Source organism: Ignavibacteriota bacterium (genome assembly GCA_013285405.1).
GTDB lineage: Bacteria > Bacteroidota > Ignavibacteria > Ignavibacteriales > Ignavibacteriaceae > IGN2.
Map to the genome: position 1 here is coordinate 807,399 of CP053446.1, position 57,671 is coordinate 865,069.

The 57,671-nt window shown below is 32.7% G+C and carries 50 protein-coding genes (2 of these 50 cut by a window edge); 22 read left to right on the plus strand and 28 right to left on the minus strand.

Translation table 11 applies throughout. From position 1 onward, the window contains the following. The 10 genes from HND39_03485 to HND39_03530 all read right to left on the minus strand — a co-directional run. Positions 1–172, minus strand: the beginning of a protein-coding gene (locus HND39_03485) for a peptidoglycan bridge formation glycyltransferase FemA/FemB family protein (GenBank protein ID QKJ95412.1). Its footprint begins 758 nt before the window's first position; the window shows 172 of its 930 coding nt (coding positions 1–172); the start codon lies at positions 170–172; its stop codon lies beyond the left edge, outside the window. Positions 173–336: 164 nt separating this feature from the next. After that, positions 337–1,476 carry a GNAT family N-acetyltransferase gene (locus HND39_03490; GenBank protein ID QKJ95413.1) on the minus strand — a complete coding sequence of 380 codons (1,140 nt, stop codon included), beginning with the start codon at positions 1,474–1,476 and terminating at the stop codon, positions 337–339. A 65-nt stretch (positions 1,477–1,541) separates the two neighbouring features. Then, positions 1,542–2,216, minus strand: coding sequence for a class I SAM-dependent methyltransferase (locus HND39_03495; protein QKJ95414.1), 675 nt, complete (start codon positions 2,214–2,216; stop codon positions 1,542–1,544). A 160-nt stretch (positions 2,217–2,376) separates the two neighbouring features. Continuing rightward, a complete protein-coding gene (gene nadE, locus HND39_03500) occupies positions 2,377–3,333 on the minus strand; it encodes an NAD(+) synthase (protein ID QKJ95415.1) in 957 nt (318 codons plus the stop codon). Positions 3,334–3,375: 42 nt separating this feature from the next. After that, positions 3,376–4,860: an AMP-binding protein gene (locus HND39_03505; protein QKJ95416.1), complete on the minus strand. Its 1,485-nt coding sequence runs from the start codon at positions 4,858–4,860 to the stop codon at positions 3,376–3,378. An 18-nt stretch (positions 4,861–4,878) separates the two neighbouring features. Further along, positions 4,879–6,876, minus strand: a complete 1,998-nt coding sequence (asnB, locus tag HND39_03510; protein ID QKJ95417.1) for an asparagine synthase (glutamine-hydrolyzing) — start codon at positions 6,874–6,876, stop codon at positions 4,879–4,881. Positions 6,877–6,878: 2 nt separating this feature from the next. Then, on the minus strand, positions 6,879–7,133 hold the full coding sequence (locus HND39_03515; GenBank protein ID QKJ95418.1) for an acyl carrier protein: 255 nt from the start codon (positions 7,131–7,133) through the stop codon (positions 6,879–6,881). Positions 7,134–7,194: 61 nt separating this feature from the next. Then, entirely contained in the window at positions 7,195–7,701 is a 507-nt protein-coding gene (locus HND39_03520) for an acyltransferase (GenBank protein ID QKJ95419.1), read from the minus strand. 374 nt (positions 7,702–8,075) lie between these two features. Next, positions 8,076–10,649, minus strand: a complete 2,574-nt coding sequence (locus HND39_03525; GenBank protein ID QKJ95420.1) for a polysaccharide biosynthesis tyrosine autokinase — start codon at positions 10,647–10,649, stop codon at positions 8,076–8,078. A 32-nt stretch (positions 10,650–10,681) separates the two neighbouring features. Next, positions 10,682–11,299, minus strand: a complete 618-nt coding sequence (locus HND39_03530) for a hypothetical protein (protein ID QKJ95421.1) — start codon at positions 11,297–11,299, stop codon at positions 10,682–10,684. 514 nt (positions 11,300–11,813) lie between these two features. Here HND39_03530 and HND39_03535 point away from each other — a divergent pair. From HND39_03535 to HND39_03560, 6 genes are all read left to right on the plus strand, one after another. Continuing rightward, the gene (locus HND39_03535; protein QKJ95422.1) at positions 11,814–12,947 is read left to right on the plus strand and encodes a DegT/DnrJ/EryC1/StrS family aminotransferase; all 1,134 of its coding nucleotides are present in this window, start codon (positions 11,814–11,816) and stop codon (positions 12,945–12,947) included. A gap of 72 nt (positions 12,948–13,019) precedes the next feature. Next, entirely contained in the window at positions 13,020–14,018 is a 999-nt protein-coding gene (locus HND39_03540; GenBank protein QKJ95423.1) for an SDR family NAD(P)-dependent oxidoreductase, read from the plus strand. A 5-nt stretch (positions 14,019–14,023) separates the two neighbouring features. Beyond that, entirely contained in the window at positions 14,024–14,932 is a 909-nt protein-coding gene (locus tag HND39_03545) for an SDR family oxidoreductase (protein ID QKJ97866.1), read from the plus strand. Positions 14,933–15,517: 585 nt separating this feature from the next. Beyond that, positions 15,518–16,876 (plus strand): sugar transferase, encoded by a 1,359-nt coding sequence (locus tag HND39_03550; GenBank protein ID QKJ95424.1) that lies wholly within the window; start codon positions 15,518–15,520, stop codon positions 16,874–16,876. Positions 16,877–16,928: 52 nt separating this feature from the next. Then, positions 16,929–17,951, plus strand: coding sequence for a Gfo/Idh/MocA family oxidoreductase (locus HND39_03555; GenBank protein ID QKJ95425.1), 1,023 nt, complete (start codon positions 16,929–16,931; stop codon positions 17,949–17,951). Between the two features lie 113 nt (positions 17,952–18,064). Beyond that, positions 18,065–18,535 carry an N-acetyltransferase gene (locus HND39_03560; GenBank protein QKJ95426.1) on the plus strand — a complete coding sequence of 157 codons (471 nt, stop codon included), beginning with the start codon at positions 18,065–18,067 and terminating at the stop codon, positions 18,533–18,535. A 213-nt stretch (positions 18,536–18,748) separates the two neighbouring features. On the opposite strand, the gene HND39_03565 is transcribed toward HND39_03560, so the two are convergent. Both HND39_03565 and HND39_03570 read right to left on the minus strand, forming a co-directional pair. Next, complete coding sequence (locus HND39_03565) at positions 18,749–18,970, minus strand: hypothetical protein (protein ID QKJ95427.1); 222 nt, start codon at positions 18,968–18,970, stop codon at positions 18,749–18,751. 358 nt (positions 18,971–19,328) lie between these two features. Next, positions 19,329–19,469: a hypothetical protein gene (locus HND39_03570; GenBank protein QKJ95428.1), complete on the minus strand. Its 141-nt coding sequence runs from the start codon at positions 19,467–19,469 to the stop codon at positions 19,329–19,331. A gap of 411 nt (positions 19,470–19,880) precedes the next feature. Here HND39_03570 and HND39_03575 point away from each other — a divergent pair, with 411 nt between their 5' ends. After that, positions 19,881–21,563 (plus strand): formate--tetrahydrofolate ligase, encoded by a 1,683-nt coding sequence (locus HND39_03575; GenBank protein QKJ95429.1) that lies wholly within the window; start codon positions 19,881–19,883, stop codon positions 21,561–21,563. 177 nt (positions 21,564–21,740) lie between these two features. Here the strand turns inward: HND39_03575 and HND39_03580 are convergent, their stop codons facing one another. The 5 genes from HND39_03580 to HND39_03600 all read right to left on the minus strand — a co-directional run bounded on the left by HND39_03580 (position 21,741) and on the right by HND39_03600 (position 24,153). After that, a complete protein-coding gene (locus HND39_03580) occupies positions 21,741–22,082 on the minus strand; it encodes a P-II family nitrogen regulator (GenBank protein ID QKJ95430.1) in 342 nt (113 codons plus the stop codon). An 86-nt stretch (positions 22,083–22,168) separates the two neighbouring features. Next, positions 22,169–22,399, minus strand: coding sequence for a hypothetical protein (locus HND39_03585; protein ID QKJ95431.1), 231 nt, complete (start codon positions 22,397–22,399; stop codon positions 22,169–22,171). 61 nt (positions 22,400–22,460) lie between these two features. Continuing rightward, positions 22,461–23,222, minus strand: coding sequence for a hypothetical protein (locus HND39_03590; GenBank protein ID QKJ95432.1), 762 nt, complete (start codon positions 23,220–23,222; stop codon positions 22,461–22,463). Positions 23,223–23,300: 78 nt separating this feature from the next. After that, the gene (gene rnk / locus HND39_03595) at positions 23,301–23,726 is read right to left on the minus strand and encodes a nucleoside diphosphate kinase regulator (GenBank protein ID QKJ95433.1); all 426 of its coding nucleotides are present in this window, start codon (positions 23,724–23,726) and stop codon (positions 23,301–23,303) included. A 61-nt stretch (positions 23,727–23,787) separates the two neighbouring features. Continuing rightward, complete coding sequence (locus tag HND39_03600; GenBank protein ID QKJ95434.1) at positions 23,788–24,153, minus strand: DUF2179 domain-containing protein; 366 nt, start codon at positions 24,151–24,153, stop codon at positions 23,788–23,790. 428 nt (positions 24,154–24,581) lie between these two features. Here HND39_03600 and HND39_03605 point away from each other — a divergent pair, with 428 nt between their 5' ends. Together HND39_03605 and HND39_03610 are read left to right on the plus strand one after the other, a co-directional pair. After that, positions 24,582–26,300: a sigma 54-interacting transcriptional regulator gene (locus HND39_03605; protein ID QKJ95435.1), complete on the plus strand. Its 1,719-nt coding sequence runs from the start codon at positions 24,582–24,584 to the stop codon at positions 26,298–26,300. Between the two features lie 64 nt (positions 26,301–26,364). Next, positions 26,365–26,706, plus strand: coding sequence for a NifB/NifX family molybdenum-iron cluster-binding protein (locus HND39_03610; GenBank protein ID QKJ95436.1), 342 nt, complete (start codon positions 26,365–26,367; stop codon positions 26,704–26,706). Between the two features lie 75 nt (positions 26,707–26,781). On the opposite strand, the gene HND39_03615 is transcribed toward HND39_03610, so the two are convergent. Beyond that, positions 26,782–28,146 (minus strand): OmpA family protein, encoded by a 1,365-nt coding sequence (locus HND39_03615; protein QKJ95437.1) that lies wholly within the window; start codon positions 28,144–28,146, stop codon positions 26,782–26,784. 257 nt (positions 28,147–28,403) lie between these two features. Here HND39_03615 and HND39_03620 point away from each other — a divergent pair, with 257 nt between their 5' ends. Beyond that, the gene (locus HND39_03620) at positions 28,404–29,795 is read left to right on the plus strand and encodes an aminopeptidase P family protein (GenBank protein QKJ95438.1); all 1,392 of its coding nucleotides are present in this window, start codon (positions 28,404–28,406) and stop codon (positions 29,793–29,795) included. An 81-nt stretch (positions 29,796–29,876) separates the two neighbouring features. Here the strand turns inward: HND39_03620 and HND39_03625 are convergent, their stop codons facing one another. The 3 genes from HND39_03625 to HND39_03635 form a co-directional block, all read right to left on the minus strand. After that, positions 29,877–30,485, minus strand: coding sequence for an indolepyruvate oxidoreductase subunit beta (locus HND39_03625; protein ID QKJ95439.1), 609 nt, complete (start codon positions 30,483–30,485; stop codon positions 29,877–29,879). Further along, positions 30,485–32,104, minus strand: coding sequence for an indolepyruvate ferredoxin oxidoreductase (locus HND39_03630; protein QKJ95440.1), 1,620 nt, complete (start codon positions 32,102–32,104; stop codon positions 30,485–30,487). The genes HND39_03625 and HND39_03630 overlap by 1 nt, the downstream gene beginning before the upstream one ends. Before the next feature lie 155 nt (positions 32,105–32,259). Beyond that, on the minus strand, positions 32,260–34,053 hold the full coding sequence (locus tag HND39_03635) for a hypothetical protein (protein QKJ95441.1): 1,794 nt from the start codon (positions 34,051–34,053) through the stop codon (positions 32,260–32,262). A 141-nt stretch (positions 34,054–34,194) separates the two neighbouring features. Between HND39_03635 and HND39_03640 the strand changes: the two genes are divergently transcribed. From HND39_03640 to HND39_03655, 4 genes are all read left to right on the plus strand, one after another. After that, positions 34,195–35,124 carry a hypothetical protein gene (locus tag HND39_03640; protein ID QKJ95442.1) on the plus strand — a complete coding sequence of 310 codons (930 nt, stop codon included), beginning with the start codon at positions 34,195–34,197 and terminating at the stop codon, positions 35,122–35,124. 5 nt (positions 35,125–35,129) lie between these two features. Then, positions 35,130–36,593: a B12-binding domain-containing radical SAM protein gene (locus HND39_03645; protein QKJ95443.1), complete on the plus strand. Its 1,464-nt coding sequence runs from the start codon at positions 35,130–35,132 to the stop codon at positions 36,591–36,593. Between the two features lie 8 nt (positions 36,594–36,601). Continuing rightward, on the plus strand, positions 36,602–37,417 hold the full coding sequence (locus HND39_03650; protein ID QKJ95444.1) for a class I SAM-dependent methyltransferase: 816 nt from the start codon (positions 36,602–36,604) through the stop codon (positions 37,415–37,417). 92 nt (positions 37,418–37,509) lie between these two features. Next, positions 37,510–39,210, plus strand: coding sequence for an ABC transporter ATP-binding protein (locus HND39_03655; GenBank protein QKJ95445.1), 1,701 nt, complete (start codon positions 37,510–37,512; stop codon positions 39,208–39,210). On the opposite strand, the gene HND39_03660 is transcribed toward HND39_03655, so the two are convergent. The 4 genes from HND39_03660 to HND39_03675 are packed head-to-tail and all read right to left on the minus strand — an operon-like array spanning position 39,207 to position 43,576. Further along, a complete protein-coding gene (locus HND39_03660) occupies positions 39,207–40,235 on the minus strand; it encodes a glycosyltransferase (protein QKJ95446.1) in 1,029 nt (342 codons plus the stop codon). The two genes, HND39_03655 and HND39_03660, sit on opposite strands and share 4 nt — an antisense overlap. 18 nt (positions 40,236–40,253) lie before the next feature. After that, complete coding sequence (locus HND39_03665; GenBank protein QKJ95447.1) at positions 40,254–41,414, minus strand: amidohydrolase family protein; 1,161 nt, start codon at positions 41,412–41,414, stop codon at positions 40,254–40,256. A gap of 3 nt (positions 41,415–41,417) precedes the next feature. Then, entirely contained in the window at positions 41,418–42,533 is a 1,116-nt protein-coding gene (locus HND39_03670) for a glycosyltransferase family 4 protein (GenBank protein ID QKJ95448.1), read from the minus strand. Between the two features lie 2 nt (positions 42,534–42,535). Continuing rightward, positions 42,536–43,576, minus strand: coding sequence for a glycosyltransferase family 9 protein (locus HND39_03675; protein ID QKJ95449.1), 1,041 nt, complete (start codon positions 43,574–43,576; stop codon positions 42,536–42,538). A 549-nt stretch (positions 43,577–44,125) separates the two neighbouring features. Here HND39_03675 and HND39_03680 point away from each other — a divergent pair. Next, complete coding sequence (locus tag HND39_03680) at positions 44,126–44,383, plus strand: hypothetical protein (GenBank protein QKJ95450.1); 258 nt, start codon at positions 44,126–44,128, stop codon at positions 44,381–44,383. Then, positions 44,380–45,066, plus strand: coding sequence for a class I SAM-dependent methyltransferase (locus HND39_03685; protein QKJ95451.1), 687 nt, complete (start codon positions 44,380–44,382; stop codon positions 45,064–45,066). The genes HND39_03680 and HND39_03685 overlap by 4 nt, the downstream gene beginning before the upstream one ends. Positions 45,067–45,095: 29 nt before the next feature. Here HND39_03685 and HND39_03690 read toward each other — a convergent pair whose 3' ends face one another. Both HND39_03690 and HND39_03695 read right to left on the minus strand, forming a co-directional pair. Continuing rightward, the gene (locus HND39_03690; GenBank protein QKJ95452.1) at positions 45,096–46,343 is read right to left on the minus strand and encodes a DUF2029 domain-containing protein; all 1,248 of its coding nucleotides are present in this window, start codon (positions 46,341–46,343) and stop codon (positions 45,096–45,098) included. After that, complete coding sequence (locus tag HND39_03695) at positions 46,343–47,269, minus strand: radical SAM protein (GenBank protein QKJ95453.1); 927 nt, start codon at positions 47,267–47,269, stop codon at positions 46,343–46,345. Before HND39_03695 ends, HND39_03690 begins: the two co-directional genes overlap by 1 nt. Positions 47,270–47,537: 268 nt before the next feature. Between HND39_03695 and HND39_03700 the strand changes: the two genes are divergently transcribed. From HND39_03700 to HND39_03710, 3 genes are all read left to right on the plus strand, one after another. Then, complete coding sequence (locus HND39_03700; protein ID QKJ95454.1) at positions 47,538–50,795, plus strand: hypothetical protein; 3,258 nt, start codon at positions 47,538–47,540, stop codon at positions 50,793–50,795. Positions 50,796–50,809: 14 nt separating this feature from the next. Beyond that, positions 50,810–51,448: a response regulator transcription factor gene (locus tag HND39_03705; protein QKJ95455.1), complete on the plus strand. Its 639-nt coding sequence runs from the start codon at positions 50,810–50,812 to the stop codon at positions 51,446–51,448. 194 nt (positions 51,449–51,642) lie between these two features. Further along, complete coding sequence (locus tag HND39_03710; protein QKJ95456.1) at positions 51,643–51,906, plus strand: hypothetical protein; 264 nt, start codon at positions 51,643–51,645, stop codon at positions 51,904–51,906. A 54-nt stretch (positions 51,907–51,960) separates the two neighbouring features. On the opposite strand, the gene HND39_03715 is transcribed toward HND39_03710, so the two are convergent. Then, on the minus strand, positions 51,961–53,556 hold the full coding sequence (locus tag HND39_03715) for a DUF4301 family protein (protein QKJ95457.1): 1,596 nt from the start codon (positions 53,554–53,556) through the stop codon (positions 51,961–51,963). A 61-nt stretch (positions 53,557–53,617) separates the two neighbouring features. Here HND39_03715 and HND39_03720 point away from each other — a divergent pair, with 61 nt between their 5' ends. The 3 genes from HND39_03720 to HND39_03730 all read left to right on the plus strand — a co-directional run. Then, positions 53,618–54,595 (plus strand): 1-aminocyclopropane-1-carboxylate deaminase/D-cysteine desulfhydrase, encoded by a 978-nt coding sequence (locus HND39_03720; protein QKJ95458.1) that lies wholly within the window; start codon positions 53,618–53,620, stop codon positions 54,593–54,595. A gap of 69 nt (positions 54,596–54,664) precedes the next feature. After that, a complete protein-coding gene (locus tag HND39_03725) occupies positions 54,665–56,563 on the plus strand; it encodes a PAS domain S-box protein (GenBank protein ID QKJ95459.1) in 1,899 nt (632 codons plus the stop codon). A 57-nt stretch (positions 56,564–56,620) separates the two neighbouring features. After that, positions 56,621–57,671 carry the 5' portion of an MFS transporter gene (locus tag HND39_03730; GenBank protein QKJ95460.1) on the plus strand. Its footprint extends 551 nt past the window's final position, so the window shows 1,051 of its 1,602 coding nt (coding positions 1–1,051); the start codon lies at positions 56,621–56,623; its stop codon lies beyond the right edge, outside the window.

Here is a 57,671-nt window from a genome sequence, read left to right on the forward strand (position 1 = left end):
TAAGACTTATATCGCTTGAAACCAAGGGTTCACAAAAATCACTGAACGGCAAAGAAATAAGTCTTCTGCCAGTAAAAAAACTATTGATCTCCATTAAAGGCAATACAGCTTTTACAGTTCCATAATTTTCCAACAAAAAATAATGTGGTTTAAAATTATATGTTTCTTGCAATAACTTTGCCCAGTCTGAAGAATGGAAAAAGGAATACAGGGGAAAATTAAGTATTAGCTTATCCCAATTTTCAGTTATTGTTGGATCTATAAAACTTATTTTCAATGAATTCCGTTTATTTATTGAATGAACAAGTTAATGTTAAATTGATAATTGATAATTTTTCATCCTTTATGTTTATAAAGTATTCTACCTTGCAACTTGAGCAAACTTTTTGGCAAATGCTTATTGATATTTACAAAAAATGATTTTCCACTTTCTGCTGAAGAGGATATTCCGGGTTTACTACCAACACGCCAATATTTCAACTGCCTTCGTTTGGCATTCCACTTTTCCTTAAATGTTATTAAAGAAATATTATTGACTTCTGTTCTTCCAAAATCTACAAATTTTGCCTTGTCCTTGAGTGCGATTTGAATTACTTCCCAAAACAATTTATGGTTCGGATATAAATTTAATTTCGAATGATCTGAAGCCGTATATTCCAAGTAATATGTATCCTTATACTTTAAAATAAATCCAGCAGCAACTATTTGATTTTCATATTTCACAATAGGAATTAATATTTTGTCAACTTTAATAAGATTTTCATAAACCGTATTAAAAAATTTATAAGGGAGCGAAGGCAGCCCTAATCTTGACCTTAAGTCAGTGTAAAGAGAATAGAATGCTTTTAATCCAAAAGAACTATTATCAATTTTAAATGTTAATCCCTTTTTCTCTGCTCTTCTGATCGAAGCACGGATGCTCGTGCCATGAAATTTCTGAAAAGTTTTATCTATAGATTCTTCCAATTCCAAAATATGCACAATGTAATTTTCATTTAATAAAGCTCCTTCCAAATTACAAGAATAATCAAGCGATCGAAATTCGATAAAATCATTATTTATAAATTCTGAATTAATTTTATCATAAATCTTTTCAATGGATTTTTCCTCAACTAATGGCTCACAATGTGTGCTGAGTGGAAATGAGATTAGTTTACTGCCGGAAACAAAATTTTTTATCTGTGCCAAAGGGAATATTCCAATTAATTCACCAGTATCAGAATCTTCAATACCAAAAGGATAGATTTTGTATCTCATTGAATTAGAAACCGACATCAACCAGTCTGAAGTGTGATAGATTGAGCTTTTTGGATGACTCAATACAAAATTGTCCCATCTTTTATCCGAAGCTAAATCGATATTTATAATTTTATTGTTAATTGGTTTCTTCGTTGTAATTATTGAAATATTATTCTCAGCACTTTTCTTTTTAAGGTCACGAGCATATTTTTTCTGTTTAGTTAAAGAAACAAACATTTCTCCAATACCACTAAATCATAATTAAAAGAATATAAGGTCATGTTTATTTTGTTTCTCGGTTTTTAATCAACTGCATAAACAGCAATTTCAGTTCCACCGTAGATAAACTTTTTAATTGCACGAAACTTAAATTCGTTCTCTATCATCGTACTGTATGGTATAAAATTATTAATAATTAACCATACTTTTCTGGGATTTTGAATTACAGATTTTAAGACTCGTTGAATAATATTTTCCATTACAAAGTTGTCAAAGGGTTTATAGAAATAGAAAACATTTTCATCAGCCTTTATACTATACTGAAGTACATCTTCATTCACTATTTCAATATGCAATGGTCGCTTTAATTTTTTTTCAAACATTGCAACATTATTTCTTGCTACTTGGCAGAGCTGACTGGATATCTCAACTCCTATAACTTGTTTAAATTTTAACAACGAAGCAAGCAAAATTATTCTTCCTTTTCCTGATCCCATATCAACAAAAACGCTGTCATCAGGAAGTTTTAAATCCTTTATTAATAATCTGAAATGCCGAATACGGGTTGGTTTATATTCTTCACTGTGTTCTTTACTTCGCTCCGAAATATCTAAATCTTCGCGCTTAACAATCCTGGAGGTTGATACACCATATTGCATTTCAAAATAAAAATCTTCTATAACACTAATTACACTCTGAAATGTTCTCGAAAATCCTTTATCCCGAAGACTATTAAAAGTACGATTCAATAATTGCATTATAAGTACGCCTCATAAAATGAATTTAAATCATTTATTACTTCTAATACAACTGGTTGTGGTTCTAAATACACTTGATCAATTGATAAGCTTGTTGATAAATTTTTACTTAATTGTATTTCTAAAAAATACTAATCGTCGAACTGGTGCTTTAAAATTATTAAAGCGGTTCCATTCGAAGATACTCTGTCGTTCTGATTTTACGCTGAGTATCGTGAATAATAGATTCAACGTTTTCTTCAGTAAGCTCTAAAGCTTTCGCTATTTCATTTGGAGGAACATTTTGTTCCCATCCATACCATACTCTGTCAAGTATTCCAAATGGAACTCTGAAGAAAAATTCTTCCTGGGTTTGTTCTGCACTGTAAGTATCGGTCGTAGGTGTTCTTTTACGAATTTCATCAGGCACTTCCAGGTATTCAGCAAGTTGGAACACCTGAGTTTTAAATAAGTGAGCAATCGGTTTTATATCAGCTCCACCATCGCCATATTTTACAAAAAATCCTTGTTCATGTTCATTCTTATTTCCTGTTCCAATCACAGCATAATTTCTGGCTTCTGCATGATAATAAAGCATACTCATCCGGCTGCGCTGCTTAAAGTTTGAAGCAGCAACAATTTGTAAATACTCTTTAAGCGGTAATCTTTCTGATTTTAACTTACCAGCAGGATCAATAATCGTCAATTGGAAAACGTTCAACGATTCTTTTTCCATTAAATTAGTTGGTAAAGTAATTTTCGCTTTGTAATTGTTGTTAAACTCCGGAAAAACGTTTTTAATTGCTTCGTCTCTTCTTTTGTAGCATCCATATCCTGCAAGAGCTTCTGTCATATTCTCCACAACATATTTTGTATTGAACTTGGCGGAAAGTTTTTTTGCTAATTCAAGACTATCGGGGTTGGAATCGTTCTCAGGCATCATAACGCCTAAAACATGGTCTGCACCAAATGTTTTTGCACATATTGCTAGAACAACTGAAGAATCAATCCCTCCACTAATTCCTACAACAGCTCCTCGCTTTCTAAGTTTTTTAGTTACATCTTCTTTCAGCTTTGAACTAATTTCGCTAAATACTTTTGCCGGTTCAATATTTATTGAATCTTTTGTGAATTTCATGTTTTTAACCTTGTGAATTAATCAATTTTAATTATTTATTTTTTATTTATTCTGAACAGAGTAGTTCCTTGCAACTTTTTTGCCTGCCATGCTTACATCCAACTTCTTTTTGAATTCTATAATTTGAGGAATTTTGTACATTACAAGTTTACTTCTGCAAGTTGACATTATTAATTCTTTTGCTTTTACCTCATCTGCGTTATCAATCAAAACAATGGTCGCTTTAATAGCCTCAGATAAAATTTCATCATAAACTCCTGAAATTGTACAATCAACAACTTCAGGTATTGATACTATGACCTCTTCAATTTCCTTTGGACTTATTCTTTTTCCGCCAACTTTAATAATCTCCTTCTCTCTTGCAACCAGGTAGATGAACCCATCTTCATCTTTCTTTGCCATATCGCCAGTGTGTAACCAGCCATTACGCAGTGTTCGTTCATTACTTTCGGGATCATTAAAATATCCTAACATTACATTATCACCTTTTGCAACTATTTCACCTATCTCATCAACTTCAGTTGGCTGATCATTTTTATTAAACACTTCCAACGTAACATTTGGAATTCCTTTACCGATTGAACCAAGTTTTGAAACTACTAATTCAGGAGGTAAATATGATAATCTTGCAGTGGCTTCTGTTTGTCCGTACATAATAAAAAATTTCTTCTGAGGGAATGCGTCAATTAGTTCCTGAATAAACACATTATGAAGTTTACCGCCTGCCTGTGTAAAATATCTTAATGATGGGAATTCGTTTTTTTTAAAAGACTTCGACTTTCTTAATAATATTTGGAAATGACTTGGTACGCCTGCAAAACCAGTGCATTTATATTTTTCTATATCTTCAAGTACTGAACCTAAAAAAACGAAGTTATTATTTAATACAACTGATCCGCCAGCTTTAAGATGTGTGTGTAGTAATGACAAACCATAACAATAGTAAAATGGTAAAACAACTTCAATAATATCATCGGATGTTAATCCAAGATACTCTACTATAGAATCCGTATTTGAGATTAAATTCCTGTGACTTAACATTACACCTTTTGGCAATCCTGTTGATCCAGAAGTAAAAAGTATTTGTGCTAATCTGTTATCGTCAAACTCTCCAAATGCAGAATCATTTACAAGAGTAGAAGAATTTAATATTGAATCAAGTTTTGTTTCATCAATTATGAATACATCTGCAAATGTATATTTCTCACTTGTTTTTGGAGGGATAAAAAAATATTTACAAGCAGTAGTATTAATTATATAATCAAGATTCTCCTGCTCGATCAGTGGATTCAAAGGAACGCACACATTCCCTGACTTCATTATTCCAAGATAAGCAACAAGAAAAAAAACTGAGTTATGGCTCATCAGAATTATATTCTCGTTCTCACCCACTTCCTTTTTGAGATAATTAGCAAGCTTTGAAGCTCTCTCATATAATTGAAAAAAAGATATTCGTTCAATCGGACCAAGAACAAAATCCTTTTTTAATTCTTTGGAATAAAGAAAAAAATAGTCAAATATGTTCATACTTTAATGAATACCTGGCTAAATAACTTTTGTTAATTCTTCATTGACTGATCTATAATCAAAAAACTGATCGAATGTTCCAGATACAGCATATTCATTCGGAAATGAATCAATAAAGTTTTTATGTATGATTTGTGTTGATATAATCCCAATGAGAGCCATCTCGTCAAATTCACCGGCTTTGTCTAATTTCCCGAGTTTGTTGATTAGTCTCAGAACTTTTGCGTGATCAAATATTCCAGTTCTTTTCAAAGAATCTTCTGAACAATAGTCTTTTGCTAAGTTAAGATTGTTATTTAATAGTGCTTTGTTTATTGGTGCTCTGTAAGGATTTTTCCATCTTTTTAAAATATTTGAAGGAAGTCTGTTTTTAAATACTTGCTTCAGAAGATATTTTTCATTCAATCCATTTATTTTAATCTCAGAATTTACTTTAGCAAGAAGCTCAATAACTCTATGATCGAGATATGGCACACGAAGCTCAACTGAGTTTGCCATCGCAACTCTATCACCCTGTGATGATAAAAGATAATTACTGAGAAAAATCATCGCTTCCAAAAATTGTGCTTTAGTCACCACATCCCAGTCAAAGAAATTCACAGGTAATAATTTTAATAATTCAGAATAGCTGTTGTAATTACTGTTTGAATTCTTTATTTGTTCGGAGAAAAAGTTTTTTATTTTGCTGGTATTTTTCCACCTGATGTTATGCGAGAAGAATGGATCTTCAGGATTATCAATTCCGTCTTTGAAGAATGAAACGATGGTTTGGTTTAATCTATTATCTTTAAAAATATATGGGTATAACCTTGCAAGCAGCATCGGTCTTAGTTTGGAATCAGGATCCTTAGCCCAAAAGTCTCTTATTTTTGCTTCCTTAAAAATGTCATATCCTCCAAAAACTTCATCGGCACCTTCTCCAGTTAGTACAACTTTATAACCGCTTTGATTTACCAGTTTAGATAATAGATATAATGGGATAGGACCTGTTCGTAATAATGGCTTTTCGGAGTGCCATAATACTTCTTCTAAATTTGCACCAATATCTTCATTTCTTGTTACTATTTCTGAATGATTAATATTAAGGTAATCAACCATTTCATTCTGAAATTTACCTTCGTCATAATCTTTATTCTCAAACCTTATTCCGAATGATCTGAGTTCATTATTAAAATTCTTTTTGACAGTTTCAGTTAAAGCTGAAGAGTCAATCCCTCCACTTAGATAAGTACCAACAGGTACATCAGCACGCAAACGGATCCTTACAGCATCCATCATTAATTCAGAAATCTCATTAACTAAATCAGCAGATAATCTGTTCACAGTTTCTTTATTATTCGCAAAATTCAAATCCCAATACTTATCATATTTAATTTCATTAGGTGAAATTAACATGTAGTGAGCTGGAGGCAGTTCTTTAATATTATTAAATACAGTCTTTCCGGGAAGTGTAGTCCAGAAAGTAAATACCTGATCTAAAGATTCAGAATCTAATGCTCGATGAATCTCTTTATTGGTAAAGATAGCTTTGATTTCGGAAGCAAAGTATAATCTTTGATTTTGAATAGTATAATATAAAGGCAAAATCCCAACCCTATCGCGAGCCAGAAATAGTGTTCTATTATTTGAATCCCATATAGCAAAGGCAAATTGTCCGTTTAATTCTTTTAAACAATTAATTCCTTTGTCTTCATACAGATGTAAAATTACTTCCGTATCACTGGAAGTATAAAATTTATGACCACGTCTGACCAATTCTTGTCTAAGTTCCGGATAATTAAAAACTTCTCCATTATAAATTATCCAGAGAGATTTGTCTTCATTATGAATTGGCTGCGTACCATCCTTGAGGTCTATAATACTTAATCGTGCATGAGCAAGACCGATGTTATCATCAATATAAGCACCGGTTTCATCCGGTCCACGGTGCTTCTGAATGGAAACCATTTTTCTAAGTGCATCAGAAGAAATAGGTTTATGCTGTTTTAGATTAACTATACCAGCTATTCCACACATCTTTAAGCGACCTTTTGATTAAGTTTTTTACTGAGAAAATTATCGATTTTTTGCAAGCTAGAAAGATTGTCGGGAATAAGTTCCTCATCATCCACTGAAATAAGAAATGATTTTTCTAAAAAGTCCACTAATTCTATTACACCAGTAGAGTCAATAATTCCTTTATCAAAAAAATCTGTATCTAAATCCAATGGTGTTTCTTCGCCAAACAAAAAATTCTCAATTATGAATTCTTTGACAACATTAACTCGGTTCATTCTTTCGTTCTTTCTCTTATTATTATTTAATATTTATTAAAATTTTTTATGATCTGACCTGTCATTCTTTAAGGGTTCCATTGTTTTTTCTAATCGGACGAAGACCTTTTACGAATTCATCCTGGGTATGACCAGGTGTTAGAGGTACAGTAACTCTTGCGAGAGGTCCAGGATTTGGCATACCCCAGAAAATATTAGGTGGTACATTACGAGTTACAACAGTTCCACCTTTTATTACTGAACAATCCCCGATTTTTACTCCTGGTAAAATCAGGCAGTGAGGTCCAATGTAAACATCTTTCCCAATTATAACTTTACCTGTACTTTTTTTTTGCTTGGGACCAAAATATGAATGTGTGTATATGGTTGTTCTGTAGTTAATTACTGAATTATCACCTATTTCTATATCCTCAGGATGCAGTTCATCAAGATAAACAGCTTTAGCTATCCAAACGTTTTTACCCATTTTAACACCCCTAACACGATGTAACCACGGTCTCAAGCTATATCCAAAAGGTGCAATAAAAGACAGGCTTAATAAAAACCTGCTAAAAATACTTTTAACCATAATGTATAATTCTTAATAATCATTTAATGAGTTTTGTCTTACCAAAACATCTAAAGTTATTGTTTACAAAAAATTTCAATTTTGAAATCAGTCTTAGTTGATGAGCTATTAAGTATAGCAACCTGAAATTCTCTTCAATGAACATAGTATTAATTTTGACATTTTATACTAATTATCACACCAAATAAAATGTAAAGAAATATACTAAAATATTAAGCTTTAGAATAAATCTTCAATATTACTTGTTTCAAATTGATAAGTACCTCTCTAAAAAATTGTTTTCAATACAATAGGAAATTGAACTTATTAATCTTGGGTTAAATTTAATTGAATTTTCAATTTGCATTGAAACAAATAAATAATGTAGGACACTGTCAAGAATGGCTTACATTCGATAGTTTATGCACTTTAGATTGGTTCTTTTTTATGAAATTAATCTTGAATCGCTTCTTTTCCGAATTCGAATATCCATACCCATATCCGTAACGATAACGATAGTAATAAGATTTTTCAATTTCGGCTGCATTAGCTACAAGACCACGGATCTTAATATGCGCTGAGTTCAGTTCCTGAATTCCTCCGATTACAGTCTCACGAATACTCATTTCTGGTCTGACAACTAATATTGAGTTTCTGGTCAGATAACCAAGAGCAAGAGTATCAACCACTCTTGTTACTGGGGGTGTATCTACAATGATGAAATCATAAACAGATGTATCAATAACCTGAAAGAGAGATTTCATTCTATCAGAATTCAATAATATACTAGAATTTTCTCGAAGACCACCAGCTGGAATAATATTAATCTTCTTTAACACCCTGTTATAAATTGCAGGTGGATTTCCCTTTTCGATATAATCAACCAATCCAGGTGAGTTTTGGAAAACATTGAACATCTTTGATAGTTCCCCTTTTCGCAGATCACAATCAATAATTAAAATGTTTTTATCGTTTAGAGCCATAGTAATTGCAAGGTTTGCAACGATAGTTGTTTTACCAGTATTTTCTTCGCAGCTGGTCACTAATAATGTTTTATCTCTTAAATCTATCTGGAACAACTTGGTATTTAACAATCTGTAAGATTCCCTGATCCCTGAATTTTCAGTTTGCATTGTTGCAAACAAATCCTTTTCATCTGACGGATTTTTGATTCTTTTAAGAATCGCTTTGTCGTAATTTGGTATTAAAGCTAAAATTGGAATATTAAATTGCTTTTCTAATTCATCTACATTAATAAGTTTGGTCTTTCTCAATTCCATTAAGAAAATAACCACGATGCCGAGAAATCCACCCAAAATTAATGCTATAAGCATATTGAAAAATTTCTTGGGTCTCACTGGTTTAACAGGGCTACTAGGATAATCGACAATAATTATATCCTGTAATTTTGATAGCTCTGCTACTCTCATTTCTTCTCGTTTATTCAGTAACAAATTAAATATTTTTTCAAATACATCCTTTTCTCTAATCAACCTTGCCATTTCGCTCTCTTGTCGAGGCAGCTTTTGAATTTGTGATTCAAATCCAGACATAAGACTATTGATTTTTGCTTGTTTTTTTTCTAACGCATCTATCATAATCCTATAAGAGGTTAATGTATTCTGATTATAGCTGGATAATTGCTCTTTAACTAAACGAATTTGCTCATCAAGCTTTATCACATCGGGATGCTTTTCAGTTCGTTTTTGTAAAAGCTCTAATCTTTGCAACTCCAAATCTGAAAGACGTGCCATTAAACCCGTAAAGGGTGAACTGCTCTGAGATTCAGATGATGGTTGAAGAAAGCCCTGATCAAAGTATCCGCTTGCCTCAAGTTCTTTCCTCAATGCTGTTTCTTTGTTCTTATAATCTGTTAAAAGAAGATCTCCTTGTAATTTCTCTGCTTCCAAAGTACTCTGGTAGTTTAATAGTTCTTGAGTGTTCTGATCAATATTCACTATTTGTTCACTACCTTTGAAGTGGCTAAGGTTATTTTCAGCGTCTAATAACTTCTTCTGAACTTCGGTTAATTGTTCATCAACAAAATGAAATGAGTAGCGAACCATTTGCTTTTGCTGTTCCATTCGCACTTTTCTGAAATGGCGAATTATGCTATTTGCAATTACATTACAAGCAAGAGGGGATGTTGACTGAACGTTTAGCTGAAAAATATCTGTATGGCCAACTCTGGAAACATTTATGTTATTGCTAAAATTTAAAATGAATTTCAGATAATTCTTGATGTTAAAATAAATTTTACTCCCAATAGGAGCGCCATCCCAACTGAATTCAAATTTTGCAAAATCAGTACTTACGTTTTCCTCACTTGTAACTTTTTCCAATTTATTAGTTGAATCAGGAAAATTAGCAGCAGAATAATCTTTCAGTGTGTCTGAATCACTCACAGATGAAGAATTAAAACTTGTGATTAATTTATTATCCGGAACATCCCGCAACTCGAAACTTTTTTCGCCTGTTTTTATTATATATAATTCTAACTCTGTATAGTCATTTAATAATTGAAAATTCTTAAAAATCGGGAGATGAAATCCAATTTCTTTAGCATAGCTATTTCCGGAATCAGGAAATTCTATGAAAACATTATTCAATTCCCAGGCACTTCCATTTGGATCCATTACTTTACTGAGCTCAACAAAGAGTTTTAGTTCATTAATTACTCCGCCCAATACTTCGTTAGTTTTGATCAACTCCATTTCTGTTTCAAGTTGATCGGAAGATTGGAGCCTTACCAACTCACTAAATTCATCTTCTTGTCTGTTGTCTGCAGCTTCTTTCTTGAGTAATGCTTTGGATTCATAAACTGGTGTAGAAAAGTGATTATATAAATACGCTAGAATTAAAGCTATAATTACTGAAATTACAATTTTAATCCGTCCTTGATAGACAATATTAAATATCTCAAGGAGTGATTTATCTTTGCTTGTGTTTTTTGAAGAGATATCTGCCATTATTTTTCTTAATATACTTGGTTAATTACAACTCAATTGTTCATAAAAAGTATCGCATAAGTAGTTGTGATAAGAGCGATTGCTGATATGGTTATACTAACCCAAACCGAATTATCCGACCACCAATTTCTTGGAACGAAAACCTGATCTCCAGATTGCAAACCGAAATCCATAGCTGTGCTGCCTTTGCTAATTACTTCATCAACATCAATGACAATCTCCTGGAAATTTCTGATTAATTTTATATCACTTAAATCTGCTGCATCTGTTGTACCACCAGCAAATGCTAATATAGCTGTGAATTTTTCATAGTCAGATACATAATAAAATCCCGGGTTTTCTACTTCTCCGAGTATGTTTATTCTGAATAAAGCATTAACACTTAAATGAGGATCTTTATATAAAGAATCATATCGAGCTACTATTTCAGATTTAATATCTTTAAAATCTCTGTTAACAGTATTGATAACACCAATCAATGGTAAATTAATCAATCCGTTTGGTTGAATATAATAATCGCCCGTAATGACGTCTTCAATATCGAGAAATGATACTCTAATTCCGTCTCCTGGATTTAGTGTTTGAGAGTAAGAACTTAGACTTAATGTTAAAATTAAGGTTGTAAAAAATATAAATACCAGTTTATTCATAGTTATTTTGTCTTAAATTGAATAGATAAAAAAAATCAACAAATCAAATAATTATATCCAGGTAAGTTAATTGTTCAGTCAAATTTTAGTTCACTTCAAATAGTAACATAGCCAACAATTCTTACGACGAATGAACAAAAAATCAATATTTATGCCATGAGTGATTAACAAATTATTCTGCTTGATTGATGATATTGAATTTGAAATTTCAAAATGAGAAAATTCTTTTTATGTGAATCATAATATAACTTTTTTCACATTATAAAAATTCAATTCGTTATTTATTATTAGATATAATTGGAGTATTCCTAAAACAAAGCCAATCGTTATATCAAATAAGTAAGAATTTCAGCAATACTTTACTTATTTAATAGATAATAATTTCAATTAGCATAGTTCTTGCTAATGTATGAATTCCTTATGTAATAATTTGTCTTACATAAACATAAACTTACATTTTGGAGAATAAAACAAACCAAATTATTAAAAATTATGTGGTTATAAGAGGTAAAAAATGAACGTTCCCTTTCTCGATCTTAAAGCTCAGTATAAAACAATTAAACACGAAATTGATCCTGCAATTCAGAAGGTTATAAATGATACTGCATTTATTTTGGGAGAATCAGTTTCAAATTTTGAAAAAGAATTTGCGACTGCACACGATGTAAAACATTGTTTGTGCACAAGTTCAGGAACGGATGGTAATCATATCGCATTGTGGATATTAGACATAAAGCCTGGCGATGAAGTCATTATTCCGGCAAACACTTTTATAGCAACTGCTTGGGGTGCAACATTATGTGGTGCTACGCCTGTTTTTGTTGATTGTCATCCGGTAAGTTATAACATCGACCCGGAAAAAGTCGAAGCCGCAATTACCGCAAAAACAAAGGCTATTGTTGCAGTTCATTTATATGGACAACCAGCTGATCTGGATAAATTAAGAGAGATTGCTGATAAACATAATTTATTCTTGGTTGAAGATGCCGCTCAAGCTCATCTCGCAGAATATAAAGGAAAGAAAATAGGAGGTTTATCTGATGTTGCTTGCTTTAGTTTTTATCCGGGGAAAAATCTTGGCGCTTATGGCGAAGGTGGTGCTGTCGCAACAAATAATGACGATTTTGCTAAAAAAATAAAATTGATTAGGGAACATGGTCAATCACAAAAGTATCACCATGATATTTATGGACATAATTATAGAATGGAAGGAATTCAAGGAGCTGTATTAGGTGTAAAACTTAAATATTTAAAAAATTGGACCGATGAAAGAAGACGGGTTGCAGACAAGTATAAATCACTTCTCGGTAATGTTGAACAGCTTTCATTGCCAGCAGAAATGGCAGGAGTAAAGCATGTTTATCATCTCTATGTCGTAAAGGTTAACGGTAAAATTTTAACTGAAAGAGAAGAACTAAGAAACAGGTTACAAAAATTCTTAACTGACAACGGAATCTCAAGCGGACTTCACTATCCGGTACCACTACATCTTCAAAAGTGCTTCACCCATTTAGGTTACAAGAAAGGTGATTTCCCTATAACGGAAGAATTGGCTCAGTCAGGTTTATCATTACCAATGTTCCCTGAACTTACAGATGAACAAATAGAATATGTTGCTTCAAAGATTAAAGAGTTTTTTCAAAAATAAATTTAAGCTCTACTTCTTTGAATTTTAATTTGTATAAAATATCTTAATAACAAAACGGAAGGAAAGATCGATTTGCAGAATAAAAAAATAGTAGTTACAGGAGGTGCAGGATTTCTAGGTTCACACTTAGTAAGTCATTTAATTGAAAAAGGGAATAATGTAACAATATTGGATGATTTTTCTCATGGCAAAGAACTGCATTTAAAGAAATTGGAGAAAAATCCTAATCTTAAAGTAATTAAAGGCGATGTTAGCCGTTTAGAAGACGTGAAGAAAGCATTTGAAAACTGTCAGATAGTTTTTCATTTAGCTGTTCTTGATCTTCGACAGTCCATTAAGGAACCACAAAGAGTAAATGATGTCATTGTAAATGGAACATTAAACTGTTTAAGTGTTTCAAGAAATAATAACATTGAATTGTTCGTCAATTGTTCATCTTCTGAAACATTTGGATCAGCACGATATATCCCGATGGATGAAAAACATCCTTTATTCCCTGAAACTCCGTATGCTGCATCCAAAGTTGCGCAAGATATGTATACTTTTAGTTTTGGAAGAACATATGGATTGCCTTGGACTACTGTTAGACCTTTTAATATGTATGGTCCACATTCACATTGGCAGGAATTCAGAGGCGAGTTAATACCGAAGATGATTGTTAGAGCAATGAATAAAAAACCTTTAGTAATTTTTGGTGAAGGAAATCAGACACGGGATTTTATCTATGTAGAAGATGCAGCCAAAGGAATTCTGGATGTTGTAAATAGTAAGTCTTGCATTAGCAATTCAGTTAACATTTGTACTAGTAAAGAAACAAGTATAAGAAAAATTGCTGAGTTAATTTGTCATGAGTTTTCACTTGATCCTGATGTCTATATCCAGAAACAAGCACCGCGCCCCGGAGATGTTATGAGACATCTTGGAGATAATTCAAAGTTTAAACAAATTACTGGTTATACACCCAAAACGACTATTGAAGAAGGTATTAGAAAGACCGTTGCCTGGTTTAAAAGCTTGCCATTCACACCGGAAGAATTACTAAAACAGGAAGTTTTGAGAAGTTGGGAGTAAATTAAATTTTACACGGAAAAAAATTTTTAATCACTGGTTCTACTGGTCGTCTAGGTAGAGAAATTTGTCTTAGGCTGGAAGAATTACGAGCTAATGTTATTCCGGTTATTTTAAAAGGTTATCCTGATCTGCCGAAGCGTGTAGAATGGGCAGCAACTAATAAACCTATTCAGATATATTCAAAGCAGGATTTAGAAAAAATCGATAACTCTGATTACATCATAAATTTGCATTGGCAGGTTGATCGCACAAAGTCATTCACAGAACAATTAATTTATGAAATCAACTCAAACATATATGACCAATTATTTTTTTGGGATTGGCTTAAAGAAATAAAGCCGAAAAAATTTATAAATATCTCATCAATTAAGATATTTAGTGAATTAAATGAAAATCCGATATCATCATCATCTTTCCCTAAACCACTTTCGCCTTATGGTATAGCAAAAGTTACTGCTGAAAATTTTTTCAATTCCTTTTTTCATAAGTCTGTAACCAAGTTAATTAATCTAAGATTAGGTTCAGTCTGTTCTTATGGAGAAGTACCAACACAACTTTTAACTCAGCTTTTTAATAGTGCATTTAATAAAAAAAAGATCACCATAAATAAAGGTCATATCACACATATTTTATTTATAGAAGAAGCAATCGATTTGATCATCAGTTCAGCCTTATTAGAAGATACCACAGATTATTTAATCGTAGGAGAGGGAAAATTAAATGAATTTATTTGTCAAAGATTTGAAGAGTTATCCAATTGTAAACTTAATGCAGAATATATTGATCTTAATCCGGGAGTGATTGATCCTGTATTTATATCAGATCTAAATAAATTGCAAACTAGCTGGGCCAGATCTTATCAGCTCGATTCAATTATTAATTTGATTATTAAAGCAAATTTAAGTTTACACTAAAATTGTTCTTAGAATTAATTAACTCAAACATATCTACTCAACAATTTCAGAAGAAATAATTCCTTTAGCACTTGTTAGTTAAAAAAAACTGGTGTGAGAAATATTCTTTCTCATTAAATACTGGAAGAAAAATTGGATTTTAACATTCTACATGTTGTCAAGAATTTATAATCAAAGATTAAAAAATGCCCACTAATAATAATTTCCATTCTTCAAAAAAATCTTGCAAAACTTCGGATCAAAATGTTGATTTAATTGCTCATCAGCGCTTTATAATAATTATCAATCATTGACTTTCACAACCTTCGATTTCGCTAGTATTCTTGTCTCAATTCTCAGTTTTTAATGATATTCATTTCTCATTTTGAAACTCAATTATAAGCTTACTCTTAAACTAAATTTATTTTCACTGCATTTTACAACATACTCGATGGCATAATATTAGTTAAATCCATTTCCTACAGTATATTAGTAACATTCATTTGAGAAGGGCATTTTTCGTTTTTCATGAAAATAAATATTCAATCAAAATCCTTATTCGCAGTATTAGATCTGCTATTAGTGTTCACCTCCCTGGAAGTATCAATGTATTTATTAAGAAAAGATAAGGGTTTAAATTATCTTGAATTTATTGGTGCAACTACAATTGAATCATTAGTGTTTTTTGTTATCTCTTTAATCTTCTTGCTGATATTTCAGTACAACGGATTATATAGATTTAATATTTTTACCACCAGAGCTGCACATCTATCAAATTTTCTTAAGTCACTTTACTATGGATCTCTGAATATCGTAATTGTGTCATTACTTTTCGGTTCAACAAGTATTATCGACTCAAGACACATTATATTTTTATTTATACTTTTCATCATACCTAGTTTTTATCTATTTAGAATTGAATTGATGCGAAACTTATTTATAAAGTTGAGCAAGACAAGTTTCAAACGAAATGTTTTGATACTCGGTGATGGAAAAGCAGGCAAGCTACTTGCAAGTCAATTATTGTATGAAAATCCCATCGGATTGGATATTGTAGGTTTTATTGATGATACTAAAGAAATAGGGAGTGAGATTGTAAACGGGAAAATGGTCATTGGTCATTTTGAACATATCAAAAAAATAATTGAGCATATTAATATTGACGAGTTGATTATTGGCGAAGACAAACGGACATACGAAGAATTACTTGATTTGATCGATAATTGTAAAAAATTTAACGTTAGTTTGAAGGTTACTTCTGAATTGTTTGAAGTAGTTGGTGAAAAATTAGCAACCGAGAGATATGCTAATATCCCTGTTGTAGATATCTCTTCACATTATAATAACAAGCTTACAAACACTTCAAAAAGACTAATGGATATTGCACTATCAGTATTCGCATTGATAATTACTGCTCCTTTAATGATATTAATTGCTACGATAGTCAAATTAACTTCATCCGGACCAATTTTATTCAAACAAAAACGAATTGGTCATCTTGGACAGGAATTTGAAATTTTCAAGTTTCGATCAATGAGGGTTATCGAAGGTGAAGATGAAGAAAGAAAAGTACAAATGCTTAAATTCTTACAGGATAAAACTGGATCGATTAAAACTAAAGTAGTAAATGACTGTAGAATTACCTGGATTGGCAAAATTATTAGAAAAACTTCACTTGATGAACTTCCTCAAATTTTTAATGTGATTAAGGGTGACATGAGTCTGGTTGGACCAAGACCTTGTTTACCATATGAATATGAACATTACCCCGAATGGCAAAAAAGAAGGGTAAGTGTATTACCTGGTTGTACCGGTGTATGGCAGGTTTGGGGAAGAAGTTCGGTCTCATACAAAGATAGTGTAGTTCTTGATTTATACTACATCAACAATATGTCTCCTTGGTTTGACCTTCAATTACTTTTCCAGACTATCCCTGTAATGTTAACTGCCAGGGGAGCCAAATAACAATCTGTTCTATTAATTACGATATTAATTTCTTCAACTACGGAGTATTTTCATGAAAATTGGAGTAATTGGACTTGGATACTGGGGACCTAATCTGGTAAGAAATTTTCTCTCTCAAAAGGAAGTAAAATCTATCATTGCTTGTGACCTTAGGGAAGAAAGATTAGAAACAGTAAAGGAAAAATTCCCATCCGTCGAAATCACCAGAGACTGTAAAGATATTATTGATGGTAACGTAGATATAGCTGTGATAGCTACACCAGTCAATACGCATTATAAATTTGCCAGGAAAGCTTTGGAAGCAGGCAAACACATTTGGGTCGAAAAACCTTTCACTTCTACATCTGAAGAAGCTGAGGACTTAATAGAACTTGCTGAAAAAAAGAATCTTAAAATCTTTGTCGATCACACTTTTATTTACAATGGTGCCGTTAGAAAAATAAAAGAACTCGTTGATAAAAAAGAGCTTGGTAATATCATTTATTTTGACTCGGAAAGAATTAATCTTGGTTTATTCCAAAAGGATATAAACGTTGTTTGGGATTTAGCACCTCACGATTTATCCATTATGAACTATCTATTAAGCAGCCATAAAATAAAAGCTCTCGTTGCCAATGGGATCGCAAACTTTAATGGAAAAGAAAATCTAGCTCATTTATGTGTGTATTTTGAAGATAATTGTTTTGCACATTTTCACGTTAACTGGATTTCACCTGTAAAAATCAGAAGAATAATAGTAGGTGGAGATAAAAAAATGTTAGTTTATGATGATATGGAAAATTTCGAAAAAATTAAAGTTTACGATAGCGGTGTTGAATTCAAATCTGCTGAAAGTATTCATGAGGCTTTGGTACAGTACAGAACCGGAGATATGTTTTCACCAAAAGTTAATCAGACAGAAGCCTTGGCGTTGGGTGCACGTGAATTCATTTCCGCAATAAATGAAAACAGGGAACCATTAACTAATGGGAAAGATGGACTCGCAGTTGTAAAACTTCTTGAGGCTGCAGATATGTCATTATCTAATATGGGTAAGATTGTTGAAATTGACACACATCTTGTAAGTCAGATTTAAACAAGAAAATTTTTTCTAATTCTGACTTATCTTGGTTCAGAACATTAATTCATGAATAAAAATTAACTGTCCGGATTATTACTTTTTATTTAATCTATAATGAATTTTATCTTATGAGCAAACAAAATATAAATAATGTTAAACTTGGTAAAGATGTTAAAATATTCGACTTCGTAAATCTTTATGGTTGTTCTATTGATGATGGAACAAAAGTGGGAACTTTTGTCGAAATTCAAAAAAATGCTTTTATTGGGAAAAATTGTAAAATATCTTCACATAGTTTCATTTGCGAAGGTGTTCATATCGAAGATAATGTGTTTGTTGGTCATAATGTAACTTTCATCAATGATAAGCTACCACGTGCAACTAATGAAGATGGCTCTATGCAAACTGAAGCAGACTGGAAAATAGTGAAAACATTCGTTAAAAAGGGAGCTTCTATTGGATCATCTTCTACTATAATGTGTGGAGTTACTATTGGAGAAAATTCAATAGTTGGAGCTGGTGCTGTGGTAACGAAGGACGTTCCTAACAATACTGTGGTAGCTGGTGTACCTGCAAAGGTTATTAAAAAGTTAAAATAAACCTCCACCCTCTCTTCACTGCTTTTTTAAATCTTGTCTAAGCTTAACTGCTAAAACTTTTCTTTTATTATTTATTCCTCTTGTTTAACATTTATAAGCTTTAATAAAAAAATGTTTTTCAAATCCGAAGAATATTTGAATTCAATAAATAAAAAGACCGCCTCAAATTGTTACTTTTGAGGCGGTCTCATCTTAAAAATATCTACTGGTTTTTTAGATGAAAAGTTGAATTGAAAAGTATACTAATGAAAAGAAGTACAGAACACTCAAACCAAGTTTAATCTTTCCTTTAAGATTTTCCTGAAGAACCTTGTTAGATAATCTTACCACAGTTTTATCCAATGTTGTATTGGGACTCTTTAAATGAATCTCTTCAACCTTTGGATGATTCAGATCAGTTAGAACATCTACTTTTGAAAAACTTATGGTCTCCATAAAATGCCCTTTTTAAAGATTTTTGCTAACACCGGTTTAATATTTTTCAGTAATAATTATACCATATATAAAATTGTTAAAAAACGAAAAAAACTAGGGGGATAATTATTATAATGTAGAATTTACAGGTAGTAATCTTTATTAAATTTATCAAAACAGAGAATTAACTATTCGGATTAACTAATTATTGATGAAAGTAAATAATTATGGATGGAAGCTTTAATAGTGAATTTTTCTTGTCCCGCCAATTATAGCAACTTAATGCTTACTTAATGAAAATCATCCGGGGATTTGTACAATGCAGTTTCTTAAACATTTCCCAATCACTCTATTTTTTATCCGAAATTAATATCAATTTTTAGATATGAGAAATCAAAAATGGATTGAGACCTAGTACGTCAGGTCTTTCGCAGAAATCAGTAAACAGTTCAAGTTTATCGGAGTATTGTCCTGACATATCAATCCTGTCGGTTGAGAAAGTATTAATATAAAGTAGCATCACGAGTACCTTTGAAGGAATGAAAATTACAATTCCTACTACATTGCATTCTAATGAACTATACTTTGGATTAATAACTAATATTAGGATACTTCTGTTTGAATAACTTCAGGTTTTCTTCATCAATCTTTTTAGCATTCACTTTGTTGGACTTTGACAACCTTGAGTTCTCTTTAAACATCGTTATTTATATGCAAGTAGCGAATGTTCTTTTCAGACTCTAACAATGAAAACATTAAGATGGCTGAAGACATTCAACAGAACTATTTTTACTAACGATGTTGCATAAATTATTTTAATAATTTGTTGGTACAATTAATGCACATTTACAGTATTCGTTGAAATAATTTCAATGAACATTGTCAAAGAATTTTGCTGTTCTTAAAAATTCAAAATTTAAAGAGGGACTATATGACAACCGACCTTGATATTGCTCGGAAAGTAAAATTAATTTCTATTAAAGAAATGCTTGAGCAATTAAGTATTTCAGAAGATGATTTTGATTTTTATGGAAAATATACTGGTAAAATAAAGCTGAGTATATTGGATAAACTATCAACACAACCTAACGGAAAACTGATTCTGGTTACTGCCATGAGTCCTACCAATTTCGGTGAAGGAAAAACATTGACAACAATTGGTTTGGGACAAGCATTAAAACGAATTGGGAAGAAAAGTATGATTGCATTGCGTGAACCATCGGTGGGACCGGTATTTGGTATTAAAGGCGGTGCTGCTGGTGGAGGACATTCACAATTACTTCCTATGGAGATGATCAATCTTCATTTTAATGGCGACTTTGGTGCAATTACTGCGGCACATAATCTACTTGCAGCAATGCTGGATAATCATATACTTAAAGGAAACGATCTCCGAATTGATGTAACAAATATTCTATGGAATCGTACAATGGATATGAATGATCGCTCCTTGCGTCAAATTGTAATTGGATTAGGTGGGCGAGTAAACGGAATTCCAAGAGAATCTGGTTTTGTAATTACTGCTGCATCTGAGGTAATGGCTATACTCGCATTAGCCGAATCCCGTCAAGACTTAAAAAAACGGCTCGGAAATATTGCTGTGGGATTTAACTATGATCAGAAATTAGTTCATGCCAGAGATATTCAGGCAAATAATGCAATGGCTGTCCTGTTGAATGACGCAATTATGCCAAATCTTGTTCAAACAAGTGAGAATACACCAGCACTGGTTCACGCCGGTCCATTTGCTAACATCGCTCATGGAACTAACAGTATTATTGCAGACAAAATCGCTTTAAAACTTGCTGATTATGTTGTAACAGAATGTGGGTTTGGTTCAGATCTTGGTGCCGAAAAATTTTTTAATATTGTGTGCAGAAATACTCCCATGTGGCCTTCCGCTGTAGTTATTGTTGCAACTTGCAGAGCGATCAAGTTTCATGGTGGAGTTAAAGCAACACCTGAATCATTATTATATGAAGAAAATATACCAGCTTTCAAAAGTGGTTTGGCAAATCTTGGGGTCCACATAAAAAATATGCAGAAGTTTTATGTTCCTATAGTGGTTGCAATTAATAAATTTCCGACAGATACTGCATCCGAAATCAAAATGATTTATGAATTGTGTGAAGAATTAAATGTTGAATGCGCTATGCATGAGGCTTACATGCGAGGAGGAGAAGGAACGATCGAACTGGCAGAAAAAACAATTAAATTGGCTGAAAAAAATAATAATCCACAGAAGAAATTCTTATATGAACTCAATACTTCAATCGAGGATAAAATCCGAACAGTTGCAACTCAGATCTACGGAGCTAAAGATGTCTATTTCGATAAACGTGCAAAACGAAAAATAGAAAAATATGTCGAGCTTGGTTATGGAAGTCTGCCGATTTGTGTTGCAAAAACACAAATGTCTTTATCTGATAATCCACGAGCTATCGGCGTACCACAGGATTGGACATTAACTGTTAATGATGCCAGACTTTCGGCTGGAGCAGGATTTATTGTACTCATCTGCGGAGATATGATGCTAATGCCAGGGTTGCCTAAGTTCCCTGCTGCTATCAATATGGATGTTGATGAAAATGGAGAGATTACCGGATTATTTTAATTGTGTGATACCAGACTTGTTGCAAAGCATCATTCAGTGTTGCATTCAATGGAAAGAATTTTTGTTGCAGGATGTATATTATATTAACAAGAAATATCAAGAATCAGAGATATACATAGTGCACATCAAAATTATTATATGCGTTTATTCTGTTATGAAAAGCTGCATTCCTTTGTGTTAAATTGCAACTTTACTTCTCTCATTGGTCCTTATCTTTATTATCTCATCAACTTTACTAACAAAAATCTTTCCGTCTCCCGCATTTCCGGTATGAGCAAATTTTTGAATGATACTTAAAACTTCTTCTGCCATACTATCATCAACAACAATTTCGATTTTTGTTCTAGGAACAGAGATTATTTTATCGTCAAGAACTTTAATATCCTTTGTGTTGATTTCATCTTTTCCAAAACCAATAACTTCAGAAATAGTTATACCTGGAAGTTTGTTAATCTTTTTTAATTCTTCCAAAACTTTTAACAATTTAAATGGTCGAATTATAGCTTTTATTTCGTTCATTTTAATCCCGATGTGATTTATTGTTTTTATACAATCAATAGTGGAATAACATTCGGTCTCATCTCAAAATAAATATTATCGAAGTTTTATGTTGTTTGTCCCCACTCTGAACTAATAATTCCAAAATTCATATTTTGCCGTTTCTCAGTAGAATTTGATTTGTGATATTTTTTCACAGCTATCATATATCCAAGATTAATTAAATCCACTGCAAGCGATATATCCTCTTCTGAAATATTTTCTTTCTTATGATGAACCAAGAATTTAGCAGCCTCTTGTTTAAATAATTTTACTCTTTGTGAACTTTCATTATTCATAAACATACCCAGGTAGTTATTTATGTATTATCTTTTATCTAACGATGTACTAGAACATTAATTAACTAAGTGAACGCTCTTCAGCAAATTCCGTACTAGGGATTAGCTTAAAAATCTCAGAAACAAGATTAGTCGAATATGAGTAAAATCCTTTTCTTATCAGAATCTTCACCGAGCAATTTTCAGTATTAAATTCTTTACACAGATCGTTTTCCAATTTCTCAAGCAGTAATATTTTTAAATCTTTTTCTTCGAACGAAAATGAATTTGAATATTCGTTGTAAATTCTTTTTTCAACTAAGTCAATAATATCCTCAATAAAAAAAACATCAAATCCATCCATCTCAACAACTAAAGCCGCAGGAATTTCAAAAAGTTCTTTTTGTATTTCTGATGGAATATATTCAGCACCTATAACTGGAATCTCAACGATGTACTTTTTTGTAAAATCAAAGTTGAGAGATTTTGATATTTTAAACTGACAAGTATGTTTTGTTAATATCCTCTGCTGTGTTGCAGTTAAAATTTTCTCAATAAAAAATGGAAAACTGAAAACTATATCAGCGGTTCTGGCATTAATGGAATTTAAATACGTGATCATTTTATTACTTAGTTGTTGCAGACCTACATATTCATCCCGATCGTTCAAAATATATAAAATGTTTTCTTCGAATTGCTTTTCGTAAATCTTTTCAATCATTGCATGAATTGATATACTGGTAATTGTATTATCTCCCTCAGCCGTTACTTTTTTACCAATTTTTATGGGGTAATCCAAACCATCTATCGAAACTTCGATTAATTGTTTTTTACTTTTCACCATATTTTGTTCCTTATGTGATTATTTATTTCACCATTTTTTACATAATATTTTTATAGCTAAAATTTCAATTAACTAGAACTATTTCACTTTGTTTAATGATTTTACAGCGGCTTCAGGCTGATAAAGCATTTCTTTTATCCTGAATTTCCTTTTTCCGGCTGGTACACTCCACTCAACTATATCGCCTACCTTATATCCTAATAAAGCTGTTCCAACTGGTGCAAGAATAGAAATTTTGTTTTTTGAGCTATCAGCAAATTCAGGATATACAATTGTGTAATCATATTCTTTATGAGTATTAATATCTTCAACAACAAAAGTAGAATTCATAGTGATAACGGTTTCATCAATATTTTCATCTGTCATCACTTCCGCACGCTCGATCTCTTCAAGTAATTCTTTCATACTTTTCAAATCATTGTTACTCATTCCTAAAGTTTTACCGAAAAGATTTCTGAGTTTTACTTTATCCTTTTCAGTTATATAAATTTTTCTTTTAATCATTTCAACTCCATTTAAAAAATTGTTAACACTGATTATTTGTACAGTATCTTCCCGGTAAACTTTATTTATGATTTCTAGATAAATATCCCCTGAAAGGAGATGCTGGTTGAACGTTGATAAATATATCTGAGTCTATATTATTTACAATTTTCTTTAACTCGTTGTATCGGTTTCTATTAATTACTGTAAATACCATAAGTACATCACCTTTGGCTCCGACACCTGGTAAAATTGTTGCACCGAAGTCAGCATCTCTTAATGCATCTGCAATTAATTGTCCTTTACCTTTTGAAAACATGCTTATCTGAATATAGCTGAAACCGAGCTTTTGGTCTATAGTAACTCCTAAAAAAGTTCCAATCGCGAATCCACCAGCATATCCAATTAAATTAATTTCATGATCCATATGCTGAACTATATATCGCATTGCAAAAATCCAGATAAGTACTTCAAAAAATCCTGTTCATGCTGCTACATATTTTCTTGATTGAATAACAAAGATTGACCTGAGAGTGCCAAGAGAAACATCAAATATTCTTAATACAGCAATAAGGCTGGCGCTTAGTATCAACTCCGGGAACACTCTTTAAATCTCCTTCTCCATCGGAAAGTATTTTTACTCACTTCAATATTATTTAATTGTGCAAAAAAAAGGCCAATAAAAATTCATAATGACTTAATCAACTGGGCAGTATCAGAAAATTGGATTGCAGATTTGCATTGCGAATTGTAAAATGATTTCAGTTTTGCAATCTAAACTCAGCAATGTATTTAACTAAATGACTCCAATTCACAACTTCAAAGAATTTAGTTATTTTAAACAAAAATTTTATTAATCATTAGTGGTTTTTACAGGTGAATGAAATTAATGACAATAACAAACTATTTGCATCCGACGGCATTATTGCAATAAATAAAGATCGGAGAATTATAGTTTTTAATGAAGGTGCAACCAGAATTACTGGTTTCAGTTATGAAACTATAATTTCAAAACAAAGTGATATTCTATTTGATTCAACGCTTCAGGAAAACGCTATTCTGTATAAAAGCTTAAATTCAGGTGAGATTTTTTCGAACATATCGTTAAGAATAAAAACCATAGACAAAAAAGAACTTGAAGTTTTCGCCTCTATTAGTCCACTCATCCAGCCTGATCAAGGAATAATTGGACTCATTATCGTATTCAGAGATATCAATGAGGTTATTTCACTCTATCATTCTCTTGATCAAAAAAACATCGAAATTATCGAAGAAAAAAACAAACTCGAGACGATTTTCAATAGTTTGCTTGAAGGAACTTTTACAATTAATTCTCAATGGAAAATTACATCATTTAATAAAGCTGCTGTAGGAATAACTGGGTTTTCGGTTTCAGAAGCCATAGATAAAGATTATTGGGAAGTTTTTCCTTCTGAGGATGGTAAGGAAGATCTTCAGTTAAAATCATTTATTGCAGATCATCATAAAAATTTGCTGAGAGAGACTACCATCATTCGTAAAGACGGCAGCAGAGTACTTGTGAGAATTAACTCAGCTCCACTATTGGATACTGCAAATAATAAAGTCGGAAGAGTAGTAACTTTCGAAGATATCAGTTTAATGAAAAATCTTTCCAACCATATTGAAGAAAGATTTCATTTCAAAAATATCATTGGTCGAAGTAAACCGATGTTACAGGTTTTTAGCATGATGGAAAATGTTTTGGATACAGATAGTACTGTTCTAATTACAGGAGAAAGCGGAACAGGAAAAGAAATAATAGCACGCTCGATTCACTTGAACAGCGTGAGAAAATCAGAACCATTTATTGCAGTTAACTGTACGGCATTTGCTGAAACGCTTCTTGAAAGCGAATTATTCGGACACGAAAAAGGTGCATTTACAGGGGCAATTCGTACTAAACCAGGTCGATTTGAATTAGCGGGCAATGGTACATTATTTTTAGATGAAATTGGTGACATCCCATTATCAGTACAGGTAAAATTATTACGGGTTTTAGAAAATAGGTTATTTGAAAGAGTGGGTGGAACAAAATCAATTCAACTTAATGCTCGCATTATTTCGGCAACACACAGAGATCTGGAGAATGAAATTAAAAATGGAAATTTCAGAGAAGATTTATTTTACAGAATTAATGTAATCAATATTCATTTACCATCTCTTCATGAACGAAAAGAGGATATCCCAAGCCTGGTAAATTATTTTATGTCAAAGTATAACGAGAAATTCAAAAAAAATATTCATTACATATCTCCCAATGCACTTAAAGTTATCACTCACTACAATTGGCCGGGAAACATTAGAGAATTAGAAAATGTAATAGAACACGCTTTTATTGTATGTAATTCGGATGCAATCAAAACAGAACATCTTCCTCAGAAATTGCAGGAGTTATTAAAAAAATTAAACCTGAACGGAAATGAAACCGAAAATAAAACTCCTTTCGAACAAGTTGAAAAACAATTAATTCAATCTACGCTCCGGAAGTATAATGGAAATCGTTCACAAACTGCGACTGAATTAGGCATAAATAAAACTACTTTGTGGCGGAAAATGAAAAAGTATAAACTTTAAATTTACATTGAAAATATTGGTCTGGATATTGTTATAAAATATATACTAACCAAATGGAGTATATATGAAAGTTGCAATCTGTATTGAATTAACCGATGGTAATCAAAGATTTTCTGATAGATTCGGAAGTTCTGACCAATTCTTAATTTATGACTTAGAGAAGAAAACGCTTCGTGATACTTTTTATAATCATTTTAAGTCTTCACCTACTGCCGAAATTTTTTGTGCACAGTTTCTTATTAAAGAAGGTGTAAATGCTGTTGTATGCAGAAAGTGTGGAAATGATGCAAAAAATCTTTTTTCTGAAGCGAACATTGAAATTATTGAAAACATTGGGTTGAGACCAACCGAATTCTTAAACATACTTTTCGCTAAATACAGCAATAGCAAAAGTATTGCTATTTAAGTATTTGTTTAAAGATGACTATTGAACCTATGTATCTGGTCTTTTATGTTTTGAGCCTACACTCTAAATAAACAATTACTTTTCCGGAACAATTTCTATTCTGCGATTTTGTCTTCTGCCTTCTTCTGTATCGTTATCTCCTATCGGATAATTGTCTCCCATTCCCATTACCTGGAAGTTCTCTCTCTTTAATCCGCCAAAGTAACTTATGTATTCCAAAACTGCCTTTGCTCTCTCTAATGATAAATTTCTCAAAAATCGTTTGTTCCCGTTCGAATCCATATGTCCTTCTATAATCCATTTACTTCCTTCAGGATATCTCTGAATCTTTTTCACTATCTCATCTAACTGTTTCTTACCTTCCATCTTTATCATTGCTGAGTTGTTTTCAAATATCTCATCTCCCATTAAAATAAATTTCTCTTCACTAACTACTTCATCATACTCAGGACATCCATCTTCATCTTCTACTCCATCTTTATCCTCTGCATCATTCGGACATTTATCCGCCGCATCTGGTATTCCATCACCATCATTATCTAAATCCGGACATCCGTCCTGATCTTCAAATCCATCCTTATCCTCTGCATCATTCGGACATTTATCGTTGGCATCTAATATCCCATCACCATCATTATCTACTTCCGGACAGCCATCATCATCTTCAAATCCATCAAAATCTTCAGCTTCATCAGGACACAGATCATCTGATCCGTTAATTCCATCATTATCCTGATCCGTATTAAAAAATGGGGAGAATGTTAATCCGAGCATAATTGTAGTATACGCATCATTCGCAAATGCTGCTTTTACATCATCCAGATAATCTGTCTGCGGGATATATGGATTTGCTGACAGATTTATGCTCACCTTTTCACTTACAAGATATCTCAATCCTACTTCTATACTGTAAGCTATACTACTCTTCTCGTATTTTCCTAAAGCATTATATTCACCTAAATTCCCGTCTCCATCTTTTGGGTCAAACCACAGATTACTTATTCCTCCTGAAACATACGGAAAGACCACATCACCAATTGATACACTATACGTTGCAGCTATCCCTCCATTAAATATTCCTGTTTTAAATGTTGCTGGTATAGTCCTCATTCCATCTTGTGATGATATTGTTCCTCTGTTATCTTCTCCTGTTAACAGATCATAACCAAGCTTTAATTTCAGACCAAAAAGATGTATCGAATTTGTTTTGAAGAAATATTCTCCTGTTGCTCTGAACGAATAGCCCATTTTATTTGTTTGATAATCAGTTTGAGGTAATGTTACTCCACCATCAATTCCAATCACAAATGTGTTGTGGAATGCATGACTAACGGTTTGCTTTACTTGAGGGGATGGGCTGCTCAAAGGCAGAATTAAAATTGAAATTATCAGAATAAAAATGTTGCTATGAAGATTCAAATTTTTGTATAATTTTTTCACGCTAAGACCTATCTGTTATTAGAAATTAGCAAAGATTACTGCATTAAATTAATTCATTTTCAATTCTTATGCGAATTTTTTTACCAAAATGATTCTATAAAAATATTGATTTTGGCCTAAAAATGGATATAATATTTAATTGAGATCAATTATCATGTAAATGCTACATTTAGATACACAAATTGTTTAATTTAGTTACCAGATATTATACTTCAAATTTTTATTAAATTCTAACAGAATATAGAACAGGAGTTTCAATGTTTGATGCAAATATATACACTAATCGAAGAAGGTTATTAAAAGATAAGTTTGATTCAGGTTTACTTTTATTTCTTGGCAATGAGGACAGTCCTTTCAACTACAAATCAAATACTTATACCTTCAGACAAGACAGTACTTTTCTTTATTACTTCGGAATAGACAGACCCGGACTTGCGGCAACTATAGATATTGATAATAATCTCGAAACACTTTTGGGAAATGATCTGAGCATTGATGACATAGTTTGGTCTGGTCCGCAACCAACCGTAAGTGACTTTGCAGATTTAATTGGTATTAAACATACAGCATCTCTGGACAAACTGAATGAGCAAATAACAGGAGCAATTAAAAAAGGAAGAAAGATTCACTTCCTTCCACAATACCGGATTGATAACATATTAAAAATTTCCTCAATGACTGGAATCAATGCATCAAATGTAAATGACTATGCTTCAGAAAAATTAATTAAAGCTGTAGTATCCCAAAGATCTATTAAATCAAGCGAGGAAATAGCAGAAATTGATGAAGCAGTGGACATAGCATCAAAAATGCACATGGCTGCTATGAAAATGGTGAAGCCGGATATTGATGAACGCAAAATAGCTGGTATGATAGAAGGTATTGCACTTTCACTCGGTTATGGTCTTTCATTCAGACCTATTGTTTCTATAAACGGACAAACTCTGCATAATCCATATTATGATAATAAAATGAAAACCGGAGATTTACTTGTTAATGACTCCGGTGCTGAAAGTAAACTTCATTATGCAAGTGATATCACAAGAACAATACCGGTAGGTGGTAAATTTTCAGATAGACAAAAAGAGATTTATCAGATAGTACTTAAATGTCAATTAAATGCCATTAATTCAGTAAGACCGGGAATTACAAACCGAGAATTACATTTTAACGCTGCAAAAGATTTAACATCCGGTTTAATTGATTTGGGTCTTATGTTTGGAAACGCCGAAGAAGCTGTCGATGTTGGTGCTCACACTTTATTTTACCCGCATGGATTGGGGCATATGCTTGGTCTGGATGTTCACGATATGGAAGGTTTGGGAGAAGATTATGTCGGATATGATGAAAGTGTTCGGAGGAGTGATGAGTTTGGGTTAAAGTATTTAAGACTTGCAAAGTCTCTTCAACCCGGATTTGTTTTTACAATCGAACCAGGAATTTATTTTATTCCGGAATTAATTGATATGTGGAAAACGCAAAATCGCTTTCCCGAATTCATCAATTATGATATGCTGGATAACTATACAAACTTTGGTGGAATCAGGATTGAGGATGATGTCTTGGTTACTGAGGATGGATTTAGAGTTCTTGGAACAAAACCAATTCCAAAAACTATCGAAGAACTTGAAACTAACGTAGGCAGATAGAATTTTTTTAAAATTAAATTCTACAACTGAATTATTCAGGGTAGCTAAATCGTTGAAGTATAATTTAAATTTTTAAGCTCATCAATTAGTTTTTAAACTACTCATGATGGACATATGTTCAATTGCAAACTTTCGTCCTGCTTGGAGCGCATCCAAATTTAATTGTACTACTTTCTCCCCTTTTTTTTCAAAAATTTTCTTAATTCCGCTTTCCAGACTTTCATAAGAAAGATTCAGGAACGGAGAAGCTGCACCAAGCATAGCAATGTTTGATGACTTCGGTGATTTTACGTGCCGTGCAATTTCATCTGCATTAATTGCGATATGATGTGAAAGTTTTTCTATTTCAGCAAGCAGATCTTTCATATCAGGATAATCCGGGATGTTAACAAAGGGAGTTGTATTTGTTACCAGCCAACCATCCTCTGAAAGCCAGGACAAGTACCGCAATGATTCCATCGGTTCAACAGAAATTATTAAATCTGCTTTTCCAAGAGGGATAAGGTCACTTGCGATTTCTTTCTCGGAAATTCTTAGATGTGACTGAACTGCACCGCCGCGTTGACTCATTCCATGAACCTCTGCCTGTTTTAAGTACAGATGATTCTCAAGTGCAGCCATACCAATAACAGATGCAATTGATAAAATTCCTTGTCCGCCTACTCCAGCTAAAATTATATCTGATTTCATTATGCTGCCACCTCAACTTTCGTCCTAACTTCTTTCTTACTTTTTGCGACTGACTGCACAATACATTCTCTTTTGGGAATTATTACGGAAACACCTTCATACATCAATTCTTCCCGCAGAACTTTAACCATTTCATCGTGATACTTAGGCAGTGGAGTAAGAACTTTAACATGCTCGGGTTGTACACCAAGTCCAACACAAATATCCTCAAGCCTTCCAGTTGCATGAGATGGCTGACCACCGGTCATCGCCGTAGTCGAATTATCTGAAATTATAATAGTGACCGGTGAATTTTCATAAACACAATCGAGCAATGCTGTCATTCCACTATGTGTGAATGTTGAATCACCAATGACTGCAACCGAAGGTCTGACACCAGCATCAGCAGCTCCTTTTGCCATAGTAATTGATGCGCCCATATCAACACAGGAATTAATCGCATTCCACGGAGGAAGAGCACCAAGTGTATAACATCCAATGTCAGAAAATACTTTCTGCTTGCCGAATTCCTTCATTGTTTCGTTAAGAGCATTATAAATATCCCGATGACTGCAACCTGAACAAAGTTCTGGTGGACGGTTTGCAACTATTTTAGGAACTGCAAATCCGCCTTTTACTTCTTTCCCAAGTGCTTTTGCAACTATATCAGGATTTAATTCACCATCACGAGGAATTGTCCCATTCAATCTTCCGATAATTTTCGAGTTAATATTTAAGAATCCTCTCAACTGTTCTTCTACAAAGGGATAACCATCTTCAAGGACTAAAACTTTTTCACACTCGTCAACCAGCTTTTCAACTTTTGAAAATGGAAGCGGATATTGATTTAATTGAAGAACCGGATGTGGACAACTTTTTTCCTGATAATTTTCTTTCAGATAATTATATGCAATTCCGCAGGCAATTATTCCAAGTGATTTATCTCTTCCGGGAATGTAAGTATTGTAAACAGATCGTTCAGATTCTTGCTCTAACAATGATTGAACTGAAAGTAATCCTTTGTATCTTTTTCTTGCATTTGAAGGAAGAAGAACAAATTGAATCGGATCTTCCGGATATGTAAGTTGATTTTCTTTTTTGATTTCCCGCCTTTCAATTCCGGAACGAGAGTGAGAAAGTCTTGTTGTGATTCTAATCATCACGGGAATTTTAAATTTTTCTGACAGCTCAAATCCTTCATAAGCCATATCATAAGCTTCCTGCTGATTCGCCGGTTCAAGAATCGGTATCATAGCAAACTTTCCAAAGAAACGGGAGTCTTGTTCGTTCTGTGAAGAATGCATCGAAGGGTCATCTGCAACTGTAACTAATAAGCCACCATTGACACCGGTTATTGCTGAATTTATGAACGCATCAGCGGCAACATTTAATCCGACGTGCTTCATACAAACCATCGCACGTTTTCCGGCATAACTCATACCCAATGCAGCTTCCATCGCGGTTTTTTCGTTAGCAGACCATTCGTTGTGTAATTTTCTTTCGATTGCAATTTTATTGCGCTGAACAAATTCTGTAATCTCTGTGGAAGGTGTTCCCGGATAAGCATAAATTCCTGACATGCCTCCATCAATTGCACCCTGAGCAATTGCTTCAGCACCAAGTAATAATATTTTTTCCATAATTCCCTCTTTTAGTTATTTAAGATATGGCTCCCCGAACGTGCGGAAGTATATAATTTCTACTCCAAAAATACAAAAAATGCTGCCTTGACTCAACAAATTTTAATGAGCAAAATCAAGAATAATAGTATGGATTAGAATTTTTCGTAAGATAATTACTGAAAATGATTTTTAAATCTTTCCAATGAAGGATTTCCGGGAGATTTCTTTCTCAATTCATTATATAATTTCTCTGCCTGTTCTGTTTGTCCTTCACTTAAATAAATCTCCAAAAGTCTGAACTGCGCTCCAAGGTAATTAGGAAAATTTTTTTTTATGGTTTCGAACATTTTAATTGATTCCTTGCTCTTCCCTAATTCCTGATATGATGCAGCAGCATTATTCATTAAGATAGGATTAAATGGTGCCAAGGTTAAACCATGTAAATTATTTCTTAGTGCGTCTGAATGTCTGCCCAAATATGAATTTGCTATTCCACGATAATAATCTAATGGCTGACGGGAAGTATCAAATGGATAAAATATTTCTGATACCTGATCAAGTTTTTGATTCATTAGCAAGTATTGTCTTCTATCTTTTAAAAAGATCGCTTCACCATATCTGATTTCTGATTTTATCTTGATAAAAGAAATAACAATTCCAAAGATCAACGTGATAAATAACAATAATTTAAGATGAGCAAACTTAAAACAGAAAATATTTTTTATCTTTTCACCAGATGAAACCAATGCAACACCGCTAACAACTCCAATATGGAAAATGGATGCAAATTTATAATTGGGAAACGAAACGAAAGAAAAAAGGAAGGCGGTAAGTACTGTCAGCAACAATGCAAAATATTTTTCATTGTGTTTACTTTTTTGGTATAACTGTATCAACAAGAAAAAATATATCAGAAAAAAAATTACAACAGCAATCACACCGCTTTCCGCAAAAATTTCAAGGAAATCATTATGCGCATGCACATTGTGAACAAGCAGCAAAGTTTTATCATCAAAATATTCACCGTTATAGCCCGGATAGTAACCGCTCCATTTATACAAACCAAAACCAACCAGTGGCTTTTCTTGAATCATCTTAAATGATGCATCCCAAAAATTAAGACGCAGCTTATTACTTTTAAATTCGGTATCAAAAAAAGTTTCTGCTGTTGATTTGAGGTCTGGTCTCTCCCCTACTTTTGATGGGATAAAGGAAAATAATAGTGATGCAGCAAGTACTATCAGAACAGGTTTTATCTTATTAAAAAACTTTTTCTTATCAGTCTTAAAAAATGTATATATGAAATAAGAAATTGTGATTACAAGTAATATTAAAACCCCGGCACGACTTCTTGTAAATAACAGAAATGATACACAAAATACTGCTGCGATTAAAAGGAATTTTCTGTTCTTTCTTTCAACATACTGATGTGCTATTAAAAAAAATGGCAATGCTGATAAAAGATATTCACTGGCAAAACCTCTGTGCCCTAACATTGAACCGGGAGGCATTACGGTGGGAAGTTCAATTAATTTTACCTGAAATACTTCAAGCATTCCTACGATGCTGAATAAAGTTGAAAAAATAACTACTGAATATGACACCACCTTAAAAAATCTATCTTCACCAAGTACTAAGAAAACAATTGTCGATTGAAGAATTATTACAAATGGTATTAACAGATCGCTATATTTTAATGTCAGCAATGATGCTGAATCGTTCAAAAAAGCTGTAAGGAAGCACAAAGGGAAAAATATAATTAAAAGAGTGAGGAGTTTGTTCAGGTAAACTTCCCTGTCCAAATTCAACTTTAAAATAAATGCAAAAAAGAGCAGTATTGATAAAGAAAAGTAAACCATTCGCTGGACAACATCCATTTCATACGCCATAATAGAATAAGTAATTGGCGAAAGGAATTCTAAGCCAAATAATAGGGTTAAACCGGTATTTGTCTTTCTGGTTACCATATCTTTATTTTTAACTCATAAACTAATTTACAGTCCAAATTAATAGCTGTCGTTCAACTTGAGCACAATCTAATTATTGATTGATTTCAGTGTATGATGTGACTGCCATATTAATCATTATTAATTTTTTATAAATACTTGTTGGAAAATGAAACTCAAATAAATCAGTTAGGCGTAAGTGTAATACGTACGTTAGCATATTATGATATATTCTATTACCCGTTAACCGCTGACGAAATTTACCATAATCTTGGTGATAATCACACAAGTATTGTGGAGGTAGAAAATATTTTGGAAAAGTTATCAGCGGATAAATTAGTATTCAGAAAAGGAAAGTTCTACCAATTAAATAATAATGATGAATTTATAGTGCGACGTGAAAAAGGAAACAAGCTTGCGGAAAAAAGATTGAAGACAGCCCAGCGTGTTTCAGGAATTGTTTCGAGATTTCCTTTCATTCGTGGAATCATGCTTTCCGGATCGATTTCAAAAGGTTTTATGGAAGAAGATTCTGACATTGATTATTTTGTTATTACACATCCAGACAGAGTTTGGATTTCAAGATTGATACTGATGCTTTTTAAAAAATTATTCTTGTTGAATTCAAAGAAAAATTTCTGCATAAACTATTTTGTTGATTACGAAAACCTCGAAATACAAGAAAAAAATGTTTTTACTGCAACGGAAATCGCCACATTAATTCCTACATTCGGGAAAGAATGTTATGATGATTTTTACAAGCAAAACCTGTGGATAAAGAATTTCTATCCGAATTTTCCAAAGAGAGATACTTCCGAAGTTATAAATCGAAAGGATGGTATTGTAAAAAATCTTCTTGAAAAGGTTTTAGAAAATAAAATAGGTAACACTCTTGATAATTTTTCGATGAGTTTATTTGAGAGTTTTTATAAGGTCAGATATAAGAATTATAATCAGGAGGAGTTTAAATTAGCCTTTAAATCATCGAAGAAAGAATCAAAACATCATCCAAAATTTTTTCAGAAGAAAGTACTCACTGAATTTGAAAGTAAGTTAAAATCTATTGAAGACAAATTAAAAGTTTTTCAGTGATTACAATGAAAAAGATTCTTTTTACGCATTCGTATTTCTATCGCTTCGATCCCAAACAATGGGCTGCAAAGCAACCTTATCCACCGCTGGGAACAATCTATGCTGCATCTGTTATGCGACAAGCAGGATATGATGTCGATTTATTTGATACTGCGTTGATAGAATCTCCTGAAATAATTTCAGTACAGATTAGAAATAAAAAACCAGATTATCTCGTTATCTATGATGATGGATTTAACTATCTGACTAAAATGTGTCTCACAAATATGAGAGATGCTGCATTTAGAATGGCTGAGATAGCGAAAGAAAATGGTATCACTGTAATTATGTCCAGCTCTGATGCAGCCGATCATTATGAAAAATATCTTCAGCACGGAGTTGACTTTGTTGTTATTGGTGAGGGCGAGTTAACATTGAAGGAATTGATTTCAAAAATTGATTCCGGTGAGAAAAATTATAACCAAATTGATGGATTGGCATTTAAAGAAAATTCTGAAATTATTAAAACTTCTCAGAGACAAATAGTAAAAGAGCTTGATTCGTTTCCGATACCTGCATGGGATTTGGTTGACATTTCTTCATACAAAAAAATCTGGATTGAAAATCATGGATACTTCTCACTGAATATTGCTACGACGAGAGGTTGTCCGTTCAAATGCAACTGGTGTGCAAAACCAATTTACGGAAACAGGTATAATTCAAGATCACCACAGAAAGTTGCGGATGAAATTGAGTTCTTGCTTAATAATTTTCAACCGGATCATTTCTGGATGTGCGATGATATTTTCGGTTTAAAACCCGGATGGGTTCAGGAATTCAGAAACGTGATAAAAGTAAAAGGACTGAAGTTCAAATATAAAATTCAGTCAAGAGTTGATTTACTTCTTCAGGAGGATACGATTAGTGCATTAGCAGAATCAGGTGCTGAAACAGTTTGGGTTGGTGCAGAATCCGGCTCGCAAAAAATTCTGGATGCAATGGATAAAGGAACTACCGTTAAACAAATTTATGAAGCAACAAATAATTTAAAGAAGAATGGAATCAGAACTGCTTTCTTCCTTCAGTTCGGTTATCTCGGTGAAGAAAAAGCAGATATCGAAAAAACCATCAATATGGTTCTCGATTTAATGCCAGATGATATTGGAATTTCAGTATCGTATCCTTTGCCAGGCACAAAGTTTTATGAAAAAGTTAAAGAGCAATTAAATGAAAAATCTAACTGGACGGACTCGGATGAGCTTGCGATGATGTATAAAGCAGCTTTCTCACCTTCCTATTACAAAAAGCTTCACAGATACGTTCACAAAGTTTATAGGCGAAAACAGAGTCTGATGAACATTAAAAATGTTCTGCTTAATCCTTTTACAATCAACAGAAAAAAGATTCGTTCTGCCTTATCAATATTGTATTATGTTCCTTCCTCGATAGCTGATTCGATTGTGCTGAAAAAACTTGAAACCGCGAAATAATTTTTATAATGAATTCTGAAGCATCTCAACTGACAAACGTAAACAAAGCTTTTTCTCTTCAATCATTAAACTACGATGAATATGATAAATCAAATCCAACATTAACCTGGATGCGAAAAAAGGTGATGAATCATGCATTGAAGTTTCTTCGAACTGATAATAAAATATTAGAACTAAACAGCGGAACCGGAATTGATGCTCAGTTCTTTGCTGAGAAAGGATTTACTGTTCACTGTACTGATCTTTCAGACGGAATGGTTGAGCAAATGAAAAAAAAATTTTCATCCGGAAAGTTCGCTGATAAAATATCTGTTCAACAATGTTCATTTACAGAACTTGATCAAATTGAAGGAAAAAAATTTGATTTTATTTTTTCAAACTTTGGTGGATTGAATTGTATTCCAGATCTTAAAGCAGTAACAAAATTTTTTCCTCAATTGCTGAATAAAAATGGAAGAGTTTGTCTGGTTATTCTTCCTCCGGTTTGTCTGTGGGAAATTGTGCAGCTATTAAGAGGCAAATTCAAATTTGCTTTCAGAAGATTTAAACGAAACGGAACTCTTGCAAATGTTGAAGGAATAAAATTTCAAACCTACTATTTTTCGGCAAATGAATTAATGAAAGCACTCGGTAAAAATTTTAAATTGTTGAAACTTGAAAGTTTAGCGTTGTTCACTCCAATTCCTCAGATGGAAAAAATTCCGAAAAAATTTCCACGATTCGCGAGAGTATTGAATAAAATGGATGAAATAATTTCCGGAATTGCACCGTTCAACAGGATTGGTGATCACATAATTGTAACTGCAGAATATACAGCAATGTAAGTGTGACATACTATCTTATGAACAAAGCAGAAAATAGTGTTTTAATAAGATCCTTCAGACTTACCTCTGCACTCTTGAATAAATCACAAAAATTGAGCGGGATTTTTATTATCATTCTATTGTTAACAAATGCTGTCCTCGATGTCTTTTCTATTGCTTCGGTTCTTCCTTTAGTTGCACTATTATTAAATCCTGAGCTTATTCATTCAAATAATTTGTTGAAATCAATTTATAATTTTTCAGGGATTAGTAACAGCACTGATTTCTTTATTCTTATAACTACTTCCGTAATTGTTCTATTCATTATTAAAAATATTATCAGCTATTGGATTTTTCGATATCAATCAAAATACGCTTTTGATGTATCTGCTGGACTTTCAGGAAATTTGTTGAATCATTTTTACACTTTGCCATTTCTTAAAATTAAATATGCTGATACATCAATGTATCTAAATAGAATTGTTAATATCCCACCTTCATTTGTTACAAATATCTTATTATCACTCCTTACAATATTTAGTGAAGGGTTAATAGTAATTCTTATCTCATCCGGTTTGCTAATATATAGTTTTGATATCTTTCTACTGCTTTTATTGATTCTCGGACCTGGAGCTTTTATCTACTATTTAATCAGGAAAAAGAAGCTCAGTGTTTTGAATTACAATTTGAAAACAAAATTACCAAAAGTGTTGAGGCTCGCTACCGAGGCAATAAAGGGATTTGTTGAGTCGACAATATTTCAAAAGCAAAAGCATTTTACAAACAAATTTGATCAGATAAATAAAGGATTAAATAATGATTATTCTAAACTGACTACAGCACAAGGAACTTCAATTAAGTTTGTGGAAATAATTATAATGATGGGTATTGGAATTTTATTCATTTATAGTAATCTCTTTATCGATAATAAAAACGAAGTGGTTTTAATATTGAGTTTGTTTGCAGCTGCTTCCTATAAAATTGTTCCATCGATAAACAGAATATTCGTTTCATTCTTAAACATAAAGACGCATCAGTTCACGTTGGATGAATTAAACGATATTGAAAATTTTAAAACTGCTCTATCAAATAAAAGTCATCAACCTATTTCTGTTAATGATAAAATCGAGTTAAATAATGTTTCCTTCGAGTACCCTAGTTCATCGTTCAAGTTAAACGTAAAAAATTTCAAAGTAAAGAAAGGTGAAAAAGTTGGAATTCGTGGTCTGTCAGGATCAGGAAAAAGTACTTTGATAAATATTTTCATCGGTTTGATTTCAATTCAGAAAGGTGAATTCCTTATTGATGGTAATAAAATTAATTCTGATGAAATTTCCGAATGGCAGAAATTAATAGGATATGTTGGTCAGAATCCGTTCATATTTAATGATTCCCTCTTGTACAACATCGCTTTTGATTATGAACTCAATGCTGATGATCAGGAAAGAATAAACAAGACATTGAATTTTTTGAATCTGGATAATCTGGTACAAAGCCTGCCAGATGGACTAAACACAAATATCGGAGAAGAAGGCTCAAAACTTTCTGGTGGTCAAAAGCAAAGGATTGCAATTGCCAGAGCTCTTTTTCCTGAAAGAGAAATTTTAATTTTCGATGAGATCACAAGCAATCTTGATAAAGAAACCGAAAAGGAAGTAATCCAAACAATTTTGAAGGTTGCAAAGAGGGATAAAACTATAATTTTTGTATCTCATAAAGACGAAATTCTTAATACCTGCGATAAAATTTATCGTGTTGAAAATGGAGATGTTTTCCTTGATAAAGAAAAAGTAACTTCCTCAATTGATGATTAATGCCCTCCATTAAATTTCGGGCATACATTTTTAATATTCTTTTTTAAACCAATATGATATGGGTTATTAAAAGTAATAATCTTAATAATTGATATTAATGATGCTCTTGCCAATCTGAATTCCCGATTTTTTACGAACAAAATGATGCTGCCAATTAGTGACCAAATAAGCCAGAGAGTGTTTATAGAATTGAATCGATTACTTTTCTTTAAGAAATAATGAAGTGCTAATACTCGTCTGTAATATGTAATCCCACTATCAAGCCGGTTTTCAGATTCTTTATGATGAAAAACTAAAGATTCTGTCAGCACAGTAACTTTATCAGGTAGCTTGATACAAATCCCATAGTTGTCCCCGATTCCATAATTATCTAAAACTTCATCGAATGGATTATTTATCAGCAATTCTTTTTTTATTATGCTTGCACCCAAACCATAAATTTTCGTTTTAAATACAGGGCTGTTGAAATTTGTAATTACAGGCCATCCCGCAAAAGAGAAACCATTTCCTCTTTTTTCATAAAAACTTACTACTGGTTTTAACCATAGAGAACTGAATATTTTTTGGTCAAGTTCTCCCCAAACTGAAAGCTGAAAAACGAATTTGAATAATAAACCTGATATAGTATTTGGAGGATGTTGTGATATCCATACTTCATTTTTATTCTTCTCCAATATCAATCCAGAAACAGCATTATTTAATCCATTGTTTTCAATAAAGTGTGACAACGCTAATACGTAGCCAGGTTCCGACTCAATATCATCATCGCAAATAAAAATATATTCGGATGTTGATTGTTGAATTCCAACATTTCGTTGCAGACAAACAGACGGGACAGAAGTAAAGTATTTAATATTCAGACCAAGGAATGTGTTTCGTAATTCAGCCTCTTCTAATTTCTCATCACTCGAATCAACAATTATCACTTCCTCAAGCTTGTAAGTCTGATTAAGGATTGCTCTTAACGTTCTGTATAATGAATCCTTCCTGTTTCTGGTGGCAATTACTGCACTAATTTTAATCATAGAATAATTATCAGCTGACTAGTCAACGATCGAAATTTCTAAAGGGAGTTGAACCTTGTGATCTTCTAACTTTTTAATTATTGCAACTATTTCTTTATCTGTAAATTTTATTGAACCTCTAATTTTGATCTTATTATAGTTTAAATATGCACATTCACCTTCCAATGATTCGTCAAAGAGAATGATTTTTCCGGATCGGATAATTATTAATATATCTTCAGGATTAACATTAAAAAACGCATCATAATTATTTTCACTTTTTTTCTTCACAACAACAATATCAGCCTGGTATCCATTTTTAATTTTGCCAATGCCTTTTACATTTAACAATTCACCCGGCAATGATGTCATAGAATTAATTAATTCTTCATCATTTAATGCATTAAACTGCCTTGCAATCCTGATATGATTCCAGAAATTTGGATCAGATGTGAGGTTCGAATCGGATCCAAACAAAATCGGTATTTTATTTTTTAATTCAATAATGTTAGCTGTTTTTTTATAAAGAAATAAGTTTGAATCGGGACACCAAATCAGTGCAGCCAGCTTATCCGCGAGGTTTGCATTTATACTAATTCCATGCACTGCAATTATTTTCCTTTTGAACAAATTCCATTTGAATAGTTTATTGATCTCATTTTCAATAGTTTCTCCACTTCCCTCTCCAAGATGAATAATAAAAGGAAGTTTATTTGATCTCATATTTAACTTTATGCGCCAATTCTTTTCTAAACTGACTGAATGCAAATAGTTATAACTCCCAAATACATTGATAATTTGATCTGATTTTCTAATAGAATTACTTCCGTGATGTATAACAGAAGTGATTCCATTGAACAAATTCTTAATCATTCCAAATTTCATTCTTAACTCAATTGGAATATTCAATGTAGTATTAATTTCTATCGAATATAATCTGTGAATATCATTCCCCCATTCAAGATAGTCTCTATAAATCTTTGAACTTAAACGAGGGAAGAGATTAAATTCAAGATGATCATGCGCATTAAATAATCCTGGGAAGGCTAACGCATCTTTAAAATTAATTATATTTGAATTACCCTGACCTTTGATCAGTCCGGCGTTGACCGTATTAATTTTGCCGTCGAGAATCGAAACATAAAAGCGATCACCTGAATTATTCAGAATTGAAATGTTATTTAGAATAACTGATGACATCTATTAATTATTTGTCAGTTTTTTATAATTTCTTTTATATTCTTCATAAGTCCATGATGCCGAATGTTTCATTGACCAATCGTATGCAGAGGCTCTTATTTTTTCTATTCTTTCTTTATCAGATATTAATTCAAGAATTTTTTTTGTCAAAGTAGTATAATCTCTGCAATCAGCCGAAATACAAAAATCATCCGTAAGGTCATAAATGAGTCCGACCCGGCTTCCGCAAACCAATACCCCGCTTGACACTGCTTCATTTATTACGACTGCCTGTGCTTCATGTAACGAAGTGTGAATCATAAAGTGTGAACCTGAGAGATAATTGTTTAACTCCTGATGTGGAACAGCATCAACAAATAGAACATTCTTAAGCCCAAATTCCTGAACAAGTTTTTGGATCTTACCTTCTAAAAAATCATCACCAATTATTGTGAGCAGGCAATTCATTTTTTCACTTAAAATTTTGAAGGCTTTTAATAATGTTGCTTGGTCTTTCACATCTGTGAGGTTTGCAACGTGGATGAAATTATAAGGTTCTGAAAAGGTTTTTGTCTTAATAAAAGAGAAAAGTTTTTCTTCAGCGCCGTAGGGAATAATATCAATGTCATCACGATGTACACCGAGCGATCTTAGTTGCATCAATTGAAAATTTGTCAGAAGAACAATCTTGCTTGCATTCTTGCAGACTTCTAATGTTCTCCTCCTACTTTTTTCGTTTACTATGTTGCCATAATTAATTTCGGGAAGATTAGCTGTCTCGCCACCTTGTAATGTTACAATACACGGAATTTTAAAAAGCTTACTCAGCTTTACAGCAAGAAGCCCGGCAGGCAATGCCCAGAAAGCATGAATCAAATCATATCTTTTTATCATATGATCTTTCAAGAACAGAAACAATAGTAAAAATGCTTTAAACCAGCCTGGTGATTTTATATTAGCTAAGATCGATTTTAGCTTGAAATTTTTTGAGACTTCTTTTATTTCAGTTTTAATTAATGAATACACCACTATTTCAAAATCATGGCTAAGCCGTTCAATTAGGTAAACCATGGAGGGCACACCTTGCAGAAATTTTCCGTTACCAATTCCGCCGTTAACTATAATTGCAACTCTTTTCACCGCTATAATCTGCTTGTTCGTTTTAGTAAGATAATTGTTTTATCAAATACTAATTCAGGTGTATAACGCGACAAACAATGTACATCACCATACTTGCAAACTTCGAGTAAACAATTTCCACATTCTAAATCAGATGAATTAAGACATAATGAATGCTCTCCTTGTGGTGCGGACCAATCTGAACGCGAGGAACCAAATAAAGCAAGTGTTGGAATTCCTGATACCCAAGCAATGTGCATTAATCCTGAGTCTTCCGTTAAAACAAAATAAGTTTTATTTATGATTGCAAATGCTTCTGCTAAAGTTGTTCCTTCACCATTTACCAAATCAATTAAATGATCCTTCAGCATTTTTTTTAGAAACAAAGATTTTTTAGAAATGGTTTTTAATCCAAGAATTAAAAATTGAGTAGCGGGAAATTTCTTTCTCCATAATTCTGCATATTTAACATAGTTCTCAATTTGCCAGTTGCGTGTACTAAAAGCACCTGCAGGATTCAATACAACAAGCATATTTGAAGAATTCCATCCTGCATTCATCAATTTAATTTTCCCTGCATCCGGATTATTTAATTGTAATCCGGTATTCAAATTGATAGAACATAAACCGATCGCTTCTATTCCTTTTTTATATTTTTCCCCGGCGGATGTTGCAGAAAATCTTTCTATCTCACTCCATGCCAAAGGCTTAAGAAATCTTCTCACAAGTCTACTCATCTTATTTCTTTGTAAATCAATTACAACGTCATACTTATTAATTTTTAGCTTGGGTAGCAATAATAATAAACTTAAGAATTGGAGTTTAGTATTTCTACCGCCACCTATTGAATAAATCCAATTGTATAATCTTATAGAATCGGGTATGTCTTTTACTTCTTTTCGCGTTAGAAGGTGTATCGTTGTATTTGCCGGGAGGTTTTCTTTTAAACTTTGTACGTAAGGAAGTGTAATAGCAACATCCCCCATTGCTTGTAAACGAATAATTAGAATTCTTCTTGGGAGAGATTCAGAATGCCATGGTTTAAAGTTTAAAATTTCATTCATTAATATTCAGATATCCACCTATTCAGCATATCATAATTTCTGCTATTACTATTAGGTAGAAATTCTTCCACTAAAGATATTACATTAAAATTAAAAAAGATAAGGTAAGATTTTTACGAAAGCTATGAATACTAATAATTATTAACAAGTACTTAGTTAAAAATACAATATTAATTAGTAAAGTTTTTACAAATTGATAGTAACATAAAATGTGAGACTCACCCTGTTTAACAACTCTAATTATTCTTGAATTAGCATTCCTTAAATTAATAGAAACATTATATTTTATACTGGCTTTTAACTAAGAATACAAACCCTATTGCTTGTTCAACAGCATCTTCTTTGTATTTATATAATTGCTCATCTTAAGAGTATAGAAATATATAACTTACATTATAGAATAGTATACATTAAGATTTGTATATTGTAAGAAGTTGAATATGAATAAAGTAATATTATTTAATATAAGAAGCTCAAATTCTAAAAACCGGGTTCAGGTTTCCGGAAAAACTTGAAGATTGGCTTGATCAACATTGGGCAAATTTTGATTTGCGGAAAAATCCTCTTACACCATGGTTGACTCCTGAAATGGTAAACAAGATTTTGAATTTCGAAACTGTCATCAATGCTCAATATCCTACAGTATCCGATTTTAAATTAACTTCTTTTCAGAAGAAGACGATGAAAGCTCTTTCATCTTTCCGATATAAAACTGATTTCTTCAACTTTCCGTACGAATTAAAAGCATTGCAAAAGTTCTGGTTAAAATACCGAAGACCAGAAGTGGAAGGATTTTACACTGAGTGAAGCCACTTAAAAAGAAAAGCCTCATTAAAAGTCTTGCATTCAGAGTTCTGTATCCTGCAACAGAAAAATATCTTTCAAAAGAGAGAAAATTTAAATACAAAGGAATAAATGTTATTGTATTCCCTGGCGTTTTTCATCCGGGATTTTTCTTCAGCACAAAAATTCTGCTTAATTATCTTGCTAAACTTGACCTCCATGAAAAATATCTTCTTGAGCTGGGAGCCGGAACAGGTTTGCTATCAATTTTTGCTTCGAAACATGGAGCTTTTGTAACTGCTTCTGATTTGAGTCTTACCGCAGTTTACAACATCGAAAAAAATGTGAAGTTGACTGATGCAAACGTGGAAGTTGTTCACTCAGATTTGTTTGATGATATACCACATAGAAGGTATGATTACATAGTTATCAATCCACCTTATTACAAAAAAAATCCTGCGAGCGAAAAAGAATTAGCATGGTTTGGCGGCGATGATTTCCAGTATTTCCGGAAATTGTTTTCACATCTTGGAAATAATTTTTATGATGATACAACCGCACTTATGGTAATTTCAGATGAGGCTGAAATTGAAATGATCAAATCGATTGCAAGAGAATATAATTTCCTGATGAAGGAAGTATTTCATAAAAAAACCTGGGGAGAAAATCATTTCATATTCAGTATTATTAGTTTACAGAGTCAATAACCACAATCGTGGTTAAACATCTCCCGATATTATGTTTTATTTCTTTCATTCTTTGAGCGGTAATAAAACAGCAGGAAAAAAATTAACATTCCAAGTGAACCATACAATTTCGGATATGCAAATACCGCAGTAAATCCTTTAGTTATCTTTAAAGAGGTGTATGGCAGTTTCAATGCGATGAGAGAAAATGAAATAAAAAGCAAAATCCACAAATTTCCTGAATGATTTTTTCGAAGCACATCAATAGATATTATTATTGGAATTAATAATAGCACAAAATGATAATCAATTGACGCAGGATTTAATATCGTCCCTGCAACTATAAGGAAAGAAAATTCAAGATCCGGTGATTTGAAATTTATAGCCGTAAAAGCAGTGATAATCATTACTGCGATGCTGAAGAATATCGTTAGTGTTGAAGCCAGTATCGGAATATTTTCAACCGGATATGGATTCCAATATTTATCGAACATAAACAGATGATGAAAGAAACTGTGTATTGTCTGATACGCAGTAACCGCCAATTCAGAATTGGAAGTATAACCTAATAGCCGATTGCTATAAGCAAACCAGCTTTCAATTCCGATAAAAGGTAGTGTAATTAATATTAATGTTGCCATTGTAATTAAAATCCAGATCAGGCTCTTCCATTTTTTTTTAATCACGAGCAGTAACCAGATTATTACTCCTGCAGTTTTGAGCAAGAAAAGGAGACCAAGAAGAACTCCAAGCAATTTCTGATTATCAGTATTATATGCATGCCAGGACAATACCAACAGGAATAAAATAAAAATATAAACCTGAGCGTACGAGAAATTTGTATATAACGGTTGAAATACAAGAAATGTGATAAATACTATCGGGACCCAGTAACTTGTGAAATCTAATTTCCTGATAATGAATACGACAGTAAAAATAAGAAGCAGAAAATTAATTATTATCCAGATGATTCGGGCAGTCTCGTAATCAAATGCTGAAAATGGTAAGACGATAAAAACTGTTGTTGGGATATTCACGAGATAAATTTCATACACTCCCGGAACATAATCCTCAACTTTTGAACTGAACCAATCATCATTATAAAAATTACTTATCTTTTCTCCATTCAGAAATAATCGTGATGCTGTATAGTAAGCGGCAAACCCGTGTGTTGACTTAGTTAAATTGTTTATGATGTGAAATATTAAAAATGTGAAGAGCAAAAGACAGACAATCCAAAGTATATATATTTTGTAATGGGCTATACTTTTTGCGATCCGATTTTTGAAAACCGACATTAAATTTTAGCGAGTGGTGATAGTTTAAGATAACAAACACACTTTTTACATATTGAATCGGTATTCATATCAAGATTTTTTCTAAACAAAATTGATTCATCGGAATTTAATATTTCCATTAAATCATTTTCATGAATATTCCCGATTTTTTTATGAAAGAAACAAGGACGGACCGTTCCGTCAGCTTCAATTACTGTTGAAACCCAGGGCGCATTACAGCTTATTTTGGGGAAATCACTCAATCCATAAAATGCAGCATAATAATTATAGAATCTTCTGATTTTATCCGGTGATTCAGCAATGAATTTACGTTCAAAATCTACCGAATGAGAAATGATTAGCGATTCTATTATCTCTTTTAATTTTTTCACTTCTTCAATTGATAATTTTATTTCGCTGACTTTTTTCTCTTCCCACAATTCTGCACGGTTAAAAGCATCAGTTGTAACATCAGCGGTGAGAAAACTGATTTGATCCAATCCGATGTCTTTTGCAGCATCAACAATATTTGGGAAGTCCAAATAGTTTTCTTTCTGAATTACACTTCGGGCTGTTACTCTGAATTCAGGATTTAGTTCTTTTAATTCCTGAACTCCTTCTTTTAATTTCTCAAATGCATTTGGAATATTTCTGATTTTATCGTGAATATCTCTTGAACCATCCAGTGAAACAATTACCTCATCTACATTTGCTAATATTTCCGATGCATATTTCTTTAATAACAATCCTGTTGAAAGCAGAGTGATTTTAATTTTTCTTGTTTTAATTATCCCGCAAAATCTGAAAAAGTTCGGATGCATAAGAGCCTCTCCGCCGGACATAACGATTTCCTTGGTATTCAATTTCCGAAATGAATCGAGCATTTTCGAAATATCAGATTCTTCAAGCTGCTTTACATTATGATTTCCTTTCCAGATATCACACATAACACAACGGCAGTTACACCTGCTGTGTGGCATTAATATTAAAATCGGCAGTGAATAAATCCTGTGCGATTTTAAAGTGAAATATCTACTGATCGTATCTGACAAATTTATTTTCATAAACAATAATCGCTAAAAAGGCTGACTTCTGAATACCAATTTAATTGACATGGTTATCTTTTAAAAACTTTAATCCGTTGAATTATTTAAAAGAAAAATTGACGATGATAAAATAATGCTTCAATTTACTATATTTCGAGTAAGTGAAATAATGACGATTTCTTTTTTCTACATGATGCTTAATAAATTTATATTGTCCTCCATTTTCTTCATTCTGTCGGCATATCCCCAAACAAACGAATATTTTTTTAATCAGCTTACTGATGCTGATGGTCTTTCTCAAAGCACAATTTTTGCAATGATACAGGATAAGGACGGATATTTGTGGCTTGGAACAATAGATGGTTTGAATCGTTATGATGGATATGAGTTTCGAATTTATTCAAACGATCATTCGGATTCTACTTCAATTTCCGATAATTTCATTTCGGCTCTTTATGAGGACAGCGATGGATATATCTGGGTAGGCACAGTAAATGGTTATTTAAATTGTTTCGACAGAAAAACTGAAAAGTTTAAAAGATTTTTTATAAACGATTTTCTCTCATCCAAAATTTATAACGAAGATGATTATTATGAATATCCTTTAGCATTTTCACGTAATCAAAATAATTCAATCACATCCCTAGCCGAAGATAAAAACGGGTATTTATGGATTGGTACCTGGGGTTCTGGAGTAATTATCTTTAACAGAAAAAATCATAACTCAGTACATCTTTACAACGATCGCTCTGATTCTTTCAGTATTAGTTCAAACAGAATTACAGATATTTTAATTGAGAAGAATAATACTATCTGGATAGCAACTTTTGGAGGTGGATTGAACAGGCTTTCATCAGTTTCTTCTCAGAACAAACTTAATGAAAATGAATCATCTTATAATTTCTTACACTTTAAACATAATTCCGGTATAAGTTACTCTGTCAGCGATAATAAAATTACTTGTCTGTACGAAGGTAGAAATGGAAATATTTGGATTGGTACATTTAACACAGGTTTAAATAAACTTGATCTCAAAAATAAATTTCTTGAACCAAATCAAGCCAGATTTTTGCATTACTCCGTGAACAATTTATTAAAAAACAGTATTTCAGATAATAATGTTATGGCTATTCAGCAGGATACTGATGGGTTTTTATGGATAGGAACATTTGGAGGCGGGATTGACGGATTCGATATAAGTAAAAATTCTTTCGTTAACCTATCAGAAATTTCTTCACATCAGAATGCTTTTCATGATGTTGAAATACTTTCACTATTCATAGACAGATCTGGAGTTATTTGGGCTGGTTCACATCTGGGAGAAGGTGTAACAAAAATTCAGAAATTTAATACTAAGTTTGAAATTATTAACAGAACTTCACCGGGAACTTTAATATTAAATGATGATGTTGTTTGGTCATTGTTCAAAGATAGTAATGAAAATCTCTGGGTTGGCACTTATCGTGGCGGAGTGAATGTACTAAACCTGCATAATCAACAAACTACTATTTACAACAAGCAATCAGATTTAAATCATAGACTAAGTGATAATCATATAAGATCATTTGCCGAGGATAAGTTTGGAAATATCTGGATCGGTACATACAGCGGCGGACTAAACAGAATTAATAAATCAAATCAAAAAATAGATGTGTTTAAAAATGAACCCGGCAATCTGAATTCTCTTTCTGCAAATCAGGTTTTGGACATTTATGTTGAATCAGAAAATATTATCTGGGCAGCTACATTCGGAGGCGGACTTAACAAACTTACTTTTGCTGATAATTCTTCCGGAAAGCCGGATTTCAAAGCATACCGACACAACTCCAATGCTGCTAACTCAATTTCGGATGATCGGGTCTATACAATATTAAAAGATAGTAAAAACAATTTTTGGGTTGGAACTTATGGCGGTGGATTAAGCAAGTTTGATGCAGCTAATGAAACTTTTGAGATTTTCATTCCTCCCGACGATGATCAATTGCAAATCAACAATAAAATTCTTTCTATTACTGAATCAACTCAAGGAATAATTTGGATTGGTACTTCAGGAGGTGGATTAGTTAAATTTGATCCATCATCTGATTTATTCAAAGTTTATTCAGCATCAGATGGATTGACCAGTACGGTTGTTTACGGAATACTCGAAGATAATTCTCAAAATTTATGGTTGAGTTCAGATGATGGAATTTTTCTACTCAACACTTCAAATGAAAAATTCACTCAGTTTAAAATTGAAGATGGTGTTCAAAGTCTTGAATTCAGTGGTGGAGCTTATTTTAAAGATTCAAATGGCTTCATGTATTTTGGCGGCATCAATGGTTTTAATTATTTTCATCCTGACAGTATTGTTATCAGTCAATATGCACCCACTATTGTAATCACCAGGGTTAAAGTAATGGATGTTGAAGTTAAAGGTAAACCGGAGGAACTCAGATTATCTTATGATCAGAATTTTATTTCGATAGAATTTTCTGCACTTGATTTTTTCTCTCCCAAAAGAAACAAATACAGCTATTTGCTCGAAGGATTTCAAAAGTCATGGATTTCTACTGATGGCTCGAACAGAACTGCTATTTATACTAATCTTCCGGCTGGCGAATTCACGTTTAAAGTAAAAGGAACGAATGCGGATGGAATCTGGAACGAGAATGCAGCTTCGATTAAAATTATTATCAACCCACCATTCTATCAAACCTGGTGGTTCGTAACTCTTATTATAATTGCGCTTGCGCTTTTAATTTATTATCTCGGAACTATTCGAATTAAAAGTCAGTTGGAGATTGAGAGATTAAAATTGAAAATTGCATCTGATTTGCATGATAATATCGGTGCCGGTTTAACCGAAATATCTATCCTCAGTGAAGTTGCAGGAAGAAATGAATATGATTCAGGTTCTGACTCTGTTGTAAAAAAAGATTTGCAAAAAATCAGTGATACTGCAAGACAAATGGTTGATTCAATGAGTGACATTGTTTGGGTTGTAAATCCACAAAGAGATTCATTGCACGATCTGATAATAAAGTTAAAAGATTCCTATAATGAATTCTTTAGCTCCATCGGTATATCATTCCAGGTTAATAATGTTGAGAAGAGCGATGACATTAAACTGCCGATGGAATACAAACAAAATCTGCTTTTAATGTTTAAAGAAGCCATTAACAATGCAATCAAGCACAGCGGTTGCAAAAAAATTATTCTTGAAGCATTTTACAATAATTATACTATTAAAATTATTCTAAGAGATGATGGACGCGGATTTGATCTGAATGATGTTAAGTTTGGCAATGGAATTAAAAATATGAAGGCAAGAGCAAATAAAATAAATGGTAATATCATGTGGGATTCCGGAAAAGAAAAAGGAACGGTTATCAGTTTTACCGGAAAGCTTGGGAAAATAAATAGAGTTAAATCATTGTTTGATTGATTACCGGAGTTTAAATGATTAATGTAGCTATAGTTGAAGATAATGACACAATAAGAGAAGGTTTAGCTGTTCTGATAAATGGAACGAATGGATACAAATGTGTTGGATCATTCAGAGATTGTGAAAGTTTTCTTCTTAAACTAAACACACTGGATGCTAATGTTGTATTAATGGATATTGCTTTACCCGGAATAAATGGTATTGAAGGAATCAGAGAGTCAAAAAAAATAAAACCTGATATTGATATTTTAATGCTCACAATTTATGAGGATAGTGAGAAGGTTTTTGATGCTTTGTGTACGGGTGCTTGCGGGTATTTAGTAAAAAAAACTCCTCCGCTAAAATTACTTGAAGCAATTAAAGAAGTTTATGAAGGTGGATCCCCAATGAGCAGCCAGATTGCCTGGCAAGTCATCACTGCTTTTAAAGAATCAAAAGACACAAAGATGGAACAACAGGAATTCGAATTGAGTCCCAGAGAAAAGGAAGTCCTGACTTTATTGGCTGGCGGGAATAATTATCAGCAAATTGCCAATCAGTTATTCATAAGTGTTGATACCGTCCGTCATCATATTAAAAATATCTATAAAAAATTACACGTACATACACAGTCTGAAGCTGTGGCAAAAGCAATTCGTAAAAAAATTATCTGATCGGGTTACTCCTACATAGATATGTAGGTAAAATCATTTCCCAAATTCCACAACGAATATATTTACATAATCATGTAATTGATTACCTGAATTTTTCTGCTAGTTTTAAACCAGAGATTCAGAATACTCATTCACAGTTTCTAAAAAATTCTTAAAAAAAATTTAAAGAATTTATTAATTGAAAGGGTGCGCAAATGGAAACACTAACCAAGAAAGAACTATCAAATCCAATTGCTGATTTAATCAGCGATGAGATATATGAACTGCTCTTATCAAGAGGTTTAATTAACGAAAGAGCTGTACGGGATTACATCATCAGGAAAAAATTTAAACAGCTTCGTTCTCAGAAATTACGGACTGGTGATGCAATCGATTCTCTAAGAGCAGAGTATCCATATCTGCAGTTTGATACAATAAGAAAAATTGTTCACAATCCACCGAAAAATTTTGCAAACTAAATAACGCCCTCCTCGTGCGATCACCTCATCTGCCACGTGAGGTGATCCACTTCATTAATTATTAGCTTTATTTTCTGCAGGTTGATGTTCGGGCTTCAACAAATCGTTGACTTCTTTAACCGGATTAAAAGTGATTTTAGGAACTTCAACAAATACTGTTAACCAGTAATACATTCCGCCATTCCATAATCCCGGAAGTTCAAGTGCCTTTAATTCTTTACCCCCTTTTGATTTATTAGTTATTAATCCTGTATCCGGATTTACAAATTTTTTTAGTTCGAATAATCTGCCTTTATAATCTTTGATTCCGCAAGCAAGATCAACTGGATTAAAGTGAGTTGCCTCGTCAAATATTGAAGCCTGTTTTTTATCAGAAAGATTTACCTGTGTTGATTCAACAATTTGTTTTGATATTTCTCCATTCAGATCTTCAATCCAGAATGGACTTCCTCCCGGATGCCCCTCTCTTCTTACCATTCCGCAAACCCTGATCGGACGATTCAGAAGATCGAAGAAATACTTTTTCCATTCATCTGAAGATTTTGTATTCAGCTTTGCCGATAGATCCAATTCAAATTCTGTCTTAATTAATGCAACAGCTTCCTTTATTACTGTTTCAGAAACATCTTCACTATCAAGTTTATTTAATAGTTCAAAAATCTTGCTTTGAAGATAAATCAGGTAACCGCCGATAATTTTTTTATATCGATATGTTTCTGTTTTAATCTGATCAGGAACTATGTTATCGATATTTTTAATGAGAACAATTTCTTCATTTAACTCATTCAGATTATTCAGCAATGCACCATGACCTCCGGGTCTGAAGAGAATTTTTCCGTCTGCGTCTCTGAATATTTTATTATCAACTGTTGCTGATACCGTATTTGTTTCAGAACTTTGAAATGAAAAGCTGACATCAAAGATCCATCCAAGTCTGTTGTATTTACTATAAATTTCTTTGAATAGGTTTTTAATTTCAGCTTCATGTTCAGGTGAGATAGTAAAATGTATTTTTACTGTTTTATCTTTTCCTGATGCATAGTTTATCGCTTCTACGAGATGTTCTTCAAAAGCGGTTCTTGATCCATCAGAATATGAATGAAACAATATTGAGCCTTTCGGAAGATGTGCATAATTTAAACCATCAGAATTGCACGTGTAATTAATCAATTCGGAAATGCTCTTCTGACTAATTAATTCTTCCGGGTCTCTGCCATCCTTGATTAGAGTATTCTTTAAGTCTTCATAGAAAGCAAAGTGTCTGATGTTATCAAAAAATTCCAAAGTTGCTTTACATTCTGAATCGCCTCTTGCGGCTTTCTCAGATATCTTATTATAATCCGAATTATCCGGGTTAGCAGTAACTGCTAATAATTTCTGAAACATTCTTGTAGCTGCACCTGAAGCCGGAACAAATTTAATTACTCTGCCTTGGTCCTGAGCTGATTGAAACCGACCGATATATTCATCTTTTTCAAAATCATTAAAAACTTTTACTCCATTGCCGATATTACAAGGTTTATAGAGTTTAATCCAGGGTACGCCGTTCTCAAATATTTTCAATTGTTCGATTATTGAATCGATGGGAATATCAAGATTCTTCTCTAAACTAAGTTCCTTTCGAATTTCTTCTGTTTGATTGGAGTGCATATTCTAAAATTTTTGTTTGATAATTATTCTTATAACAAAAATAATTAAATAAATTTAGCCAATGAATATTCAACCAAATACTTTAGAAGAATTAGCCAGCATCGCTCAAGCCACTCCGATAGTTGAGATTCGTGATACATTGCTAAATGAAAATAAAATATCACTCTATATTAAAAGAGAAGACTTGAATCATCCGGCACTATCCGGTAATAAATGGCATAAACTCAAGTACAACATTCGGGAAGCAATTGAGCTTGGGAAAAAAACTTTACTGACTTTCGGCGGAGCTTACTCAAATCATATTTACGCTGCTGCAGCCGCAGGAAGGATTTTTAATTTCAGAACTATAGGGCTGATCCGGGGAGAAGAACATCTACCGTTAAATACAACTCTAACTTTTGCAAAAGAAAATGGCATGGAACTTTATTATTTGGACAGAACAGCATACCGGCAAAAGAATTCTTCTCAGGTTATTCAGAATTTAAGAGATAGATTTGGTGATTTCTATTTGATACCGGAAGGTGGAACTAATGAATTAGCAGTAAAAGGATGCAGCGAATTAATCGGAAAAATGGATTTACATTTTGATTATATCTGCTGTCCTTGCGGAACTGGCGGAACACTGGCTGGATTAGTTTCAGGATTAAATGGAAAAAAATATGCTCTTGGATTTTCTGTGTTAAAAGGAGCCTCTTTTCTAAAAGATAATGTAAGGAATTTATTAAATAATGCTGGTTATGATTTATTAACAAATTGGAATATAAACCTTGATTATCATTTTGGTGGCTATGCAAAAGTGAGTAAGGAATTGATTGAATTTATAAATACGTTCTATTCTAACACAAAAATTCCAATTGAACCAATCTATACAGGCAAAATGATTTACGGCATTTACGACCTGATTTCAAAAGGATTTTTTGAACACGGAACCCGAATTATCGCCGTTCATACAGGCGGTTTGCAAGGATTAAGTGGATTGCAATCAAAAATTAAAAAAGGAACTTTATATGAATTAGATTTTTTGAGACAATATCAATAACTAATCTAAGCATAGTAAAGTTTTCATAGTTAAATTGTATTGGAGTTATAAAATTTTTAAGTGCAGGGAATGGAAAAAATTAAAATATTAATTGTTGAAGACGAGCAGATAGTCTCTAAATTCATGGAAAAACAACTAACAGATGCGGGATATCTTATTGCAGATGCAGTTTCAACCGGAGAGAAAGCAATTGCAAAAGTTTCAACTCTAAAACCTGATATAGTCCTGATGGATATAAAAATAATGGGTTCAATGGATGGGATTGAAACTGCCGACCAAATCAGAAAGGAATACCACATCCCTGTCATTTTTCTTACGTCTCTTTCAGATGATGATTCCTTTCAGCGTGCGAAGAAAGCAGAACCATTTGGGTATCTTCTTAAACCGATAGAAATTAAAGAATTAAACCGTGCAGTTGAAATGGCACTCTATAAACATAAAATTTACAGGGAGTTATTTGATACACGACAGCGATTCCAAATCGCTGCTGAAGCTGCAAGAACAAGAGTTTGGGAATTATGGGTTGATGATAATAATAAATTGATACTCGATACTGAATTGTCACCACTTTTAGGCTATGCGAATGAAGAGATCACAGAGATGCAAAACAATAGGCAGAAACTTGTTTATGAAGAAGACAGAAATCTGGTAACAAAAACCATCCAGAATTGTTTTAATGGAATTTCAGAAAAATTCGAAATTGAACATCGAATCTATGATAAAAACAAAAATATTGCCTGGATTCTGCTTCGGGGCGTACTAGTTCAACCAGAGAATAGTAAACCGAAACGGATTATTGGCTCTGCAACGGATATCACTGACCGAAAAAATTATGAAGATGCTCTCAGGAAAAGTGAGGAGAAATTTCGTAAAATATTTGAAAATTCAGGGATTGGTTTAGCTACACTTTCACTGGATGGTCATTTCACTAAAGTAAATAATTCGTTTTGTGAAATTCTTGACTACACAGAACTCGAGTTAGTCGGTATGAATTTTAGAAATATTACTCACCCGGGCGATATTGAAAAATCAATTGAGATCACAAATGAACTTCTAAAAAATGAAATGATCGAAGGCAAATCTATTGAGAAGAGATATCTTCATAAAAACGGCGAAACTGTGTGGGCTCTTACAACTATTTCATTAATCAGAGATTTAAATAATAAACCTCAGTTTTTTATAGCGCAGGTTCAGGATATGACACAACGCAAAAAATTTGAGGAACAATTAATAAAGTACACTGAAGAGTTGAAATTATTAAATGCTTCGAAAGATAAATTTTTCTCTATCATTTCTCACGACCTCAGAAGTCCGTTTAATTCTTTACTCGGGCTGACTGAATATATCAGTCAATCTTATGACGAGATGACACCACAGGATATTAAAAGTTCTATATCATCAATTTATAATTCATCCAGGCAAGTGTATGCACTCATTCTTAATTTGCTTGAATGGTCGATGATTCAAGCGGGAAGGATTAAAGTTGATAAGAGCATAATAAATCTGAAAGAATTAGGAAACGAAATTAAAAATTTGTACGGAGCAGCTACCAAACAGAAAAAGTTAGAACTAACCATTAACATAAATGAAGAGATATTTATTTACGCAGATAAATATATGATAGATACTATCATCCGGAATTTTGTTTCCAACAGTATCAAGTTCACAAACCCCGGTGGGAAAATTATTGTTAAAGGAATTATTAATGGAGATAATGCTGAAGTTTCTGTAACTGATACTGGAATCGGAATAAGCATTGAAAACCAGAAAAATCTGTTCCGGATTGATGAACAATTCCGCAGAGATGGAACAGCAAATGAAAAAGGAACCGGACTTGGATTAATTTTGTGTAAAGAATTTATTGAAAAAAATAATGGCATTCTCTGGGTAGAAAGTAAAGAAGGCAAAGGCAGCAGATTTTCTTTCACCGTACCCAGGCATAGTGGAAAATTTAAACACCTTGAATAATAATTGATCAAATTAAAATACTAATACTCTATCCAGCAAAAATCAAGTTGAGGAATTATGAGTGATTTGCTAATTGTCTTTATCGGTCTTGCAATAATTTTCTACATCTTCTTTGTCCTTGGAACTTCGAGAACTGCCATTATAAAAGGACTTAACGGATTACTTTGGTTTCTCTTCTCACTTCTGCTTCCACCAATCGCTTTCACTGCCGTTTTGATAGCAGCACCAAAACAAACTAAGACAAAAGAAGAATTCAATTTTGCAGAAAATATTATTATGGATTTGACTCAACCGTTTGTTGATCTTGCCCATACCTCGCGTGCGCTTCTCGGTGTTAATCTTTCTTATGTACTGGAAGGTTTGACATATTTTGGTGTTGTTGGACTGCTTGCAATCTTTTTTAATAACTTTATTGGTTTGAATGATATAGATGCCGGAAGAATGGTTGGAGTTCTCACTGCAGGAATAACAATTGCAATGTTGTTTTTAGGGGCTACTGTTGACTGGATTGGATTACGGAAATCTCTACTCATTGCGCTCAGCCTTATGTTAGTTGGTCGAATCTTCCTCACTATATCGCCTGATATGGGTGTCCCTGGACTTTGGGGCTCTGCACATATTTATTCAATGATTGGAATTTTTGGAATAATTCTGGGCTACGGTATCTATCAACCAGCCTGCTATGCTGGAGTTAAAATACTTACTAATGAAAAAACTGCTGCGATGGGTTACGCAATGCTTTATGCATTAATGAATCTTGGTGGTTATTTACCAGGATTAATTTCACCTCCTGTAAGACACTCTTATGGGATTACAGGTGTCTTCTGGGTATATGTTGCGCTTACAGTCGTTGGAATTGGAATCGTTTATTTTATCATCACTAAAAATGCAATGGAAAAAGCGTTAAAAGAAGTAAACCAGGATTCGGCAGGAATTCAGAAGGAACCAGAAAAAGATGAAATGGCTGATAAAAGTAGAAAAGAAAAAATAGCATATTACATTAAGAATTTTCCGTTAAAAGATTTACGATTTCTTTACTTCGTTTTCATTTTAATTTTTGTGCAAACGCTTTTTGCTCACAACTGGTTAACAATTCCGCAATACACAA

Bases quoted from the DNA above. Each gene is read 5' to 3' on its own strand.
- HND39_03490 (QKJ95413.1), bottom strand. From the start codon at position 1,476: ATGTTTGTTTCTTTAACTAAACAGAAAAAATATGCTCGTGACCTTAAA.
- HND39_03495 (QKJ95414.1), bottom strand. From the start codon at position 2,216: ATGCAATTATTGAATCGTACTTTTAATAGTCTTCGGGATAAAGGATTT.
- nadE (QKJ95415.1), bottom strand. From the start codon at position 3,333: ATGAAATTCACAAAAGATTCAATAAATATTGAACCGGCAAAAGTATTT.
- HND39_03505 (QKJ95416.1), bottom strand. From the start codon at position 4,860: ATGAACATATTTGACTATTTTTTTCTTTATTCCAAAGAATTAAAAAAG.
- asnB (QKJ95417.1), bottom strand. From the start codon at position 6,876: ATGTGTGGAATAGCTGGTATAGTTAATCTAAAACAGCATAAACCTATT.
- HND39_03515 (QKJ95418.1), bottom strand. From the start codon at position 7,133: ATGAACCGAGTTAATGTTGTCAAAGAATTCATAATTGAGAATTTTTTG.
- HND39_03520 (QKJ95419.1), bottom strand. From the start codon at position 7,701: ATGGTTAAAAGTATTTTTAGCAGGTTTTTATTAAGCCTGTCTTTTATT.
- HND39_03525 (QKJ95420.1), bottom strand. From the start codon at position 10,649: ATGGCAGATATCTCTTCAAAAAACACAAGCAAAGATAAATCACTCCTT.
- HND39_03530 (QKJ95421.1), bottom strand. From the start codon at position 11,299: ATGAATAAACTGGTATTTATATTTTTTACAACCTTAATTTTAACATTA.
- HND39_03535 (QKJ95422.1), top strand. From the start codon at position 11,814: ATGAACGTTCCCTTTCTCGATCTTAAAGCTCAGTATAAAACAATTAAA.
- HND39_03550 (QKJ95424.1), top strand. From the start codon at position 15,518: ATGTATTTATTAAGAAAAGATAAGGGTTTAAATTATCTTGAATTTATT.
- HND39_03555 (QKJ95425.1), top strand. From the start codon at position 16,929: ATGAAAATTGGAGTAATTGGACTTGGATACTGGGGACCTAATCTGGTA.
- HND39_03560 (QKJ95426.1), top strand. From the start codon at position 18,065: ATGAGCAAACAAAATATAAATAATGTTAAACTTGGTAAAGATGTTAAA.
- HND39_03565 (QKJ95427.1), bottom strand. From the start codon at position 18,970: ATGGAGACCATAAGTTTTTCAAAAGTAGATGTTCTAACTGATCTGAAT.
- HND39_03570 (QKJ95428.1), bottom strand. From the start codon at position 19,469: ATGCTACTTTATATTAATACTTTCTCAACCGACAGGATTGATATGTCA.
- HND39_03575 (QKJ95429.1), top strand. From the start codon at position 19,881: ATGACAACCGACCTTGATATTGCTCGGAAAGTAAAATTAATTTCTATT.
- HND39_03580 (QKJ95430.1), bottom strand. From the start codon at position 22,082: ATGAACGAAATAAAAGCTATAATTCGACCATTTAAATTGTTAAAAGTT.
- HND39_03585 (QKJ95431.1), bottom strand. From the start codon at position 22,399: ATGAATAATGAAAGTTCACAAAGAGTAAAATTATTTAAACAAGAGGCT.
- HND39_03590 (QKJ95432.1), bottom strand. From the start codon at position 23,222: ATGGTGAAAAGTAAAAAACAATTAATCGAAGTTTCGATAGATGGTTTG.
- rnk (QKJ95433.1), bottom strand. From the start codon at position 23,726: ATGATTAAAAGAAAAATTTATATAACTGAAAAGGATAAAGTAAAACTC.
- HND39_03600 (QKJ95434.1), bottom strand. From the start codon at position 24,153: ATGCGATATATAGTTCAGCATATGGATCATGAAATTAATTTAATTGGA.
- HND39_03610 (QKJ95436.1), top strand. From the start codon at position 26,365: ATGAAAGTTGCAATCTGTATTGAATTAACCGATGGTAATCAAAGATTT.
- HND39_03620 (QKJ95438.1), top strand. From the start codon at position 28,404: ATGTTTGATGCAAATATATACACTAATCGAAGAAGGTTATTAAAAGAT.
- HND39_03625 (QKJ95439.1), bottom strand. From the start codon at position 30,485: ATGAAATCAGATATAATTTTAGCTGGAGTAGGCGGACAAGGAATTTTA.
- HND39_03630 (QKJ95440.1), bottom strand. From the start codon at position 32,104: ATGGAAAAAATATTATTACTTGGTGCTGAAGCAATTGCTCAGGGTGCA.
- HND39_03635 (QKJ95441.1), bottom strand. From the start codon at position 34,053: ATGGTAACCAGAAAGACAAATACCGGTTTAACCCTATTATTTGGCTTA.
- HND39_03645 (QKJ95443.1), top strand. From the start codon at position 35,130: ATGAAAAAGATTCTTTTTACGCATTCGTATTTCTATCGCTTCGATCCC.
- HND39_03650 (QKJ95444.1), top strand. From the start codon at position 36,602: ATGAATTCTGAAGCATCTCAACTGACAAACGTAAACAAAGCTTTTTCT.
- HND39_03660 (QKJ95446.1), bottom strand. From the start codon at position 40,235: ATGATTAAAATTAGTGCAGTAATTGCCACCAGAAACAGGAAGGATTCA.
- HND39_03665 (QKJ95447.1), bottom strand. From the start codon at position 41,414: ATGTCATCAGTTATTCTAAATAACATTTCAATTCTGAATAATTCAGGT.
- HND39_03675 (QKJ95449.1), bottom strand. From the start codon at position 43,576: ATGAATGAAATTTTAAACTTTAAACCATGGCATTCTGAATCTCTCCCA.
- HND39_03690 (QKJ95452.1), bottom strand. From the start codon at position 46,343: ATGTCGGTTTTCAAAAATCGGATCGCAAAAAGTATAGCCCATTACAAA.
- HND39_03695 (QKJ95453.1), bottom strand. From the start codon at position 47,269: ATGTGTGATATCTGGAAAGGAAATCATAATGTAAAGCAGCTTGAAGAA.
- HND39_03700 (QKJ95454.1), top strand. From the start codon at position 47,538: ATGACGATTTCTTTTTTCTACATGATGCTTAATAAATTTATATTGTCC.
- HND39_03705 (QKJ95455.1), top strand. From the start codon at position 50,810: ATGATTAATGTAGCTATAGTTGAAGATAATGACACAATAAGAGAAGGT.
- HND39_03710 (QKJ95456.1), top strand. From the start codon at position 51,643: ATGGAAACACTAACCAAGAAAGAACTATCAAATCCAATTGCTGATTTA.
- HND39_03715 (QKJ95457.1), bottom strand. From the start codon at position 53,556: ATGCACTCCAATCAAACAGAAGAAATTCGAAAGGAACTTAGTTTAGAG.
- HND39_03720 (QKJ95458.1), top strand. From the start codon at position 53,618: ATGAATATTCAACCAAATACTTTAGAAGAATTAGCCAGCATCGCTCAA.
- HND39_03725 (QKJ95459.1), top strand. From the start codon at position 54,665: ATGGAAAAAATTAAAATATTAATTGTTGAAGACGAGCAGATAGTCTCT.